This window comes from Bradyrhizobium sp. LeoA1Lang, assembly GCF_055413685.1.
Genome location: NZ_JBVAPG010000057.1, coordinates 1 through 50,349, shown reverse-complemented (window position 1 = coordinate 50,349; position 50,349 = coordinate 1). Strand labels below are relative to the sequence as shown.

General features: G+C 61.5%; 35 protein-coding genes and 4 pseudogenes. 11 read left to right on the top strand and 28 right to left on the bottom strand.

Annotated elements, in window-relative coordinates; all coding sequences use genetic code 11:
* A pseudogene (locus ACZYOF_RS20315) lies at positions 1-262 on the top strand (hypothetical protein); the annotation flags it as partial.
* A gap of 393 nt (positions 263-655) precedes the next feature.
* Complete coding sequence (locus tag ACZYOF_RS20310) at positions 656-1,696, top strand: alpha/beta fold hydrolase (protein WP_463716887.1); 1,041 nt, start codon at positions 656-658, stop codon at positions 1,694-1,696.
* Positions 1,697-1,851: 155 nt separating this feature from the next.
* Here ACZYOF_RS20310 and ACZYOF_RS20305 read toward each other — a convergent pair whose 3' ends face one another.
* From ACZYOF_RS20305 to ACZYOF_RS20285, 5 genes are all read right to left on the bottom strand, one after another.
* The gene (locus ACZYOF_RS20305) at positions 1,852-2,247 is read right to left on the bottom strand and encodes a DUF930 domain-containing protein (RefSeq protein ID WP_463716891.1); all 396 of its coding nucleotides are present in this window, start codon (positions 2,245-2,247) and stop codon (positions 1,852-1,854) included.
* A 268-nt stretch (positions 2,248-2,515) separates the two neighbouring features.
* Positions 2,516-3,424, bottom strand: coding sequence for an efflux RND transporter periplasmic adaptor subunit (locus ACZYOF_RS20300; RefSeq protein ID WP_130582148.1), 909 nt, complete (start codon positions 3,422-3,424; stop codon positions 2,516-2,518).
* Positions 3,421-3,630, bottom strand: coding sequence for a DUF1656 domain-containing protein (locus ACZYOF_RS20295; protein ID WP_130582149.1), 210 nt, complete (start codon positions 3,628-3,630; stop codon positions 3,421-3,423). The genes ACZYOF_RS20300 and ACZYOF_RS20295 overlap by 4 nt, the downstream gene beginning before the upstream one ends.
* Positions 3,627-5,681, bottom strand: coding sequence for an FUSC family protein (locus ACZYOF_RS20290; RefSeq protein ID WP_463716886.1), 2,055 nt, complete (start codon positions 5,679-5,681; stop codon positions 3,627-3,629). Before ACZYOF_RS20290 ends, ACZYOF_RS20295 begins: the two co-directional genes overlap by 4 nt.
* A 3-nt stretch (positions 5,682-5,684) precedes the next feature.
* Positions 5,685-6,146, bottom strand: coding sequence for a MarR family winged helix-turn-helix transcriptional regulator (locus ACZYOF_RS20285; protein WP_130582151.1), 462 nt, complete (start codon positions 6,144-6,146; stop codon positions 5,685-5,687).
* A gap of 552 nt (positions 6,147-6,698) precedes the next feature.
* Here ACZYOF_RS20285 and ACZYOF_RS20280 point away from each other — a divergent pair.
* Both ACZYOF_RS20280 and ACZYOF_RS20275 read left to right on the top strand, forming a co-directional pair.
* The gene (locus ACZYOF_RS20280) at positions 6,699-7,169 is read left to right on the top strand and encodes an aminoacyl-tRNA deacylase (protein WP_130582152.1); all 471 of its coding nucleotides are present in this window, start codon (positions 6,699-6,701) and stop codon (positions 7,167-7,169) included.
* Positions 7,170-7,246: 77 nt separating this feature from the next.
* Positions 7,247-7,669, top strand: coding sequence for a CBS domain-containing protein (locus ACZYOF_RS20275; protein WP_463716885.1), 423 nt, complete (start codon positions 7,247-7,249; stop codon positions 7,667-7,669).
* A gap of 49 nt (positions 7,670-7,718) precedes the next feature.
* Here ACZYOF_RS20275 and ACZYOF_RS20270 read toward each other — a convergent pair whose 3' ends face one another.
* The 8 genes from ACZYOF_RS20270 to ACZYOF_RS20235 all read right to left on the bottom strand — a co-directional run bounded on the left by ACZYOF_RS20270 (position 7,719) and on the right by ACZYOF_RS20235 (position 27,579).
* Positions 7,719-8,300, bottom strand: coding sequence for a RidA family protein (locus tag ACZYOF_RS20270; RefSeq protein WP_463716884.1), 582 nt, complete (start codon positions 8,298-8,300; stop codon positions 7,719-7,721).
* Positions 8,301-8,382: 82 nt separating this feature from the next.
* Positions 8,383-9,477 carry an NAD(P)/FAD-dependent oxidoreductase gene (locus tag ACZYOF_RS20265; RefSeq protein WP_463716883.1) on the bottom strand — a complete coding sequence of 365 codons (1,095 nt, stop codon included), beginning with the start codon at positions 9,475-9,477 and terminating at the stop codon, positions 8,383-8,385.
* Positions 9,477-11,441 carry a CTQ-dependent glycine oxidase GoxA gene (gene goxA / locus ACZYOF_RS20260; protein ID WP_463716882.1) on the bottom strand — a complete coding sequence of 655 codons (1,965 nt, stop codon included), beginning with the start codon at positions 11,439-11,441 and terminating at the stop codon, positions 9,477-9,479. Before goxA ends, ACZYOF_RS20265 begins: the two co-directional genes overlap by 1 nt.
* A gap of 340 nt (positions 11,442-11,781) precedes the next feature.
* Positions 11,782-24,516, bottom strand: coding sequence for a filamentous haemagglutinin family protein (locus tag ACZYOF_RS20255; protein ID WP_463716881.1), 12,735 nt, complete (start codon positions 24,514-24,516; stop codon positions 11,782-11,784).
* A 175-nt stretch (positions 24,517-24,691) separates the two neighbouring features.
* A complete protein-coding gene (locus tag ACZYOF_RS20250; RefSeq protein WP_463716880.1) occupies positions 24,692-25,675 on the bottom strand; it encodes a FecR family protein in 984 nt (327 codons plus the stop codon).
* Between the two features lie 68 nt (positions 25,676-25,743).
* Positions 25,744-26,304, bottom strand: coding sequence for an RNA polymerase sigma factor (locus ACZYOF_RS20245; RefSeq protein ID WP_463716879.1), 561 nt, complete (start codon positions 26,302-26,304; stop codon positions 25,744-25,746).
* Positions 26,305-26,489: 185 nt separating this feature from the next.
* A complete protein-coding gene (locus tag ACZYOF_RS20240; protein WP_463716878.1) occupies positions 26,490-27,218 on the bottom strand; it encodes an STN domain-containing protein in 729 nt (242 codons plus the stop codon).
* Between the two features lie 127 nt (positions 27,219-27,345).
* The gene (locus tag ACZYOF_RS20235) at positions 27,346-27,579 is read right to left on the bottom strand and encodes an energy transducer TonB family protein (protein WP_463716877.1); all 234 of its coding nucleotides are present in this window, start codon (positions 27,577-27,579) and stop codon (positions 27,346-27,348) included.
* Positions 27,580-27,701: 122 nt separating this feature from the next.
* Here ACZYOF_RS20235 and ACZYOF_RS20230 point away from each other — a divergent pair, with 122 nt between their 5' ends.
* From ACZYOF_RS20230 to ACZYOF_RS20220, 3 genes are all read left to right on the top strand, one after another.
* Complete coding sequence (locus ACZYOF_RS20230; protein ID WP_463716890.1) at positions 27,702-28,358, top strand: TonB-dependent receptor plug domain-containing protein; 657 nt, start codon at positions 27,702-27,704, stop codon at positions 28,356-28,358.
* A 145-nt stretch (positions 28,359-28,503) separates the two neighbouring features.
* Positions 28,504-29,286 carry a class I SAM-dependent methyltransferase gene (locus ACZYOF_RS20225; RefSeq protein WP_463716876.1) on the top strand — a complete coding sequence of 261 codons (783 nt, stop codon included), beginning with the start codon at positions 28,504-28,506 and terminating at the stop codon, positions 29,284-29,286.
* Between the two features lie 221 nt (positions 29,287-29,507).
* Positions 29,508-30,815 (top strand): PQQ-dependent sugar dehydrogenase, encoded by a 1,308-nt coding sequence (locus tag ACZYOF_RS20220; RefSeq protein ID WP_463716889.1) that lies wholly within the window; start codon positions 29,508-29,510, stop codon positions 30,813-30,815.
* A gap of 95 nt (positions 30,816-30,910) precedes the next feature.
* Here the strand turns inward: ACZYOF_RS20220 and ACZYOF_RS20215 are convergent, their stop codons facing one another.
* Positions 30,911-31,747, bottom strand: coding sequence for a M24 family metallopeptidase (locus ACZYOF_RS20215; RefSeq protein ID WP_463716875.1), 837 nt, complete (start codon positions 31,745-31,747; stop codon positions 30,911-30,913).
* Between the two features lie 475 nt (positions 31,748-32,222).
* Positions 32,223-32,903 carry a TetR/AcrR family transcriptional regulator gene (locus ACZYOF_RS20210; protein ID WP_130578851.1) on the bottom strand — a complete coding sequence of 227 codons (681 nt, stop codon included), beginning with the start codon at positions 32,901-32,903 and terminating at the stop codon, positions 32,223-32,225.
* 476 nt (positions 32,904-33,379) lie between these two features.
* Here ACZYOF_RS20210 and ACZYOF_RS20205 point away from each other — a divergent pair, with 476 nt between their 5' ends.
* On the top strand, positions 33,380-34,039 hold the full coding sequence (locus ACZYOF_RS20205; RefSeq protein WP_463716874.1) for a glutathione S-transferase family protein: 660 nt from the start codon (positions 33,380-33,382) through the stop codon (positions 34,037-34,039).
* 130 nt (positions 34,040-34,169) lie between these two features.
* On the top strand, positions 34,170-34,466 hold the full coding sequence (locus ACZYOF_RS20200; RefSeq protein ID WP_463716873.1) for a hypothetical protein: 297 nt from the start codon (positions 34,170-34,172) through the stop codon (positions 34,464-34,466).
* A 241-nt stretch (positions 34,467-34,707) separates the two neighbouring features.
* Here the strand turns inward: ACZYOF_RS20200 and ACZYOF_RS20195 are convergent.
* Positions 34,708-34,928, bottom strand: a pseudogene (locus ACZYOF_RS20195) (AtaL-like protein); the annotation flags it as partial.
* Between the two features lie 31 nt (positions 34,929-34,959).
* The gene (locus ACZYOF_RS20190; protein WP_463716872.1) at positions 34,960-35,835 is read right to left on the bottom strand and encodes an SDR family oxidoreductase; all 876 of its coding nucleotides are present in this window, start codon (positions 35,833-35,835) and stop codon (positions 34,960-34,962) included.
* A 110-nt stretch (positions 35,836-35,945) separates the two neighbouring features.
* Here ACZYOF_RS20190 and ACZYOF_RS20185 point away from each other — a divergent pair.
* Positions 35,946-36,841, top strand: a pseudogene (locus tag ACZYOF_RS20185) (LysR family transcriptional regulator).
* Positions 36,842-37,344: 503 nt separating this feature from the next.
* Here the strand turns inward: ACZYOF_RS20185 and ACZYOF_RS20180 are convergent.
* From ACZYOF_RS20180 to ACZYOF_RS20140, 9 genes and pseudogenes are all read right to left on the bottom strand, one after another.
* Positions 37,345-37,548 (bottom strand): hypothetical protein, encoded by a 204-nt coding sequence (locus ACZYOF_RS20180; RefSeq protein WP_130578855.1) that lies wholly within the window; start codon positions 37,546-37,548, stop codon positions 37,345-37,347.
* 569 nt (positions 37,549-38,117) lie between these two features.
* The gene (locus tag ACZYOF_RS20175) at positions 38,118-38,321 is read right to left on the bottom strand and encodes a transposase (protein WP_463716871.1); all 204 of its coding nucleotides are present in this window, start codon (positions 38,319-38,321) and stop codon (positions 38,118-38,120) included.
* A 7-nt stretch (positions 38,322-38,328) separates the two neighbouring features.
* Positions 38,329-38,784, bottom strand: a pseudogene (locus ACZYOF_RS20170) (SDR family NAD(P)-dependent oxidoreductase); the annotation flags it as partial.
* Positions 38,785-38,815: 31 nt separating this feature from the next.
* Positions 38,816-39,607: an acetoacetate decarboxylase gene (locus tag ACZYOF_RS20165; RefSeq protein ID WP_463716870.1), complete on the bottom strand. Its 792-nt coding sequence runs from the start codon at positions 39,605-39,607 to the stop codon at positions 38,816-38,818.
* Between the two features lie 30 nt (positions 39,608-39,637).
* Positions 39,638-40,789, bottom strand: coding sequence for a DUF3734 domain-containing protein (locus tag ACZYOF_RS20160; protein WP_463716869.1), 1,152 nt, complete (start codon positions 40,787-40,789; stop codon positions 39,638-39,640).
* Positions 40,790-41,701: 912 nt separating this feature from the next.
* Positions 41,702-44,854: an efflux RND transporter permease subunit gene (locus tag ACZYOF_RS20155; protein ID WP_463716868.1), complete on the bottom strand. Its 3,153-nt coding sequence runs from the start codon at positions 44,852-44,854 to the stop codon at positions 41,702-41,704.
* Positions 44,851-45,927, bottom strand: coding sequence for an efflux RND transporter periplasmic adaptor subunit (locus tag ACZYOF_RS20150; RefSeq protein ID WP_463716867.1), 1,077 nt, complete (start codon positions 45,925-45,927; stop codon positions 44,851-44,853). The genes ACZYOF_RS20155 and ACZYOF_RS20150 overlap by 4 nt, the downstream gene beginning before the upstream one ends.
* On the bottom strand, positions 45,924-47,057 hold the full coding sequence (locus tag ACZYOF_RS20145; protein ID WP_463716866.1) for an efflux RND transporter periplasmic adaptor subunit: 1,134 nt from the start codon (positions 47,055-47,057) through the stop codon (positions 45,924-45,926). Before ACZYOF_RS20145 ends, ACZYOF_RS20150 begins: the two co-directional genes overlap by 4 nt.
* A complete protein-coding gene (locus ACZYOF_RS20140) occupies positions 47,054-47,893 on the bottom strand; it encodes a sensor histidine kinase family protein (protein WP_463716865.1) in 840 nt (279 codons plus the stop codon). The genes ACZYOF_RS20145 and ACZYOF_RS20140 overlap by 4 nt, the downstream gene beginning before the upstream one ends.
* A gap of 242 nt (positions 47,894-48,135) precedes the next feature.
* On the opposite strand from ACZYOF_RS20140, the gene ACZYOF_RS20135 reads away from it, so the two are divergent.
* The gene (locus ACZYOF_RS20135) at positions 48,136-48,798 is read left to right on the top strand and encodes a TetR/AcrR family transcriptional regulator (protein WP_463716864.1); all 663 of its coding nucleotides are present in this window, start codon (positions 48,136-48,138) and stop codon (positions 48,796-48,798) included.
* A 21-nt stretch (positions 48,799-48,819) separates the two neighbouring features.
* Here the strand turns inward: ACZYOF_RS20135 and ACZYOF_RS20130 are convergent, their stop codons facing one another.
* Both ACZYOF_RS20130 and ACZYOF_RS20125 read right to left on the bottom strand, forming a co-directional pair.
* Positions 48,820-49,470: a TetR/AcrR family transcriptional regulator gene (locus ACZYOF_RS20130; protein ID WP_463716888.1), complete on the bottom strand. Its 651-nt coding sequence runs from the start codon at positions 49,468-49,470 to the stop codon at positions 48,820-48,822.
* Positions 49,471-49,481: 11 nt separating this feature from the next.
* Positions 49,482-49,919, bottom strand: a complete 438-nt coding sequence (locus tag ACZYOF_RS20125; RefSeq protein ID WP_165421116.1) for a hypothetical protein — start codon at positions 49,917-49,919, stop codon at positions 49,482-49,484.
* Positions 49,920-50,349 lie beyond the last annotated feature (430 nt).

Below are 50,349 nucleotides of genomic sequence, written 5' to 3'. Positions count from 1 at the left end.
GTGCAACAAAAAGCACGGGGGTAGGACCACAGGTTCAACCGAAGCATTCCGGCTTTCCCTGCGCGATGGTGTTACGGCTTACTTCGTGCTCTCCCCGGTGACCGGGCTTTCTTGCCACCGTCATCTCTCGCGCGAACTTGTTCGCGCGAAAAACTTAGCGCCAGCGTCGGGGCGCCAGGACCACTCGACTTCGCCGTCCGCTGATGTCACGCTCGTCAGTCGCGACACCCTCGTCCACCGCATCTCACCGCAACGTTCGTGACGATCGCGACCCGCCCCTCGTTCGGGTGAGACGCGCGGAGTTAAATCACTGATTTGCCCGACGGGTTAAGCGATTTATTTTTGCGCGAAGCACTGGACAGACTTTTGGTGATTTGCCCGTCGGGTTGATTTGTCGCAGCTCGCGCCTCAACACACGCTGTCATTCCGGGGCGTCCGAAGGACGAGCCCGGAATCCATTTCACCGCTTGCGACCGCGGATGAATGGATTCCGGGCTCGCGCTTCGCGCGCCCCGGAATGACGGTGCGTTGGCAGCAGGTGAGCTGGCCGATCTCCCGATCGATCACAAACAAATCATCGCAGGCCTTCTGGATAGCGTCACAGTGCTGCGTTAGTCCGAGGACGCCTAGCGCTTCAATTCTGCAGGATTGCCCGATGATCCGTTTTGCCACCCTGTTCGGTCTCGCATTGACCACCGCTCTGAGCCTGAGTTCACCGGCCTCCGCTGCCGACGACGGGCCGGCCTATGGACCGGAGCTGCAGGGCTTCGAATACCCCTTCCCGGTCGAGCGCTATCGGTTCTCCTCGCAGGGCCAGGAGCTGGAGATGGCCTATCTCGATGTGAAGCCGTCGAATCCGAACGGCCGCACCGTCGTGATGCTGCACGGGAAGAATTTCTGCGCTGCTACCTGGGAAGGCTCGATCAAGGCGCTGACGGCGGCCGGCTATCGGGTGATCGCGCCAGATCAGATCGGGTTCTGCAAATCCAGCAAGCCTGAGCGCTATCAATTCACATTCCAGCAGCTCGCCGGCAACACCCGCGCGCTATTGGCGTCACTCGGCATCGAGCGTTCGGTGATCATGGGCCATTCGACCGGCGGCATGCTGGCGATGCGCTATGCGCTGATGTATCCGGCGGCCGTCGATCAGCTCGTGCTGGTCGATCCGATCGGCCTGGAGGACTGGGCGGCCAAGGGCGTGCCGTGGCTCAGCCTCGACGGCTGGAACGAGCGCGAGAAGCGCGTGACCGCCGACACCATTCGCGCCTACGAGCGCGCGACCTACTATGCCAACACCTGGGACGCGTCATACGAACCCTGGGTGCAGATGCTGGCCGGAATGTATCGCGGCCCCGGACGCGAGACCGTGGCCTCGAGCTCGGCGCGGCTCTACGACATGATCGCGACCCAGCCGGTGTTCTACGAGTTCGAGCGCATTACCACGCCAGTGCTGCTCCTGATCGGCGACAAGGACACCACCGCCATCGGCAAGGACCTCGCGCCGCCGGACGTTCGCCCCAAGCTCGGCAACTACCCCGTGCTCGGCAAAGAGGCCGCCAAGCGTTTCCCGCACGCACAACTGATCGAATTCCCCGACCTCGGCCACGCCCCGCAAATCCAGGCGCCCGCACGATTCCATGACGCGGTGCTTGGGTGGCTGCAGCATCCGGAAACCGGAGCGATGCTGACGAAATAGCGCAGGCGAAACCACAAGGCGTAACCCACCATCCTTGGCGCGGCGCCAAATCATGATCCGATTGGACGGAATCGGATCATGATCTGATCTATCCCGCAACAAGCACCCACAAAGACTCCTGCCGCTTGTGATCTCCCTCGCCTTTGGTCGGTTAGCTACGGGACGAGATAGTGTTCGGCCCATATCGCACGAGGAACCTCTGCCCCCAATTTGTAGCTGAAAGTCTCGATGCCGAGCCCGTCCGACGTGACGCGACACGCGTAGGAAAGGTGGTACCAATGTCCCCGACTTCGGATGGCCGCTCCAGACGCTTGGAGCGCATTTCCTTTCAGCGCGGGCTCGGCAAATGCATAAGCAACGACCTCGTCCGGCTTGAAAGCACTGTGCTCCCGTCCAATCAAACCCGCTGCCCGTCCATTGCAGCGCTGTTCGATACGTGTTTGCGGGTCCAAAGACAGCAACTGTTGCTGAATCGTTTTGGCTGTCGCCGGAGCGCATTCAAGCGTGGCAAGCAGGGCGACACAAAGCGTAAGGCGAGCTGGGATGTTCATCTTTCTCAAGCAGTCGCGAGGTTAGTCGACGAGTACCGCTCACCTGACTCGGCTCGCAGCCGGTCGGGGCGGTCCAGCGCAGGCAAGCCCGCCATAAAGCGGCTCGTCCGGCATCGCGTCGCGTAGAACATGGCGCACGCTTACTAGCTTCTCGCTGTCGATGCCAGTGGGAAAGCCCCTGCTCTCAATAATCTCGGCGGCGGCGTTGCCGCGCGCCGCTTCGGGAGCGCAGCGAAGCAATCCATAGCGCCGCTTGTGAGGACATGCTCTAGCGAGCAGCGTCGGCACGCCTCGATAGCCCGTTGTTGGTCGACCCGACGATCTCGACCGTCGCCGTGCGGCCGGCGACGAGTTCGGCCTGGCCCGCTCCCTGGTCGAGAGCGATGCGCACGGGGACACGTTGCGCCAGACGAACCCAGTTGAAGGTCGGGTTGACGTTGGCAAGAAGGCTTGTCCCCTCGGCCCGGTCACGATCTTCTATGCCGGCAGCAATGCTTTCCACATGTCCGGTCAGGCGCCCCTTGTCGCCCATCAGGCGGATCCTGACAGCATCGCCGACATGGATGCGTGGCAGCTTCGTTTCCTCGAAATAACCCTCGACGCGGAGCGTGTCGGTATCCACCAGCGCCATCACCCCTTTGCCCGCCATCACATAGGTGCCGGGACGCAGGTTCATGTTCGAGATCGTGCCGTTGACCGATGCGTGCACTTCGCTGCGGTCGAGATTGAGTTGGGCAAGGTCGCGATCGGCCACCGCCTGGTCGTAGCCGGCCTGGGCTTGCTGCTGCGTCGCCAGCACCTGCTCCTGCTTCTGCTGGGAGACGGCATCAGTGGTCAGCGTGCGATAGCGCTTCAAATCGCTATTTGCCTGATCGAGGGCAGCGCGACGGCTTGCGACGACGGCATCGGCCTGCTGCAAGGCGAGCGCGAAGCGGGCGCGGTCGATGCGAAAGAGAACGTCGCCGCGATGGACTTTCTGGTTGTCCTGCACCAGGACGTCCGTGACCAAACCCGAAACGTCAGGCGTGACCTGGACGACATCGGCGCGCACCCGCCCGTCTCGCGTCCATGGTGCCTCCACGTAGTAGTCCCACAGATGGATCGCGACATTCACAGCCGCTGCGACAGCGATACCCGTCAGCGCAAGACGGCCAAGCACGAAGAAAAATCTCTTCACGACAGATACTCCGAAGACAAATAGACGACGCCTCCCAAAAGGCAGACGAACAGGGCCAGGTCGAACAACGCGGGATGCCAGACCAGCCGGTAAAGTCCGGTCTTGCGCAGGGTCTTGCGCAGCAGGGCGCTCAACGCATAGGCAATGATCAGCCACAGCAGAAGCGCGGGCGCGAGCACGCCATAGATATCGATCTCATATCTCATGCCGCTAGATTCTGATCAGGTGATTGAGGCTGGTAGGCCAAGGCGTCCGGAAACAGCCCGCGCCGGATGCCGATGAAGCCGATCAGCGCATCATCTCTGGCACCGCCTTCGGGCTCGTTGAGCGCCTTGGTAAGCGCAACATCGATCAGCCTGAGCAGTTCAGGCGGCAGCGGGCCCGAGACGTGTTCGCGACACGCTAGCGCAAGCTGGTCCAGCATGTCGTCGATTGCACTGAGCGTCGCCGGCGTCAGCTTGTGACGGGCCCGGCGCAGATCGATGATGTTGAGGCCGACCCGGAGCTGGGTCAGACCGTCGACGTCGCGGCGATCGACCTCGGGAATCACGGCGAAGCGCTGGACCAACAGGCCGAGGCGATCCAGCATCAGCCCGGCGAAGCGTGCCCGGTCGTTCTTGCCGCGCCGCTCTGCCGTGAGTGCTAGCGTCGCCCAGCTGGTTTTCATCAGGCGCCGCGCGACCCACTCGGCTCCGACCGACCGCGCCAGCCTGGTAATGACCGCAGCCGCCGCCATTCCCAGCAGCAATGCGATGGCGGCATTTGTAAAGCTCGCAAAGTCTGCGTCGTAAGTCGACTGCAGCGCCAGCAAGGTGGCCGAATTGGCTGCCAGCGCCATGCCAATGAAGTTGGTCCGGGGCCGCGCGATCAGAACGCCGAACAGGATGAAGGACGGCGCCAGGGCCGCGATCAGCACCTCGACCGTGGAGATTGCCGGAATGATGGCGAACAAATAAATGGCGACGACCGCGACCGAGGCCAGTGACCACCATGCGAAGCTGCGAATACTGGGCGCGGGATCATCTTGCGCGGCGAAGAAGGAACAGCCTATGGCCGCCATCATCGGGGCCGATGCGCCGTCCACCCAGCCTGTCCCGATCCAGAAGGCACAGCAGACCAGGACCGCGAAAGCCGCGCCAGCCCCCGACCATAGTGCCAAGCCGTGGTCGCGGTGTCGCGCCGGAGCAATGCTGGCCTCAGGAAGGAATGCCAGCCGAAGGCCGGAGACGTCCTTGCCAGCGGCAATGGCGCGGTTGAGCGCCCGGCAATCATCCGAGACATCGACGAGCTCGCGCAGGCGTATCAGTAGGTTCGCCGCCGTGACCTGATCCCAAGACGAATGGGCATCGAGCTTCGGCCGCAGTGACATGATCGCGGCGCGCAGCACATCGGCCGGTTGCCGTTCGCCGGCGTCAGCCGCGAGCCAGCGCCCGAGATCATCAAGCAGCCGCGGCAATTGCGGCGAGCATTCGCCCAACCGGCCGCCAAGTGCTGCGATCCGATCGGTGATCGAGGACAGGAGCGGCAGCAGCATCAGCATGTGCAGGCGAAGCGCCTGCAATCCGCTGACGGCATTTGCGTCCGCGAAGCGGTCATAGGCCAGGTGACCAGCGAGCGCGTCGATTTCGACGGCGTCGGTCGCCAGCCGCAAGCGTTGCGCCCGATGGACCCGCTCGGCGCCACGGGCGGAGAGAACATCCTGGCTGAGCCGGCTTGCGTCGCACAGCCAATTGTTGACGCGGGCAGCGACGGCGGGGGCGACGCTGCGCGGGAATACGATTGTCGACACCAGGGTCGCGCAGATGATGCCGAGCGTGATCTCCTCGACGCGCGCGAGCGCAGTGTCGAAGATGCTGCCGGGGTCCGAGACGGCGGGAAAGCCGATCAGCGCTACCGTGTATCCGGCAAGCATGAAGGCATAGCTGCGCGGGCTGCGCTCGAGCAGCGACAAATACAGACAAAGGCCGACCCAGAGTGCAACGACCAGGCAGAGCAATTCGGGGGCATTGACGAGATTGGGGACTAGGATGACGCTGACGATTGCGCCAACCACCGTTCCCAGCACACGGGAGAGCGCCTTGGAACTCGTTGCGCCCGCTAGCGGTTGGGAGGCGATATAGACGGTCGCCATCGCCCAATAGGGACGCGCCAAGTCGATCCAAAGCGCGACGACCAGTGCCAAAGCCGCCGCCAGGAAGGTCTTGAACGCAAAGACAAGGTTCGCATGGCGGACCAGGAAAGATTGGTCGGAACGCACGGCTCAGGCCGCCGCGGCTTCGCGCAACCGATTGGCTCGCCGTTCGATGCTCAGCAGCGCCTCGAAGGTCGCCACAAGCTCGTCGCTACCGATGTCCTTCAGGAGGTACGCGCGGACCTTGCGCAAGACCCGGTTGACCTCGTTGGCCTTGGCCTCGCCCATCGGGGTGAGATGCAAGGTCTTGGCGCGGCGGTCGGTGGAATCCTCATGGCGTTCCACCAGCCCTTCGGCCTGCAGCACATCGATCAGCCGGACCAGCGAAGGACCTTCGATGCCCATCTCCTCGGCGAGTTCACCTTGGCGGACGCTCTTGCCCCGGCGCGACAGCACCATCAGGGGAAGTGCGGTCGCCTCCGACAGACCGTGATCGGCAAGCGCCTGGTTGGCCTCGCGACGCCACAGCCGGGCAAGCCGTGCGATGAGCAAACCCATTTCGGCATGAATCGTTGTTTGGGAAAGAATCATGGACAATAGATAGGATACTAATGATTAGGTTGCAACCATATGGTCTGGAGACGTATTCGCGTTCACGAAAAAGCGAACCGGGAACAAGGCCCGGATCGTCGACGGGCTGACGGCAATATCGCGGCTCACCTTGTGGCGGCAGCAAGCGACGGCGGCGGAGCACATCAAATCTCCCTCGTTACAGGTCTGGCTCTAGGCCGGGAGGACGACGGGAAAGTTCGGATTCAAATTTCAAACAACAATTCCGCTGTCATCGTATGCCATCGGGGGTCGGCGCGCCGCGCTTCCTCAAGATGACGAATTGGGCCAAGAACGCTGCCTTATCGGTGATCCATACGCCGCGACGATCGCCTGTTGGAGGCAAAGACAGAAAGCATACCAACGCCAAGTCGAGGCGTTTGCATCGCAACCCAGCCACTGACGAAGAATTGCAGCTGGCGGACGGAAGGAATATGTTGGCCTTATAATGACGCAGCCGCCCATCGTAAGGCGAGGCTCGGCAGGAAGACCTTACGGCGGATGGTTTGCCTACCCGCACCGGAGGTCACGGTTATGTCCATCGCTCCCACACTGCAAAAATACCTGGCCGCTGAAAACATCCAATACGAGGAGATCCAGCACGAGCTGAGCATGTCGTCCACTCGCACGGCTGAAGTATCCCATATCTCGGGCGATCGTCTCGCCAAGGGCATCGTGTTGCGACGCGACGGCGAATATATTCTCGCCGTCGTGCCCGCATCGCACCACCTCCGCCTGTCCGAGCTGCGGACGACGCTCGGTGATAATGTCGATATGGCGGATGAAACCGAAATCAATCAACTGTTCCGCGACTGCGCGCACGGCGCCGTTCCCGCCGTTGGCAAGTGCTATGGGCTCGATATCATCGTCGACGACAGCATCGAGACACAGCCGGAAATCTATATGGAAGCCGGCGATCATGAGACCCTGCTTCATCTCACGCACGAGCAGTTTGCGCGCCTGACGGCGAACGCACCGCATGGGCGCTTTAGCGCGCACGACTGAGGATTGGTCGCGCGCATCTGCCGCCAGGCAAATGCCTTACATCAAGTGCACCTGAAATCCAGCAATGGAGGTCCGCCATGAAAGTCAAAGACGTGATGCACAAGGGCGTCGACTGGGTCAGCCCCGACACCCCCGTCACCGAACTCGCGAAATTGATGCGGGGGCACGACATCGGCTGCATTCCGATCGGAGAGGACGATCGGCTGGTCGGGATGGTGACCGACCGCGATATCGTCTGCAAAGGGCTTGCGAGCAACAACTTCGATGCTCGTCGCGCGACGGCGCGCGATGTCATGACCGAAGGCATCCATTGCTGCCGGGAGGACGATGACCTCGCAAAGGCGATGCATCACATGGAGAAGCTGCAGGTCCGCAGGCTGCCGGTGATCAACAAGAGCAAGCGGATGGTCGGCATCCTCAGTCTCGGCGATGTCAGCCATTCCACGTCTGGCGACAATCTCCTGTCGGAGTGCGTCAGGAGCGTTTCGGCCCATCACTGATGGCGCGACCGGCGTGACAACTCAAGCGTGATGACTTTTCTTCGAATCGTCATCCCGCTTTAGCTTTTTGTTTGAGCATGATCTTCCGACGCAAACGCTTCGCGTTTGTCGCGAGGGAAAAGGCTTGGTCATTTGGCCAAGCCGCTCCATGACAACCCGATGCTATTTTCTTTAGTGGCGCATAGAACGTTCCATCGACCTCGGCGATGTCATCCTGATCGAGCTTTCGAACCTCGAGAACAGTACGTGGCGGATAAGGGCCCTTACCCCAAAGATCTTCCTGCACCTTATTCACCACAGGACGTAAACGCACGACATCAGATACATAGATGGTCAAGCGTACCGCATCTTTTAGTGACGCTCCCTCGGCAGTGGCGACCTGCTGCATATTGACGAACATCTGGCGGATACGCGCCTCCTCGCCATCAACAAGCTTGTTGGTGGCAGGATCGATACCGCGCATGCCGCCGACAAACACAAAATCGCCGGCGCGTGCACCTGCGCTCCACGATCCGGTCGGCTTCACACCTCCGTTGACGGACGGGATGATCTTCACTCCGTCTGCATAAGCCGAGCTCCCTATGAGAACACAAGCCAGAACAGTGGCGAGCAAGCGTGAATCAACAGTCATGTGTAACCTCCAGGTAAACAAAGAACACTTGGCTTTCGCGCCTTGGCTTTCGCGCCTCGGCAACTGAGAACGATTGCATCGATCAATTTTCCAACCACGGACCTCGTCGTCGCTGCCAGAATGGCGCGTCGATAAAGCGGTGCTCGGAGGCATACATCGCCGTTTGCGCGGCAAGGTGCGATGCGATGCCTTGCAGGAACTGCTGCTGATACTGAACCGCTTTCGTCCCGTCGTTTTGCGTGAGAAGTCCAACAACGCTTTCGGCTGCCTGAATTCCGCTCCACAGGGCGGTAGCAAGTCCGTTCGCGCCGAGCGGATCCAATGCACTGGCAGCATCGCCCGCTCGAATGATGAATGGTTCAACAAGCTCCGATGCTGTTACGGTGCTGGCTGCGGCGAAATGCAGTTCGGGCGCCGCGGCCAGATCCATACCAAGACTCGACAAGCGCGGAGAGATCGCTGTCGTTTGCGACGCCAGGTCGGCCCACAGACCAGCATTTTTGCGGAATCCCGCCGGTAGCAGATCAGAGTCGGTAAAGAGTCCCACCAGCATACGGCTGCCGGGCAGCAACGACGTATACCACCACCCTATCGCCACAGCCTCAACAAGCGTAACAGGGATGGCCTCAACGTCCTCATCAAGGGTGAAGACACTGTAACAGGCCACGAGCTTGTCGAGGCGACGGAGCGTCGCCGCTGGACCTGCGGTCACAGCGGAGCGGCCTGAGCAATCAACCAACAACCGCGTATTTACCGGTGATCCGTCAGCAAGCTCAACGGCGATTCCGGTTTCAGATCTCGAGAACTGCCGGGCTTCGCAGAAGACGCGATCTACGCCATCGGCTTCAAGTGTCTCCGCCATCCGAGCCTCAAGCCGATAACGATCGATGTGCCAGCCCGACATTTCTTCCTGGTGGAACACGCCACGACGCAGCGCTCTATTGCCCCACACGGAATAGCTGCCCTGACTGACTAACGCCGTCTCCGCATCAAGCAGGCCATGCCATCCAAGTGTTTCCAGATAGGGGCCCGCCCGGAACGACAGCGTTTCGCCCCGACTGGCAACATCTGACGGTGGGGCGACAAGAAGGGCATCAATCCCGCGACGCGACAGGATGCGGGCACATGCCATTCCGGCCATGCCCGCCCCCACAATGACGGCCTGACGTTCTGTCACTACTTCAATTCTTTGTTCGCGGCCAAATCCGTCGAACCGCGCTGCACCTCGACGAAGACTTCTGCAGGAACGCCAGGAATATCCTTGGGGCCACTACGACGCACGACAACGCCCATCTGCGTCCAGAGCTCGATCATCCGGCGCAGGCCGTCCGTATAGCTTGCATCGACGTGCAGGCCGACGCCGGCCGCGCCGCGCGACCAGGCGACACGCGCGTGATAGAAGCGCAGGCGCTCCTCCATCGGAAGGTCAGTACGCATCATCTGCTTGTAGAACCCTTCCGGCAGGACATCGACGGGCAGAAGCGCGGGCCACCACACTGGCGTCGGGAACCCCTCGCCCGTCAGCACGGATTGGCAGCTGAATGCATCGCCCTGCCACGGAACACCCATCCAGCGCGTGAGGTCGCCAGGCGCCTGCGGTCCAACGGGAGCCCCATCCTGCGGTCGCTGCGGATCACCTGAGAACACATTCTGCGGATTGAGTTGCAGTCCGATATTTTGAACCAGACTCTTTCGGTTCGAAATCGCGATACGGAACGGTAGCGACGTCTCCTTCGTCGAACGGTAGAGCGCCGCATGACGGATAGGCCAAGTGATCTCCACGCCGGGATGGAAGGCTCCGCCAGAACATGCATCGAGCGCAGCGCGCGTCAATGCTTCCGGACGCAACGACAATGGCATGTCATCGAGCTGCTTGACGGCATCGGCTGCAGGATCATCGAGATCGTTGACAAAGTCGCCCTTCGCCCAGTCGCTCAGAATTCTGTATTGGATGGATGTAAGCGTGAGCCAACCGGTCGGGCTGCCCGGAAAATTGACGCCGTCACCGAGCATCGGAGGCAGGGCGTCCGAACGGGTATCGTCCCCACCGGGCTTACGGAACGCCGCGAGCACCTTCTCTCGGGCGGCGTGTGTCTTTGCTCCCGTATCCGCCAACGACTTGATCACCGCCGGATCCGAAAGATCGTCGAGGTCCATCCAGGCCTTGCCGAGATACGAGGCTTGCGCGACCCACTGCATCATCCCGGAGCGCCGCAGAATAGGCAGTATGTCGCGACGGAAGGAAACCTGACCGGCGACCGCCTTCATATGTCCCGTAGCGATCATCGCTTCGCGCGCGGCATCATAAAGGCTGACGATCGGTTCGATCTGGGGAGCAAACTTCGGTCCGCAGCACACGACCCACGCCGGTTCGCAATCGACATCTGCATCCCCGACGCGTACTGTGGCTTTCACCCAGCCATCGCACCAGTCGTCGTGCCAACCATCGTTGTTCGTAAAGTCGCGCACCGGATTCTGAGCCAAAGCACTGTTGGATATTCCGTCCGCCGGGAATACCAGCAGCCGGCCTGCATCGTCAGTGCTGAGATGACCGAGTTTCACTGGCAGCTTTTTCCAGAACTGACCTGCCATTTGATAGGCGGCATCCCGGCCATCCGTATTCTTCGATGCGCCATCGATGCGGACTGCCCCCGCGTCAATCGCCAGCATTTGTTCGCGACGGGCAGGTTCGATGAAGGCATTGCGTTGTGCGCCCGGAATACCGGGAGCCAGCGCGCCTCCGTCCAAGGCATTCGAATAGCCATACCAGGCAGCCTTGGTGTTCGCGACGTGCACCGTCCAGCGCACACCATCGGACGCTCCCAGTTCGCGCACCACGCGTCCCTGATCGTCATAACCGTACACGCGGAAGCGCTGGACCTGTTTCTTGATGCTGCTTGGTCCCTGCTTGAATCCTCCCGGAGGCTCGTTCATCAGACCGGGAACCTCGGGCGCCAGAAACCACTCATCACCGTTGCCGACACGTGAGAAGCCAATCGCGGGAAAGATTGCGGCGCGAACAATGCGCGCTCCCGCAGGTGCGGCCTGCTGCGCGTCCACTGGCGATACGGCGGCCCTAAAAAGCGCAGGCGCAGCCAAACCGAAAGCGGATGCACCAATCAGAAAATCGCGACGCTTCATATATGACAGTCCTTCCATTCCATGTAGCTCGTGCAACCTCGTGCGACGGCGCGACGACGAAATTCCGTCGCATCGCGACCGACAACGATGCCGCAACACTCCAATCAAATGCCGAAGCGATCGATCGCCTACATGAACGCCGAATTCTTTAACATGTGATTGCCGCGAGCAGCCGAGTGGCTTTCACGACTGCGCTGCGAGAACCAACACAAAGAACATCGCAAAGTAATTCCCAAGTAATGACCCTGCATTGATGCGCCGGAGTCACATCTTTCGTTACATCTCGTTACATTGTGTCACATTCGTTACATTTAGCTGCGCGCGTTTACTCTGGAGACCATCACAGCTTGCCCTCACTCGCGAGCCTCCGCCATTGCGCCTCGGTGGGCGAGCCGGCTCCCAGGACCTGAACCGCGCTGTTGTCGTTATAGCCCTGCCGATCATCCAGCTTTTTGCGCTGGTCCTCTTTCGGTTCTTGCGCAGGCGTCCCGTCGCCGCCACCAAAACCCATGAATTCAACGATAATGACTGACGGCTGATCGGAGCGGTTATTCTGCGGCAATCCGGTTTGCTGGGTGGCCGCCGCGATATTGTTGCTCGTCGTGACCAGGGACACTGGCGGCGCCTGCACCGTGGGAACGCCGGTGACGGTGCCCGCGGCCTGGATGTTGGTGGCGTTGATGACCTGCAACGCGGCCAGATTGACGTTGCCGGAGACACGGATGCCGGCCTCGCCGACATCGATGGAGCCGAGCGGAGCAATCAGGTCGATGTTGCCAGGCGGGACTTCCGCAATCGGATTGAGGGTGGCGATGCCGGCACCGGCCGACGGAGTGGCCGGCGACAGGCTCACATTGCCCCACAGGTCATACTCGCGCCGCGGCGGCGTGAAGAGTATGGTCGTCTTCGATCCGCGGCCGGCGTTGATGTCACCCTCCGCCGACCAGATCACGATGTCGCCGCCGAAGGTGGTCACGATGCGCGACAGGCCTAGCAGCACGCTGCCCTTCGAATAGACCTGGATGTCGCCGCCGCCCCGCGTGATCAATCCGGCATCGGCGCCCGGCGCGACACCCTCGACGCCGACCAGCGTCTGCCCGCCTGGCGTCAGGGTCTGGATGTCGCCGCCGAAGTCCGTGCGGACGCCGCCATCCCGCAGCACCAGCGGGCCATCCAGAGTATCGCGGGTCAGCGTGCTGAACATCGTGATATCGCCGGCGTAGCTGATCGGGCTGCCGTCGGCCGCCCGATCAGGGAACAGCGCGGCGATCGCCTCGCGGCCGCGCAGGTAGCTACCCGGCCGCGGACCGTTGGCATCGTTGTATTCGCGGCCGCTGACCTTCAGCTCGTTGTAATACACCTGGCGCACCAGAATCCCCTGCTGCGCCACCGGCAGCGACTTGAAGAAGGCGAGCGCATCGTCCTGGTTGCCGGTGAAGACATAGGTCTTGCCGTCCTGGACAAAGGGCTTCTGGTCGGGGCCGTAGCGATCCTGCAGCCACATGGTGAGCATGGCGTTGTAGGTGAATTGCTGTTGCTGCTCGGTCTTCAGGCCGAGGAAGAACGCAGCGGCATTGCCGAGGTCGCCGGCGTAGTTTTGTGTCGCCTTCAGCCATGCGAACAGCAGCGGGTCGGATGGATAGGTCGCGCGCTTGTCGGCCGGCAGGTTGTTGAAGAAGGCCAGCGCGCCGGCCGCTTCGCCAGTGTAGCCGGCCTTGGTCTTCAGCCAGGTGGCGAGATCCGCGAGCGAGGCAATCGAATCAGCGGTCTGGATCACCTTGCCGGATTGCTCGCCCAGCGGCCTTGACGGATCGGCGGCATTGGCCGGATCGAGGTAGAGCTCGGCGAACCCGCTATAGTTCGGCCCGGCCTGCGCGGCGCCCGCCGTCATCACAATGCTGGCGCCGCCGCTGCGGTTCTGCGGGTTGACGTCGACGATCGTGCCAACGCTGTGCAGCACGCCCTTGTCGCCCTGGTAGATATTGCGGCCCGCGGTGACCTCCAGCAGGCCGGGTCCCGCAACACTGAGGCTGCCGTAGATGATGTCGCGTCCGGCGGACATCACGGAGATATCGGTCATGGCATTGTTCATGATCAGGCCGCCGGTGCTGACGATGTCGCGTCCGGCAAGCATCCGCATCGATTTTGCGGCCTGATAGGTGGGTGTCGCACCTGGGTCAGATGCGAGAAACATAGTGCCCGTGTTGAGGCCGATAATGTCACCGTTCACCGCATAGAACCGGATCGGGTCCTGGTCATCAGCATGCAGATGAGTGATCGGAGTGTCGGCGACGAAGGTGAACAGACTTGGGTTGGACGTTGGCTTGAAGGGGTTGGGGATCGAGTTTGGATCGTTCGGCGCGCCAGACATGGTGTAGGAAGCGCCGTTGGCGAAGATCGACCCCTGCGCCAAAAGCTCGAGTTGCCCCGTGGGAGACGGCGCCAATTCGAAGAATGTCGTGTTGCCGCCGTAGATATTGCCGTTGGCAGCAGCAACGCGGAGGACCGGTTGCGAACCGGCCAGCGGAGCGATGTTGCCGCCGGCAGAGAACAGGTCGACCGACGCGGTGGAGGTCGATAACGAGAAAAAGCTCTGGACGTCAGGATTCCTGGTTGGCAGCAGACCGGGATCGCCGGCGCCCTGCATTACGAGGTCACGGAGCGTTGCCAGAGTCGCGTGGCCGTCGCCCAGCACGACGCTCGCTCCATTCCCCAGAGTGAGATTGTACGCAGAATAGGGCGTCAGCGGATCAGGCGCCCGCGGATCATCTTGTATCGGCGCTCCGTATCCAAGAGAGAGGTCGATGGCGCCAATCGATCCGGCGCGCAGATCGATATTGCCGCGCAAATTCGTCAGCGTCGCGGACGAGCCCCCATAATACCCCCCACCAACCTTGACGGTCAGGTCGCCGCCCCCGGTGAAATCGATGGTTCCGCCGGTGACGATGTTGCCGTCCATCGTGACCGACGTGACGCGGCCTGTGCTGCCGATTGCCATGTCGAGCACGGGGTTCATGCTTGCACCGAACCGGGACGAACCAACGTCGCCGCCGGCGAGAACGGTGACATTGCCGCCGCCGAGCGCGCCTAGACCGGTGAACCCGGTTACCGTTCGAACAACCGTTTCATCAAACGCCGGGACGTCGACATAGGTGCCGAAATTGATCCACCAGGCCGTCGACTGATTGCCGGTCTGGTCCCCCCGGCGCCAAAGCCAGTTGCCGACGCCATTGCCGGTCATCGCGAAGCCCCATGACGGGCCGAGATTGTCGTTCGATTCAGTCAGGCCCGTGATGCTTCCGCCAACCGACAGCAGCACGTTGCCACCATGGTCAGGATAATAGGGTATCGTTCCGTCCGGATTAGCGGCCGCCGGCGTCAGTGTCCCGGCGGTGTAAACGCCATAGAGCGAGTATTGGGTGTAGTTGCCGGCGGCCAGCAATTCGAGATCGCCGGTGCCGGTGCGCAGCACGCTGCGCAAATTCGAGGTCGCGAAGTACTGTCCTGCCGGATCGGCAATGCATGCATCCGGAGTATTGGTGCATACGTCAATCGGCGAATCCACACCGGGAATGTAACCGTAGAAATTATTGGGATCGATCGATAGCCTCACTCCGGTGTAATGTTGGTCCGACAGATTGACGCTTCCGCGAGCGCCCGGCCTCAAGATGCGGGTGTCGGCCGACGACAGGTCGGCCCCCGCCACCAGCCGCATCGACCACGACAGCGAACCTGCCGGCAACATCGGCGCGGTCGCCCAGTTCTTGCCCTGGGTTCCGTCCGGACCGGGCTTGCGCGTCGGCAGGCTCGACACTGCTTCACCATTCTCATTGATAAACTTAACCGCGCTTTGATACGGAATGACCGATCCGGCGGGGATGGGGGTGTCCTGCGCCAATGTTGGGCGCCCGGCGATGATGTTCAGAGCGGCACCAGCCGGCCAAGTCACTTGCTGAATAGTGATGCTACCAGGCAATCTCGTTCCGGCGGCAAGCACCGTGTCGCGTGGCAATTCCGTCCCGCCGGGAATCATCCGCCCTCGGGTAAACACCTGCCCGTTTGGTAGCTGGATCGTCGCCGTCGCCACAATGCCGCTCGCAGGAGCGGTGAACGACTGCGCCAGCGTCACCATGGTCGGGATCACGACATCCGACTTCAACGTCGTTCCCTCGCCGAGCAGGATGGCGAAATTCAGTGTGCCATCGCCGGGGAACGTCGATCCGGCAGCCAGCGTCACGCCGATGGGAACGATGGCGCTGTCAGGGAACGGATTGTTTGGGATGCCGGCGAGTGGCGGAAACAGCACCCAACCGTTGTCGCTATCGGGCTGCGCCACCGGCGTGCCGAAGCCGTCTGTGATGCTGCCGTAGATGTTGAGGTCGCCGCCGGCCCGGATCACCAGCGCGCCTGGTTCGCCCGAGCCGTAGATCGCTGTCTTTCCATTGTGCGGGTTCAGGCTGTCGTAGCGATAGCCTGAGAAATCGAGATCACCCGAAACCGTGAGATTGCCGTCGGCCCGGATCTCGACGCCGGGACGCAGGTGGAAGGCGTCGCTGTAATTCCTGAGGCCCGAGAGTCGCCCCAGCAGATCGCCGTTACCGAGCGCATTCGTCATGAAATCCTGGCTGCGCGCATCAATCTGGTCGAGGCCGATGTACTCGACGCCGTCGGTATCCTTGAAAACCGGAGCGACGCCGCCATTGTTCTGGACGATGGTGCCGTTGTCGCCAGTCGGCTTGTAGGTCCAGAACGCGTTGACCGCGATGCTCTGCGCCCCTCTGATGTCGAGCGGACCTGCGGCATCGATCTGGACATCGCCGAAGGTCTCGCCGGTGCGCCTGGCATTGAGATTGATCTGGCCGCGCGGCACGCCGTCCGCCGAACGCACGTCGATAACGGCGTTCGGATCGAGCTGCAGCCGTCCCTCCGCCGAGGTCAGCTCGATGGTGGCGCGGTTCGACGCCTCGATCGGCTGGCCATAGCTGTCGACCCGCAGCACGGTGCCGTGCGCGTCCAGCATCGATCCGGATGCAAGCCTGAGATTGTCGCGCGCCGACAGGCGGATGGTGCCGACCTGGTCGCCATGGGCATCGATCGTGCCGGCCACGGACAGGCTGCCGCCGTCGACCGAGATCGTCACCGCACGCGCCTTCACCTCATCGCCAATCGTGAGGTCGCCCTGCTTGAGCACGAAGGTGCGGGCGCCGGTGACGCTGCCCTCGGTCAGGCGCGCGTTCAACCCTGCGAAATCGGCCAGGGTCTGGGCGCGGACATCGATGCTGCCTTTGTCATACGCCACGATGGTGCCGCCACCGATATCGTAGCTTCCGGTGCTGTCGCCCTTGATCAGGCCGGTGAGCTCGACATGTCCTGCGCCCGCGCCGAGCGCCTCGACCGATAGCGTGCCGGCATCGTTGTTGGCCGCGGAAATGTCGATCACCGCGCCGGCCTGCTGAATGATGTTGCCGCTGGCGCTGGTGAGCACGACATCGCCGCCCCAGCTATATTTGGTGGCGTCAAAGAACGTCACTTCGCGGCCGGCGACGTCGATGCGCGACGGCGATGCCAGCACGATGTCGCCCGCAGCGTCCATGGTCAGCCGACCGCTCGGCAGCGCGATGGTGGTGTCGAGCTGCGTGATGCTGGCCGCCTTGAGATGCAGTTCGGCACCCAGATTGTCGCTGGTGACCGGTGCGGCGGTGGTCCCCGGCGCTGCGCGCAGTGTCAGCGCGCCGCCCGCCGTGATGGTGTTGACCGATCCGGCCTCACCAGTGAGCAATGGCGTGATCAGGTTCAGCGTGCCGCCGCTGTAGCCGTAGCCGCTGCCTTCGACATAATCGCCCTGGGCCTGGTAGACCGACAGCGATCCGTTGGCGTTCGCGGTGACGCGATCGCGCGCGCCGAAATTGACCGTCGAGAAGCCGAGCATGAGGCGATCGAGCGTGACGTCCTTGCGCTGCCGGTCGGTCTCGGCAAAACCGAACACAATGCGATCGGCATTGATGTTGAACGTGCCGCTGCCGGTACCCGGGCCGTTCTGAATCACGGGCCCTGGGAGAACGCTGTTCGGCTGGCCGAATTCGTCCAGGCCCATGACGCCATTCCAATACAGCGTGCCGGTCGTGATCGTCGTCACGTCACTGGCGCCGCCATAGCCGTAGACCGCCGGCGTGTTCAGCACGAGCTCGTTCAGGAGGTATTTGCCGGTTGCCGGATCGATCGTGTTCAGATCGACCGAGCCAAAGAAGTTGATCGATTGCCGCGCCGCCAGCGTCAGGCGTTCCAGCGTCGGCGCTCCGAGAATTGCATCGCCCTTGAGTAGCCCGTCGAGCACGCCCTGGTTCAGAAGGAAGCCGTTCGGCACCACGGCGCTGGCCATTGACGCCGCGTCGCCCACATTGATGGTCGATACCGCAATGGAAAGATACTTCGCACCGAACCTGAAGGCCTCGCCAAATTGTACGCGGCCGTCCGTGACCACTGCGAGCGTGCCGCCAGCGAGCAGCCGCGTGTCGCCCGAACACGCACCACTGGGACATGTTCCGATGTTGATACTGCCCGGCACCATACTTCCGGCGGTGGTGGGTGGCAGGAAGTTGAGCCAACCGTTCGACACCGCCACCATCGTGTTGCCGCTGGGGTCGTAAATGTATCCATTCGACGAATCGTAGGACACCGCCCCCTGGCCCAGCGTGTCGAGGCGTGCACCGGCTTCGATGGTGATCGAGCCACCGTCAAATGTGTCGTAAATCGACGCTGGCCTCGCAATCAGGAAGATTTCAGGTGCGCTCAGATGCGCGCCGTCGCGCACGATTACCGTCCTCGCCTCGCCCTTGAAACCGATCGTCGCGGGAGACACAACGTTGAATTGGGTCTCGCCGCCGATCAACAGCCGCGGCGCGTGGAGCGCGCTGAGTGCTGACGCGCGAACGGATACGCCGTCATATCCAGGCGTCGGAGCCGAGCCGAAGATTTCGAGCGGCGTGCCATAGCCGCCTTGTCTGAGATCGACACTCGCCGTCCCGCCGCGCCCCGCCTCCGCAGCCTGCAATAGCGCCGTACCGTCAAAGATGAACGCTTCACTCGCGCCCGGATCGAATTGCAGGTTCAAGGTCTTGCCGTCGAGCGGAATCGCGGGCCGCGCTTGGCTCAACGTCGCGGCTTTCGCGAGGGCGAACTGGGTGTAATCCATCTCGTCATATTGCGAGTATGTGCGCACCGTTGCGCCGGATGTGACGATCATCTGCGTCGGCAGCGCATTGCGGATCGACGTATTGGCGATGCTCGTAATGCCGCTGATGGCGTAGGAGCCGTTTTCAAGCTTGACGGCCTCCGGGATCGGCGTGCGCATGGTATCACCAAGTTCAACGCGGAATGCGCCAGGCAACAGCGCATAGCGAGCCGGCAACAGCGTGTAGGTGCCCGCCGGCAATCCGGGAACGCCGGCCGGAATGGTGATCTGTCGGCCGACGCCGGGCGCTGCGCCCGGCCCCGGATCGACCGGAGCATAGTTGCTGGCATAGCCGGGGACGACTGCATAGACCGCGTTGCCCGCCTTGCTGAACGAATTCGCCGGATTGGCGTTGGCGAGCGCCGTGGTCAGCACGTCAACCGAGCCGCCGCGCCCCGAAATGAAGCCCGCGCCCGCCAGCTCGCCGCCGCCGGACAGGTCGAGCGTCGCGCCATGCTGCACAGTCACCAGCGGCCCTGCCATCGTGATGGTGCCGCCGAACCGCACCGGATCGGTGGGACCGAACGTGACATCTGCGCCATTGTATCTGTAGGTCAAGCCGTCCGTCGTCCCACCGAACGGCAGCACGAGGCCGGCTGCGCTCACCGAGGTGATGCTGCCGGGAAGCAAATTCACCTGGCGGCTGCCGTCGAGCGTGATGTCACCGAGCGGCGCGCGGATGATGCCACCCTGATCGATGACCGGCGCCTGGAGCGACAATTTGCCGAACACCGAGAACGGCGCCTGGGGCAAGGAATCATCGATGCGACTGATCGTGATCCGGGCGTTGGACAAGGTGGGGTCGAGCCCGGCATGGATTTCGCCCTGAGCACCGATGGTCGGATAGAGCTGGGCCGCGGTCAGTGTGATATCGCCGACCGTCGACAGCGATGTGGGCTGTCCGCTAGCACTGATGCCCGTCGCCCCGGTGTTGCGCACGAAACGGATGTCGCCGCGGCTGACCAGATCGATCGCGCGGAAGCCCGCCTGATCATAAAGACCGAGCTCCACGCCGTTCGAATCGAGGACACGGCTGCTCCTGCCGAATTCGACCTGGTTCTGAACGTCGATGAGATCGGCGGCGATCCTCATGGTCGCGGCGGTCGGTTTCACAGAGACACGCGTAACTTCTGTTACCCGCTTAGTCGTCGCATATCCCTGAAGCAGGACATAGGGGGCGCTGATTGTCACGGGACTGGCCGCATCGGTGCTCACCAGCGCCCCCTCGTTGAACGAGATGCTCTGCGGCAGGTTGAGCGACACCGCACCTTCGAAGGCGAACATGCCGGCGGATGTCAAAGACACATTGCTGAAGCCGCCGGCAGCAATCTCCTCCGCGCTGATCCGGGCCTGACCATAAACCAAGGAAGAATCGAGCGCGCCGGGCGCCACGTCATCGTGCAATCCGCCGGCGACATAATTCTGGCTGATCGTGAGAGAGCGTGGCCCCGCATCGATTCCCACAGGGGTGTAGTCGAGGCCGGACTGCATTCTGATCTCGAGCGCCATCGACAGCGATCCACCGGACGCGCCCGCTCCACCCGAGACGGCCCGCAGGCTGCCATCCAGATAGATCCCTGAGCGCGATTGGAGCGTGATGCCGCCGCCATTGCTGGCGACATCGACTGCGGACGTCGATCGTGTCGCGGCTCCGTCCGGAATGTCGAGCGTCGCACCTGTGCCCGACGCATCGAGCACGGCGCCGGGCCGGATCACTACGAGACTGTTGCCACCGGTGACCGCAATCGAACCGCCATCGCGCACGACGCCATAGCGGCGGCCGGCACCGTCCTGCGCTGTCGCCGCCACCGCCGACACGTCAAGCCTGGCGTGCTTGCCGAGCCAGATCGATTGGCCAGGAGCCGCGGGTTCAACAATCTGTGCGGGATTGTTGAGCACGATCGATCCGCTATGCGCCTCGATCGTGCCGTCGATCGTCAATTGCCGGTTGGTGTCGAGGCGCACCGAGTGACCGGGATCGACACGCAAGACGGCCCCAGTCTCGATCGCGATTCCGGATGACGATGACGACGACGTGTACGGAAGTACCGAGCTCAGCGTCAGGTTTGCACCAGCGCGCTGGGTCAGTTGCCCCTTGAGGGGATCTTCGGTGTAGAGCGGCGGTGTCCAGAGCTCGAGCGCGGCCGCGGGGTCGCTGCCGGTCGGTACACCGTAGTTCGTACCAGTGAACCGATAAACCGGCATGGTGACGTCGACCGTGGTGTCCTTGCCGACAACGACGCCAAGCGAGCTCTTGATGGAGTAGTCCGAGAAGCCGCTCCTGAACAGGCTGGGATCGAGGGTGAGCGGCGGCGTAACGGCTGCGGCATGATCGAGCACCGCACCCTTGGGGAGTATTGTTCCGGACGGGACATCGATGCTCCTCGGCGCGATCGATCCGGTCGCGTAGGTATAAGTCACCGTGGACTGAAGCAGGATTCCATTTGGAAAGGCATCTCGTGGAACCACATAGCCCGCCTGCAGGTAGTCGATGCTTTGCAACTGCGCGCCGGCCGGCATGGTGCTGCCGCCAGCGTAAAAGTTAAAATTGCTGTCGTACGCGTAGTGGCCGTCCGGCACGATCCAATCGGCGGCGAGCACGACCGGAGCCGACAGATCCGGCGTGACGTTAATCGGTATCGCCTCGCCCGGAAGAGCCGTCTTCACCTTCTCGCTGAAAGTCAGCGGCATCCGCGTGCCCGCCGTGATCACCACGTTCTCGTTCAGAATTACGCCTGTCGGTGCCGCCTCTCCTGCAGCCAGCACGCCGTCGGCCAGCAGCGGCGTGTTCGAAATGTTGATTGCGGTGCCGCTCTGCAGCGTCAGGGTGCCGCCCTTGGTCACGCCATAGGAGCGGACCGTACCCTGGAGGATCAAGGGGTCCCCGACAGGGTCGTTTACCCTGTCCGTCAGGTCCGCCACCAAGGTGACGTTACCGCCCTTGCCGCCCCTGAACTTGCCGTCGGGCAGGAGGCCGGCGCCGGAGGATGCGTCGATCACACTGCCGGCTTGCAGCGCCACCGATTGGGGCGACACCAGCGAGACATCGCCGCCGTCGACGAAGGCCAGCGTCGAAAGATGGGCGCGATCGGCAAGTCCGTTGGTCCACAGCCCACGGGTATCGATGCTGGCGCCGGAATGCAGGATCACGCCGAGCTTACCATCGATGGTCGGCAGCGTGCCGGTTCCGATGTCAACCACGTTGCTGAAGGAGACGTTGCCGCCGCGCGAGGTAATGACGGCGTTGAGATCGATGACCGGTGCAGCCATGGCGACCTGACCGCCCGGCGTCAGGGTCAGCGGCGCGTCGATTGCAGCGTGGCCGCCGGTCCTGATGGTCAAGCCACCCAGCCCGGAGGCATTGAGCCGATCACTGTCGAACCAGGCGGTGCTAACGCGGTCTTCAGGCAGCACGGCGGTCGGCGACAGTAGATCGGCGATGGCCGCAAGATTGCGGTCGAACTTAACATCCGTCACGAAGCCCACCGTCGTGTCGATGCCCCTCGTGTAGTCCGCGAGGATCAGCGAGCCCGACTGCGCCACGGTGGTCTGACTCAGCTTGTAACCGTCGGTGACGCCGGACGGCCGCTTGTTCAACTGCCGTTCGCCATCGACGATGTCGGCGACGATGGTGCCTTCGAAGATCGAGGTCGGCGTCGACAGAATGAGCTGGCCGGCATCGCGGCCGACGATGTAGCCGTCCTCCCAGCGCGCCGAGCCTTTGAACGGGTTGGAATAGATCTCGGTCAGGCTCGCGTCGACCTTGCCGCCGACCTTGTGCTGGACCACAAAGCCGTTCACCACCGCCGTGTAAGTCATATCGGCCGGCGCGTTGTTGATGTTGTAGACGCGGCCGTCGCTACCGAGCACGTAGGTCTGCCGCACGTAGCCGCCCTGGTACTGCATCCAGCCGCCGGAGATGTTGAAGATCGAGCCCTTCTGCGTCACGACCTCCGGTGCCGACAACACGATAGTGCCACCAACCGCGGTCCATTCGCCGATCTTGTGGCCGGTATTGCCGACATAGCCGCCGACCTCCAGCAGACCGCCCGGCGTGTAATAGCGGTCGGACGAATAGCCGCCGGTGCCGGCCGGCACCAGCGTCAGATCGCGCACATCGATCCAGACGTCGCTGTTGAACAGCGATTTGCTGTCGCGGTTCTGCGGGCTGTCGCGCAGCTCATTGCCCTGGATATTGACCTTGATGCTGTTGCTGTTCATCGCCAGCACGGTGCCGGTGGTGCCGGAGACGTCGATGGTCGCGCCGGTTTCCGTGAACACCCGCTTGCCGGCCTGGACCACAACCTGGCCACCCTGGGCCATGGTCAACGAGCGGTTCTGGAAATCGACGACGCCGCCGGTGACGATCTCGACCCGCGACAGCGCCTGCCGGTCGGTGAGCGCAGTCCGGTTGTCGAACTGCCCGCCCGCATTGGTGTCGCTCGTCGGCGTCATCAGCGCATCGCGCTGGCTGTTCAGCGCCGTCAGGCCAGGATCGAGTCCCGGCACTATCTGGGCTGCGGAATCGGTCTCGGGTAGGATCAGGGCCACGCTGTTGCCGGTGAGCGTGACGCTGCCGGTCGCATCTGACCGCGAATTGAGCAGGTGGATGGTGCCGCGCTGGTTGACCGACGTGGTCGAGATCAGAATGCCGTCCTGGATCACAGTGTGACCACCCAGGGTGATATCGCCCTGCTGCGCCAGGATCAGTCCAGTATTGGCGACCTCGCCGCCATCGGGAGACCAGCTGTTATCGCTATTCAGCGTCGTGGCGGCGATTTCGCTGCCGCGGGTGGTTGAGACCGTGCTGGACGCCGTTCCGTATCCCCGCCGTAGAACGAAATTGTTTCCCGCCACCAGCGCGGTCTGCCCCATGGGCGTGATGATGCTGCCGTTGTTGGTCACCTCCGTGCCGAGCAGCAGCACCGAACCGCCGCCGGCCTGCGCCGTCGCGGGAGCGCGCGTGGCGATCTGCGCACCGGCTTCGACAATAACCTCACCCCCGGCGTTGGTGAAAGCCGGCGTGTAGATGAGGACGCCGGTTGACTGATCAGTTTGCGAATAGATGCCCCGGGTGAGGAACTGAGTATCGGTGATCGCAGCGCTTGACGCAATCAGCGAGCCGACATTGACCTGGCTGCCGCCGCCGAAGATAATGCCGTTCTGGTTGATCACCAGCACCTGGCCGTCGGCCTTGATGTTGCCGAGGATCTGGCTCGGGCCCACATTGGCTCCAATTACCCGGTTCAGCGCGGTCCAGTTGGCATTACCCCGCTGGTCGAAGGTCAGCGTCGTGCGCGCACCGACGTTGAAAGTCTGCCAGTTCAGGATCGCTTGTGGCGCGTTCTGCTTGATGTTGACGTCGGTTTGGCCGTTGCTGCCGGCCGCCTGCGTCGGGAGATTGGCGCCTCTCCAGAGATCCGAGCCCGGCACGGCACCCGGTGCCACCTGCAGGCCGCCCGCACCAAGTCCATTGGGCACCGCCACCTGGGGCAGCGTCGTCGAGCGCTGCGAGGCCGCGGCGGCATTGCGCGCGGCAGATTGCGCGGCCTGCATGGCCTGGATCGCCTGGCTCGCCCGTGTCAGCGCGCCCTGGCTCTGCTTCGCAACCTCAGTGGCCTGCCGCGCCGCTGCAGCCGCAGCATCGCCCGCGATCGTCGGCGCCGACATCGCGCTGTAGCTGCCGAACGGCCGCGCAGCCGCGCCGTGCGTTCCGACCAGCGTCAGGGCCAGCGCGCTTGTTCCGGCGAGCCACGCCGCAGCAACTCTTCTGCCGAGCAGGAATCGCGGCTGGGTGGACGATGGCCGAGAATGCCGTTTGAATGTGACGCCTGGAATAGGCATGCGGAATCCTCTCAACGAAACGAATGCGGGCCGTCGCTGTGGCCTGTCGGAGAATTGCTCCGACATTTCCTAGACGTCTGGGTCGAGAGGGGTTTGCAACGCGTTCGTGGAGTTTTTTTCTTGGCCAGGATTCCGAAGGTTTTGCGGTGACTTAACCACCACAAAGACGATGAGCTTAGCTCACCAGCATGATGCCGCCGGGCAGAGCCGTGACCTGCGCGCCAAAGCTCTCGCGCAGCTGGGTGATGACGATATCCAGCTGATCGAGCTTAAACTGAGCGGTCACCCGGCGTCGGCCGAGAGTTTCGTTCATTAGGACGATCTTTCCGGGCCTGTAGCGATTGACCTCTTCGATGACACGCTCCAGGGGCTGATCCCGAAAGAGGAGGCTGCCTTCCCGCCATCCGGTAACGACAGCGGGGTCGATGGCGGTCGTTTGGCCCAGACCGTGGGCGCCGTAAGTTGTCTGCTCGCCTTGTGCAATCATGGCCGACAGGCCCTGCCGATCGATGTGCACGCGACCACCCAGGCACGTCACGCAAACCTCGGTTCCGTCGTGACGGACGTTGAACTGGGCATTGTCCGCCGACATGCCACCGTTCGCCGCAACGACCTCGACCCATCGCGATCGCGTGGTGATGGCGGCTTCGCCCACGATCAACTCGATGCGGTCGACCTGGCGGTCAGCCGCCTTGCGAATGTTGAGGCTGGTTTGGGTGTTCATGTCGATCGAGACGTCGTCCGTAAGCGCGATCTGCTGCCGCTGGCCGGTTTCGGTGCGATAGTCGGCGGCAAATTCGCTCAATGACGGCCACAGGCCAAGCGGCGGCCGTTGCACCAGCACCGCGATGCTTGCCGCGGAGACAGCGAGCGCGCCGCCGAGCAATGCACGGCGTCCAATGAGGGCTGGCCGACCAAGGCCTTGGGCGGGCGGCGGTTGATCGCATTGCCGGATCACGTTTGCGCCCGCAAATCCGATCGCCCGCCAACGCTTGCTCGCCTCGGCGAAGGCCTCAGCGTGCAGCGAGCTCTGCGCCCGCCAGCGTTCCACGTCGGCCAGATCGGTCTTCGTCGCGTCGCCCGAGGTCACGAGGAGAAACCAATCCCAAGCCTCCTGTCGCAATCGCTCGAGCTCGTCCTGGGAATCCTTGATGGTCATGCTCTCTTATAGCTGATTTCTTGGGCCACGACTGCCCGATGCAACCCCAGGTGAAATCCCAGGCTCTTCTACTGCTCTACTTCCTGAGACGATCCCGGCGGCGCTTCAACGCAATCTGGCGGCGAGTTTTTTTCAAGGCGCGCCTCCAATATCGTGATCGCGCGCTTCAGTTCATAAGCAACCGTCCGATTGGAAATTGCCAGCCGCTGTGCAATCGCCCGATGTGTCAACCCTTCCAGCCGTGACGCCAGAAGGATCGCACGCGTTCGCTTTGGCAATTCCCTGATCGCCTGCTCGAGCATCTCGAACTCGAGGCGTCCATGTGTCGTCCGCGCTGGATCGGGGGCGGTATCGGGGACCTCGATCAACGCTTCGATTTCGGACCAGTCCGCGCGCCGCTTCTCGCCACGCAAGCGATCCACCGCGACGTTAACGGCGATGCGCAGCAGGAAGGCCGGCGCATTGTGCACCGTGCCGATGTGGTCGTCGCGGTGCAACCGTAGCCATGTTTCATGCAGGCTCTCGCTTGCGAGTTCCTCCGAGCCGAGTCGATGGGTCAGGCGGCCCCGGAAATGCTCATATCTTTCAACTAGCAGCCCACGCAGGGCTGCCCATGTCGTATCTGCCATCGATTCAACCGAAGTCCCATCGCCTTGAGCTCCCCATGCGCCCATCGCTCTGATCCGAGCCCGCCGATCGGATCGGTATCGCGCATCGCGGCTGCCTGCTGGAAGCGGCCGTTGATAAAAATGGCCACCGGTCTATCCGGATTGCATGACAGATTGACTACCGGACGTTTGTCCTTTGGTCCCGATCAGCCGGAGCAATCTCCCGTTTCACGAGGCGGCCGTGGCGCGATAGTCAGAATGATGGGTTGCGACATACCCGCGGGAGGGCCAACACCGACGGTCACGTTTTGCAGCTCGGCAATAAGGGCGGCATCGCGCGCCTGATCGCCCGTCGAACCGATGAGCGCGCTGGACTGAACATTGCCTGTCGGCCCGATCCAAAGTGCGAGTGCAATCCTGTAGCTGCCAGGGCGGGTTTGCGGGGTGCGGCAAACGGCCCTCAGAACGCTCGCTTGCAGCACCATGCCAAAATGGCTGCTTCGCGCCAATGGCGCCGCTGGTGCATCGGCATCCTGTGCAGCCGCGACAACAATGCTGAACGCATCATTCCCAACACGCCGCGCCGCAAGCCCAGTGCCCAACAGCAGGACACGCAACGCTGGCTCTGGCGCCAGATACCCTTTCACCGGCATTGATCGCCGGCCGGTCGTGAGAGGGGCCTCATAGAGTACCGGCGCACCACTGATTTTCATATAGACGTTGAGTGCGGCATCGAGGTCTTGAGCGGGAATGTCGTATGCGGCTGAACGCAAGGCCTTGGTCGGATTGGCTCCTTGCGCTGCAACGCCTGGTGGCTGAATTGAGATTCCCGCGGCGAGCAGCCCAACTACGACGACAAACCACCCCTTGCGCAACAATTCATTGAAGCTAGGAGGGGACTGCAACGTCGTTCTGTCGTTCTGTCGGCGCCCCACAATGGCTCTCCCATCGTGAGGCTGTTGAAGCACGATCCCGGGCGTAATTCCATGGGAATATCATAACGGATCGTGAGCTGCTTCCTTCAGATGCAGTGCATCCCACACTTCCGACCTCAGTTGAGGCTCAACTTCTTCGACCAAAATCGACGACGATCGTGATACTCATCTCCTTCGGCGGGGGATCGAACGGCGCGCTCGCGCGGATGGTTTGCAGCGCGCTCGCATCGATCTTGGATTGCCCGCTACTTGCAACGATCTTCAGACTGTCGGGGCGGATCCGCCCGTCGGACAGAATGAAGAACGTGACGGTAGCGGAACTGGCGTGCCCGCCGCCAGGGTTGACCAGATGGGCTCGCACTTTTTTCGGCCCTTGCAACGCAAGGCTTGCTGCGGCCTCTGCCCTGCGAACAAGCCGTTCAGCCGGCCAGTGCGCCGAAGACCAACGCGCAGAAGATCAGCGCGAAGAGGAACAGGGAAACAGTGCATCGATTGGTGCCACCAGTGAGGTCAGCCGCGCAAGCTGACGTCAATACGGCATCGGGCGTCCGCAATGCCGCGACGAATCATCAATATAGTAGCGACACTGCCAACCTCGGACCTCTCGGCAACCGAAAGCTGCTCGATACGCCCACTTCAGTGACGGTGATACCGCAGGACTTGATCCAAAACCTGCAAACGAAAACCGTCAGCGATACGCTTCGGTTTCTTCCCTCGGTGGAGATCAGGAACCAGCAAGGATATGTCGTGTCGCGCCCAGTCGCGAGGCTTTCAAGGCACCATCGTACAGCCCCCCGACTTGACGGCCTCAATAGTGCCGACATGACGGCGATCGCTGCCGAGGATCTTTCCGGCATCCAGGTCTTGAACCGGGTTGCCGGCTCTCTCTACAGACCCACAACTCCGGCCGGCGTGTTCAATTACACCTTGAAGCGATCGACCGACGTACCGTTTGCGACTTACACGCAGGACTTCGATTCGAATCCGGCGTCACCGAGTAGGTCATGCAGCCGATGCAGAGCCGCGACACGCCAAGGCTGGTTTTGCCGAATTTTATATTCCATTTTCTGCCTCCCTTCGTCCCAAGGCGAAGGAGATATGTCATTCGGGGATCCCCTTCCCAGAAGGTCGCCAGATTGACTCTGGCCCCTTCAGTACCTTCATATTCATACTGATATAGCGATGTCATTTCCCTCGACTTGCCAGAGGAAACGTCATAATGGCCGAAATAGCGGGTTTAGGCGACGCAGTCGCTGCTGCAGAGCAAGGATTTTCTTGAGTGCAGATGCAACGCGATACTCGACGGCATCACGATGAAAGCGCCGGCGATGCAAATTACGGCGTCATCGGCAAACGCTATGCCGATTTTCGCCGCCCGGACCCTCGGATTGCTGAACTGATCGAGAAGACACTCGGGGACGCACGCACCGTGCTGAACGTCGGTGCCGGCGCCGGATCCTACGAGCCGACCGGCCGCATGGTGACGGCAGTTGAACCGTCAAGTTCGATGCGCAGCCAGAGGCCACCGGGGCTTGCTCCTGCGATCGACGCGGTGGCCGAACACCTGCCGTTTCCTGACGACAGCTTCGATGCCAGCATGTCCACCTTTTCGGTGCACCAATGGAAGGATCTCGATGCCGGCCTTCGTGAACTTCGGCGAGTGACGCGCGGTCCGGTCGTCATCATGACCTGCGAGCCGGCCGAACTCGATCGCTTCTGGCTTCAGCATTACTGTCCTGAGGTCATCGCCGTGGAAGCCAGCAGATACCCTTCCACGCAAGGAATTGCCGCCACACTTGGCGACCAGTCCGAGGTCCTGCCGGTTCCAATTCCGCTGGACTGCACCAACGGCTTCAACGAGGCGTATTTCGGTCGCCCCGAAATGCTCTTGAACCCTGAGGCGCGCCGTGCCTGCTCGGCGTGGGCTTTTGTCGACGACGCCGCCATACAGCGCTTCGAAAACGATCTGTCACGGGATATCAAATTCGGCCGATGGGACGAGCGGTTTGGCCATTTTCGAACAGAACCGCTTTTCCTCGGTTCGCTAAAGCTTATTGTGGGACGTTGACGGCTAACGGATTTTGGCGGGTCCAGCCGACGGGCCTCCGGCGATTGCCTTGCAATCGGGGTTGAGACCAGTTGGGAGATCATCGACTGCAATCGCGACATCAGCCAAAATTGTCACGTTGGCATGAACCCAACCGGCAGATCGTCAACCTGATATTCGCGATCTGCGCCTTCAAGATCCACCCGGCATCCGAAAGCCAGGGCAACCAACAAGGAATCTCGATGAATTTTTCCAGCTTCTTTGCGCGCTTCGTCGCGCTGGTCGGCGGTGCCGCGCTATTGTGGCGTCGGTGGCAGGGGGCAGCACCAAAGCCGGCATGGGGCGATGATCCGCAGATTCCGTTAGCGAAGTCGCAAGGCGCGATCCCGACGCTCAAGATGCCGACGGCCAGGGGCTGGAGCGCCGGCCAAAAACCCGTGGCGGGACCGGGGCTGAAGGTCAACGCATTTGCGGCCGGCCTGGACCATCCGCGCTGGATCGAAGTGTTGCCAAATGGCGACGTGCTCATTGCCGAGGCGACGCAGGTCGCAGGCCCTCCCAGGAGCATGTTCCACTATGCGATGCAGGCGACGATGAGACGGGCCGATGCACTTGGCGTCAGCGCGAACCGTATTACGCTGTTGCGCGACCGCGACCGCGACGGCGATGGCGTCGCAGAAATACGAGAGACATTCATGGAGGGGCTGAACCAGCCGTTCGGCATGGCGCTGGTAGGCGAGACGTTCTATGTCGGCAACACCGACGGCGTCGTAGCGTTTTCGTATGCGGGGGGCACGAGCCGCATCACCGCCGAGGGGCGCAAACTTGTCGAGTTCAAGCCTGCCGGGCATTGGACGCGAAGTCTGCTGGCGAGCCCCGATGGCAAGAAGCTCTATGTCGGGGTCGGCTCGCTCAGCAACATCGCCGAGAGCGGCATGGAGGTCGAGGAAGGGCGGGCCTGCGTCTATGAGCTCGATCTTGCGAGCGGCAACAGCCGCATCTTTGCGAGCGGCCTGCGCAACCCCGTGGGTCTCGCATGGGAGCCGCAGACCGGCGCGCTCTGGACGGTCGTCAACGAGCGCGATGGGATCGGCGACGAGACACCTCCGGATTATCTGACCTCGGTCCGCGACGGCGGCTTCTACGGCTGGCCCTATTGCTATTGGGGGCAGACGGTTGACGATCGCGTCCCGCAGGATCCGGCCTTGGTCGCAACGGCCATCACGCCGGACTACGCCCTTGGCGGGCACACGGCATCGCTGGGTCTATGCTGGTTGCCGGCCGGCACGCTTCCGGGCTTTCCCGATGGCATGGCAATCGGACAGCACGGCTCCTGGAATCGCAGCACGCTGAGCGGCTACAAGGTCGTGTTCGTGCCCTTCGAGAACGGGCGCCCATCCGGCCCGCCGCGGGACATCCTGAGCGGATTCCTCGCACCGGATGAGCGGGAATCCTACGGGCGACCGGTCGGGGTAGCGCTCGGCCCCGACGGTTCTGTTCTGGTGGCGGACGATGTTGGCGATGTGATCTGGCGTGTAACGGGCGCCTGAGCGCACTTGCCAGTACGTTCCTATGACTTTGAAAAGCGCGACATCAAAGTTGCCGGAGGTGGCAATGGTTGTAGACAGGCGATTCGAAAGAGCCGTCATAGCAGGCGTTCATAAAATCCACCGTATGAGCCGCGCGGTTCAACGAGATGGATTTCCAGGATCCAGTGCCGCTCCCGGCCGAGTTCGTCAGGATCGTCCATGCGCTTCGTGTTCCCCGGCTGTATCCGATTCAAGGCCCTATTTCCAGGGATCTGGACGTGAGCGAATTCACTCACAAGATGGCCTGCGATCGCACCGCCAAAAAGCCATCCAGCCTCCGCCGCCGCCTTTTGTGCAAACGCGTATAGTTCGGAACCTGTTATGTCGGGTGATGCATGGTAATGGGCCTGCACCTTTTCGAAGACGATTGGTAAGGCTTCGACTAACGGTCCTCCAGGATGATTACCCAGAATATAGGTACGACCGAGATCCGCTTCCCAGTCCTCGAAGACAGGTCCTAAATCCACATAGACGATGTCGTCTGCCTCGATGCTGCGGACCGGCGGGTTGTCGGCGGCAAGCGTCAAAGTATTCGTGCCCGCCCGCACAATGCGCTTATGCCAGTGCTTCTCAACGCCAAACTGTTGCAATGCGATCGCGTAAATCTCTTGCTCGACCTCTCGCTCCGTCCGCCCCGCTCTGACAAGGTTTCGCCTTTCGATCTCGTCAAACAGCGTAGCTGCCCTTCGCTCTGCCTCAATGAGCGCGACACGCCTTTCTGAAGGTATCTTCTGTCCTTGCTTCACGCCCAAGACTCCACAATCCCAAGGCAACTCGCGTCGGTGGATGTTCTTTGCCTTTTGGCTGACTAGAGCGTGATGATTTTTCTTCGAATCATCATCCCGCTCTATCTTTTTGTTTGAGCATGATCTTTTCGGAAAACCGGTATCCACTTTTCCGGATCATGCTCTAGCCTGCGATGCATCAGGTCCGAATTTCACGAACGCATTCGATACGATCGGCGCTACTTCGTAAATGGCTCATTGTATCGTTATCGATATAACGAGACAAATACTATTCGGTCGGGATATCAATCATCCGATTTTGGAGACTTACCACCTTCGCCTACAGCCGAGCGCTTCACCGGATTTGTAGGCCAGGCGCCAATGGACGGATATAACCCGATCCGGCAGCTTGCTCGGTGCCCCTCTTGTTCAGACATTTGGCGGAGCCAATGCATAAATGCTCCGCTGTGGTCACCAATTGGATGATAGGCCTCGGGAATCGCAACTGAAGAATTCTGCGTCGTTCTGGCCGGCCAAACTTAAAACCATCTATATGGGAGGTCGCGAAAGACCTTGCCCTAAGAAAAGCCAGTTGAGAGTTCGCAGACTGTTTTGGCACATTGCAGCAACTCGCCGCTGCAAGTTAGTGGCCGGTCTTTAGCCCTCCTTTTTTACGAAGCGCTGCCTCGGACTGATTTCCAACGACCTTCGGTAAAGCGCTTGCTTCGACTCCCAACGCTCTGGATGAAAGCTCAGAAAGCGAGCGCTCGAAACGAATGTCGAGAGGAAGATGCTTTGCGATGAGGCGAAAATTCACAGCACCGTAAAGCATGTCAATCACCGCGTCGATGTCGAGAGTTGCTGCAAACTCGCCATCGCGCACGCCGGCTTCAATTACCTCGCGGACCGCCGCCCGACGATCAGCGAAGAATCGGCGATGAAATTCTGCGAGAATTTCGGGTTCGAATTGTCCCTCAGCCAGGATCTCGGCGACTATCCGACCCAATTTGCCCCGATACTGTTTGATCAGTAGTACAAGGTGTTTTCTGATTGCGTCGGCGGCGCTGTCAGCGCGAGGAATGGGCGTATTCGAAATCATCGAGTCCAGGAAGACCTCGATGACGATAGCCGTTTTGCTGGACCACCAGCGGTAGATAGTCGCTTTTCCGACGCCGGCTTTCTGCGCAATCGCCTCAATCGTGAGATCTCGGACCGTCGTCGAGTCCAGCAATGAATGCGTTGCCTCGAGGATGGCTCTTCTCGATGCTGCACTGCGCGGCCGTCCTGTTGCCTTTGTTTCGTTGGCCAAATCCGCTTTCTTCATAACCTGGTCTGTTCCTTCCGGCGCATTTCGGGCAGCCGTGAATCCTGCGGGGGGTGATGCAGATCAACCGAAGAGCCTGAGGGCTCTAACTGTATATTCGGAGCACGTCACCGATCAATCGGCACAGATATCGCCGATAGTTCAGCATGAGGTGCAGATGCGATCTGCGAGGCTGCGAAGTCAGATCGTTTGCCGGGCCAGCAATATCACCTGGGGACCCGGACCGGCGGGGCGATAGGCCACAGCGCCGAATGCTTGAGGAGATCGAGCGAGCGCGTTGAACGGGGCGCCATCAAGTCTTGCCGCTTTGAATGGCCTGTTGCGCTCGCTCTTGCGGCAAAGAAATCTCGCAAACGTGCAAGGGCATCTTGCAATTTCAATAACGAAACGATACGTATCGACTATATCGGGCCGAGCGGTGTCGCTGTCGTGGCAACGCGCGGAACCAGCGGAATTGGCTTGGGCCGAGGCGAAAAATGGAATTTGAGCTTTATTGCCGCGCGGAATCGGGGAACTGTTACAAGGTCGCGCTGATGTTGAGCCTCTGCAACCTCAGTTGGCGGCCGCGCTTCGTCGACTTTTTCAATGACGCGAGCCGCGCTGAATTCCGCGCTAAGGTAAGCGGGATGGGCGAACTGCCCGTGTTGAAGGCGAACAATCTGACATTGTCGCAATCAGGCGTGATTCTCACTTATCTATCGGAGGCGACAGGTCTGTTCGGTGGCAAAACAGACGAAGAGCGCCGCGAGATATTGCGATGGATGCTCTTCGACAATCATCGCTTCACACCCAGCTACGCAACGCTTCGTTTCGTGAGGGGGCTCAGAGGACTGCCCGAAAGCGCGGTGACGGAGTGGCTGCGGGGCCAAGCGATCATTGCTCTCGAGATCGTGGAAGAGCGGTTGAAAGATCGCCCGTTCGTGGTCGGAGATGACTTGACGATCGCGGATATATCGATGTGCGCCTATCAATTCTATCACGAAGAAACCGGGATCGACCGAAGCCAATATCCGCACATTGGAGCGTGGCTTGACCGAATTGCCTCCTATCCGGGCTGGGCGCATCCCTATGAACTGATGCCGCGGGCGCTGGCGTCCGCCGCGCGAGGAGCTGCAGGCCGCGATGACGGGCCTTAGCTCGATCATCCCCGGTGCGAGGAGAGGGCTGTCCTGGGCGTCAACGCGAAGGGGCGGGTCGATCTCGTGCGAGAGGATGCTGACACGGCAACTTGCCATTTGCACCGCTTGATTAGGTTGGGCTGATTTCATGGTTCTCAAGAAAACAAAACCGCAATCTTCATCCGATGAAACGCCTGCAAGTCCGACCGAGCGAAGTGTTCGGTTGTCGAAAGCGCGTCTGACGGTGGTGATGGTCTTTGCCGTATATCCCCTGGTGACGGCTTTGCTCTACGTGCTGGGGCCGATTACGAGCGATTGGCAGATTTGGCACCGCACTCTCATTCTGACGCCAGTTACGGTAGCGTCCATCATATTTGTCATTACGCCCATGGTGAATAAATACTTGGGCACCCACCTCCGACCTTGGCGGAAACAGAGTGATTAATAAGATCTCATGTTCGCTGCGCTTGCTTGGCGCGAGATGGTGTAACGAGTAGATGCGCGCCGCTCCTTGGCTGCAGAGATGCTTCTGTCGCCTGACCTGAAGACTGAAGTCAACCTTCCCCGGCGGTCACAAATGGGGCGAAGTGGCGCCTGGTTTCCACTTGCGAAACGACCGCCCGAGGCGGCGGTCGTTCCAGTTGCGGTCGAGATGAATCAGAGCCTGCCCTCGGCAAGAAGTGCGGCTCGAGTGTAATGATCTCACGGAGGTTCGAGCCGGCGATGGTTGCTTCGCGCACGAAGTGCGTCGAATTCTCTTCGACGACCTCGCAATGCGTGCAGAGACCTTGCGGTAGGAAAAGGCGAGCATCGCGCGCCTTTAGCTCGAGACCCTTCCAGATCTGCTCGCGGGTCAGTCTGGTTTCACCGTCCGGATTCACCGGGCTGTCGCGGTTGAGTAAATCATGATCGATCTCCCTCAATGTCTGACTGTCCACTCACTCGGAGGCCGTAGCGGCCATGCCGTTTGCGAAGTCGCGGTAGGAGTGCAGCGGGCGGCCCAGGATCGTGGTCAGGCGCTCGACGTCGCCATGGTCTGGAATCATGCCGTCACTGACGTAGCGCTCGGCCATCAGGCGCATCTCATAGGCCATCCACTTCGGCATGAAGGTCGCCATGCTCTGCTCGAAGCCACTGGGGTCGTCGCCGCCATAGGCGACTGAGCGGCCCAGCACCTCGGACCAGATCGCGGCCACCTCCGAACCGGTCAGCGTATCCGGACCAACCAGGTTGATGGTCTCGATCGGCAGCTTGCCGGGCGCTTGGTCCCTGCGGATCAGTTCGATCGCTGCAACCTCGGCAATATCGCGGGCGTCGACCATGGCGACACCTTTGTTGCCGATCGGCATCGGATAGAGGCCGTAGTTGAAGATGACCTCCTTGATCATGAGTTCGTTGTCGATGAAGTAGGACGGGCGCGGAATGGTTGCGCTGAAGTCCATCGCTTCTAGCATCCGCTCGGCGCCGGACTTCACTGCAAAATGCGGCACGTTCACGAAGCGATCGGCGTGGATCACCGACAAATAAACCACCCGATTGACGCCAGCCTCGCGGGCAACATTCAAGGTGATGATCGCTTGCGTGAATTCGTCGCCCGTAACCGCGTTGAGCAGGAACAGCGTACTGACGCCGTCGAACGCGGCCCGCAGCGAGCCGATGTCGAGCAGGTCACCCTGCGCGACTTCGACATTGGCCGGAAAGTCGGCTTTTGAGGGATCGCGGGTGAGCACGCGCACGCGAACGCCGCGATTGACGAGTTGCTGGACGACATGGCGACCGACACGGCCAGTAGCGCCGGTAACGAGGATGGTCATGGATTTCACTCCTAATTTGGGTATGCCGAAGTGGCATGGCTCAAATTAGTGATCCATATTCGCGCCAATAGTCGTTATATATGGACACTCTGTCTCACAGGTGGAACGCTATGGACCTGCTGGCTCTGGCCGATTTCAGTCTGGTGGCTCGTCACGGCGGCTTTGGAAAAGCGGCCCGCGCTACGCTCCGCCCGAAGGCGACCTTGTCGCGCCGCGTCTCGGAATTGGAGGCCAGCCTGAATTTGCGGTTGTTCGAGCGGAGCGCGCGCGCACTGAAACTCACGCAGGAGGGACGGGCGCTCTACGAGCGCACGAGCGCCTTGCTCGTCGAACTTGATGAGACAGCGGCAACCATCGCTTCCGGGGGAACCAAGCCGCGGGGGCGGTTGCGGATCAGTGCCCCGCTGCTCTTTTCACAGACAGCGATGGGCAAACTTGCAGGCGGGTTCGCGTTGAAATTTCCTGACGTCAGCCTTGAGGTCACGGCCGAGGATCGAGGCGTCGATATGATCGAAGAAGGTTATGATCTTGCTATCCGCGTCAATCCGGCACCTGATGAAAGTCTGATCGGTCGCGTCTTTCTGCACGACCGTTTGGTCGTTGTCGCGAGCCCATCGCTTGCCCGCGGCGTCGAAGACGCAATGGTTCCGGCGGTCGTTCGCGGCGGCGGCAATCAAACCGAGACCTGGGACGTGGTGACGTCCTCCGGGAAATCGCGGTTAACCGCCAATCCGATCCTTAGGCTTTCGTCGCTTCCGATGATCCGCGATGCCGTGCGCGCGGGCGTCGGGGCGGCGCGACTTCCGATATCCCTTGTGAAGCATGATATCTCTGCCAGACGGCTGGTGCATTGGGCCGACGTCGATGGGCCGGATATCGCCCTGTGGGCGCTCTATCCCTCCCGCCGTTTACTCAGCGCACGCGTTTCAGCCTTCCTCGAGTTTCTGAAGGCCGCCTTTCCAGAGGGACTCCAGACGAACTTGCTAGTTACATCAGCGACGGATGACGGCTATGGCGCGAAGCGGGCATCCATTGCGCTAGACTGAGTTCGCAACTCTGCACTGAATGGCGCCAAAATGGTGCCCAGGGGCGGAGTCGAACCATCCGTCTTCGCCCTTCGGGCTACGCCGGACACGGCCCGTCGCTCGTCGGGCTCGCCACGCGTAGCCGATTGGCGAAGCGTGGTGCCCAGGGAGGGAATCATACGCAATCACCGACGCGGCGAACCGCTATTTGTCCTTAGCATGGTGGCCTGAGCGCTTGGCATGGTGGCGGAGGTCCGCCATATCGCTATCGCAGGAGCCCTGTTTTCCTATCGGAAGGCAGCCTGACTCGCGAGGCCGAGTCGTGAAAGTCCGCCAAGAGCCGCCGTTTGTGAGCGATCCATCCCCGCGTAAGAGGGGTAGGCTCAAATCCCGGGGGCGCAACCACCGATATCTATATTCGGTTCAAGTTGCGATCTGACCTGACCGAGAGCGACCATTGCGTTCCGAACGCAGTGAATATCTTTTAAGCTGTTGATTTTTCTTGCTGCGTCGAGCGTTTCCGTCCCGTTTTGTTCATGGTCGTTTCACAAAATTCGTTGCGGCGTTCTTGACCAAGACAGTGCTCGCTGAAAGCTTGGCCGGTCGGCGGGCGTGCCATCTCTCTGCCGAAACCGAGGAACTTCGGGATGATGATGGGACGCTGCTCGGCGGCACGCAGCTGCCGCACGGTGGACCGCTGGCCAGACTCAGCTGCTGTGTCGCGGCTTGGGTCAGACCGCCAAGACTGGCCCTTGGACCCACTCTCGGACATCGTCGGAGTGTCTCGATCGGTCACGAATTGATAGCCGAGGATACTGCTCGCATGCCCGTCTAAACGTGTGGCAGCGATCTGGATATGGTGTCGAACATCACTTCAACTTGGCCCGGCGATGACATCACCGAGAGCGAGTCCTGCACAAGATTGGACGCCGGATCGTAGCAAATGCATCGCATCCTCTCACGATGGGCAGCCGACGACGGCGGAAAGTTCGATGCTTCCGCCATCGCCTAGCAGTGAAGCCGACTACAGCGCCGGGGTGATGACACACTGACGCAGCGCAACCGATCATTTTAGGCGAGTTGGGGAATAGCTGTGCGTTCATCCCGATCATCATACCAACACCTGACGAACGTTTTGCTCGAATGTTGCGTGGTCCAGTATCCGCCATCGCCGTCAACGAACTCGCGATAGCTGGCAAGCTCCATCCACCACCGCGGCCCCGGCCTGCCATGAATGACGTCGTTGTCGGCGCTGATCTAAATATGATCGTCCACTGCCTCTCTCAACTGACGTTGCCAGCCAAACAACTGCTGCGGCGACAATCCGTGCCGTTGTGCTGCCGAACAGACCGGGTCGCCACTCACCATGATCTCCGCAACAACCCGCGCCTTGTCCTCGTCGCTCCACTTCCGCCGATGGCCGGCTCCAGTGAAGGCCTCAAGCCGCCGCACCGGCTCCATGATAGCACGGAGACGCGGCCAGCGAATGCGCCGAGGCCGGTGTGATGATTCGGCCCCAGCCTCGTTGCTTCATGCCGGGAGTAACGGCACGGATCGCATGGAATGCGGCGGAGAGGTTGATTGCGATCACTGCGTCCCACTTTTCGACCGGAAAATCCTCGATCGGCGAGACATGCTGGATGCCGGCATTGTTGACGAGCACGTCCACGCTCCCAAACGTCCTCTCGGCGAACGAGATCATGTTGGCGATTTCCATCGGCTCGCCCATATCGGCGGGCGAATAGATAGCCTTCACTCCGAAATCTTTCTCGATTGCAGTCCGCGTTTTTTCGACATCGCCCGGTGCCCCAATCCCGTTGAGCACGATGTTGGCGCCCCCGCTTGCGAATGCCCGCGCGCACCCAAGGCCTATTCCGCTTGTCGAGCCGGTCACAACGGCCGTCTTGCCCTTCAGAACACTCAATTCACTCTCTTTCTATTGCATGCCTTCACGTTCAGCCGACCAAATCGGTCTCGCGGACTTCGAGGAGACGTCGGCTTGGCTGTTGGAGGTAGTCATGCACGACCTTGCCCAGCCCGAGCGTAAGGTCGGCCAGTATGTGAACCGCGGACACCACCTCGAGAACTGGCAGATCAGCTACGGGTGCCAACGCATGAGGCGTGAGATGGAGCGCCGCCGGCCCGGTCCACGCGCCCTTTATCGTGACATCCTCGAGATGATATTCGACCAGTTCACAGATGCGTGGCGTGCCGTCGACGTCTGGAATGATCTTGAGAAGGAAGTTCGGCTCCTTGAGAGCGGCTTTGACTTGCACTAGGTCGGCCGCGCGGTGCTTGTATCCCGTCGTGCCGGTTGCTACCCGCAACGGACCGTAATCCAGAGTGCCGATGAGCGTATCGACTTCAGTCCGCAGCGTCGGCTGAGCCAGCTTTTTCGGAAAGCCCCAGAGCTCGCGGCCGCCGGCGATCGGCCCCTCATCGTTCAGGAACATGCAGTGGGTATAGCCGCCCCTGCGACCGCGGAACGACACCGGGATGACTTGGCCACTCTCGGTGTAGTCGCCAAAACCACTGGAATCCGGCATGCGGATGAATTCATATTTGACCAGCGCCTCGCCTTCGTCAAATTCGAGCGGAGCCGGAACAACCGATCGCAGCTTCGCCGGATCGGTGCGATAGGTGATGACAAGGTATTCGCGGTTGACGAAGCGGTACGGTCCCGGCGGATAGGCCGGATTGGTGAGCGGCATCGCAAATGCTCGCTTCAGAACTTCATTTTCGCGCACTTCAATTCTCCTGTGACTGACCGGCTTGGCCTATTCACGACCATCCTGCTCAAGATCGAACGTGGAGACGCCGTCCGCACTGGTCGGGCGGGCCAGCACCTCGGGATGACGAAGGGTGCGTAACGCATCGTGATAACCGGCGCGCCAATGATCCTGCATCGAGAGGCGAGAAAACTCGTAGTCCTTGGAGTGGCCTTCGTAGTCCCGCGCGCGATAGATCAGATGGACGAGGTTGTGCACGTTGCGAGAGGCAGCCGTCCTGAGCAGCCTGACGTCCTCATGCTCGAGCAGATCTTCAGGCAGCCTGCTCAATAGAATCCCCAGCTCTCGCTGCAGTCGGTGCAAGCTTTTGAACTGGTCCGTGCTTGCTCGCGTGCGGCTCGAGTATTGAATCTCTTTCTGACGCGTAACGACATCGGCCATATTGCGCGGAATCTGGCCACGCGCGCTCCAGAGATCGACCTGAAACACAAGCGTGTCTTGACGGGCGCCACACTCGATCACCCATTGCAATGGTGTGTTGGATACGAGGCCGCCATCCCAATAATGTTCGCCATCGATTTCGACCGCCGGAAATCCCGGCGGTAGCGCCCCGCTCGCCAGAACGTGCTCCGGCCGGATCGTATGCGTGGCAGTGTCGAAATAGACCAGATTGCCGGTCCTCACATTGACGGCACCTGCGCTGAACCGCATCATACCGGCGTTGATACGATCGAAATCGACGAGCCGCTCCAGTGTCGTCTTCAACGCGCTGGTGTCGTAGATGCTCGTGGCGGCAAGCGTTCCACCCGCTTGTAGCCACGGCGCCAGTGGCCGCGCGGAAAAGAATCCGTTCGCGCCAAACACGGCCGCAAAGCTCGCATTTACCTGATTGAGAAAATTGCGGGTGTGATCGCTGTTCATCAAATCGGTGAACGGTGCGTCCAACGTCACCTGCGTCCAAAACTCGCGAAGCCGGTCAACTCGGGAATTGGGCGGATTGCCCGCGATAATTGCAGCGTTGATCGCTCCAATCGAGATGCCGGCAATCCAATCGGGATGGATGTTGGCTTCAGCCAAGGCCTCGTAGACGCCTCCCTGATAAGCCCCCAGAGCGCCGCCGCCCTGTAAGAGCAACGCTATGCAATCGAACGGCAGACGCCGGTCGGCGGTCGTGAGGTGTGGCCGGGGCTGAAAGTTCATGGTTCTGTGCTCTTGGTTTGCGATTGCTCAGGCCTGAGTTCTGTCCGGGACAGGTCACCGCGGCTTCACGATCAAAACTTTAATATACTATACCGTATAGTTTATTATTTGCCCTGTCAAGCGAGCCCATTCACAAACTCGTGCTGCAACCGATTGAGGGCCCACCCTGGTCGTTGGATTTTGGCCGGCCTCGCACTCGGAATTGAATGCGGAGGCTCAAAGCTGTTGCGTGTTGTTCCCAACCGGCACGCTGACGCAGCGCCAAAGTGTGCCGACGTTACGCAACCGCGGTGAACAAACCGGTCTCAGTCAGCAGCACCAGCGAAGCCAACGCACTTACAATGTTCACCGCAGAGTTCGTAGGGTGAGATACTTCCCGCCCGCTAGTTGCATACCCGAACGCGTCTGTGGCTCCTGTAGGCGTAGTAGCAGTCGCTATCGGAATAGTTGCCATCGTTCGAGCTGCCATAAGCATAGCCGGCATAGGCGCCAGCGGCGTAAGCTGCACGATAACCGTATCGTCGCCCGCCGTAGCTATGGCTGAAGCTTCCGGAGCGGCCGTAGCTGACTGATGCAGAGCGAGCTTGGACCGCGCGTGCAACCGCGGGTCCGTCACGACCGCCGGCGCGAACGCCGCCAGGCGCTCTTAGATCGCCGCCAGGACCAGCGCCGGCGCCAAGGCGAGGAGCCGGACCGCCGAGGCCGGCACGGGGCACACCGCCAGGCCCCATCGGAGGATGGCCTCCGAACGCCGGAGGACCGCCGGCCGCGATCGGAGGAGGACCGCCCGGCCCCATGGGAGGAGGACCGGGGAATTGCGCAAACACCGCAGTCGGTGCCAACGAAATCGTTGCGAGCGTTACGCTGACGGACAGCGTCAAGAGTGTCTTCCTGGACATCGTAGTCTCCGTTTCAGATTTGCGTTTCAAGGACCGGCACCGGCGCGGCCGGCGCAAGAGTCGAGTTCGACGAGTGGCTGTCGTGCGCCGGGTCAACGGTCTCACGCACTGGCCCGCCGTCGTCGTGAACAGGGTGGATCCGGAACCACGCCACATAAAGCGCGGGCAGGAACAACAGCGTCAGCAGCGTGCCGACGATGATGCCGCCCATCATCGCGTAGGCCATCGGCCCCCAGAAAATCTCGCGCGCGATTGGAATCAGCGCGAGACTCGCGGCGGCCGCGGTCAGCAAGATCGGGCGCATGCGATGCTCGGTCGCTTCGACAACGGCATCCCAGGCTGGACGCCCCTCCTTCCTTAGATCCTCAATCTGCACGATCAGGATCACCGAGTTTCGGACCAGGATGCCGATCAGCGCCAGCACACCCAGGATGGCAACGAAGCCGAGAGGTGCGCCGCTCGGCAGCAGGGCCATGACGACGCCGATCACGGCAAGCGGTGCGACCGCAAACACCAGGAACAGGCGGTGGAAGCTCTGCAACTGAATCATCAGGACGGTAGCCATGACGAACAGCATGAGCGGAACGACGGCCACGATCGGCGACTGGCTCTTGGCGCTTTCCTCCACGGAGCCGCCGATCGCCACCGAATAACCCGCCGGCAGTGCTTTGCTGAAATCCGCCACCCTCGGTGCCAACTGATCCATGATTGTCTTCGGCTGGACGTTGGTGACGATGCCAGCCTTCAGCGTGATCGTGGGAATCCGCGCGCGGCGCCAGATGGTCGGCTGCTCGATCTCATAGCGCAGGTTGGCCACGGTCCCGAGCGGCACCGACTGCCCACCCTGCCCGGTCAACTGCAGATCTCGGAGCGTATCGATCGAGCTGCGATCGACCGCGGTCGCACGTCCAGTGACATTGACAAGATAGATGCTGTCGCGAACCTGTGTGATCGGCGTGCCCTCAAGCACCGAGTTCAGGGTGGTGGCGATGTCTTCCGACGTCACGCCGAGCTGGCGCGCCTTGTCCTGGAGAACGTCGACCTTGACGACGCGCGCAGGCTCCATCCAGTCGAACACGACGCTGCCGAGGTCGGGGTTGCTCCGGACGATGCCGGCGAGTTCCTGCGAGAAATCCCTGACCTTCGCGATGTTGGGCCCGCTCAGGCGGTATTGCACGGGACGTCCCACCGGCGGACCGACCTCGAGCAACTTGACGTAGGTGTCGGTGCCTGGAAACGTCTTCCTCAGATATTCCTCAAATTGTGCCTTGACGAGGTCGCGCGCCTTTATGCCGCCCTTGGTCACAACGACTTGCTGGCCGAACCATGTATTGGCCGTCTGCACGTCGAACGACAGCACGAACCGCGGCGCGCCCGTCCCGACATAAGTCGACCAATGATCCACGGCGCCATTGCCCTGCAGCTGTTCGCGCTCGAAGCGCGCCATCTGCGCATTGGTGTCTGCAATGGAGGCATTTTGCGGCAAATTCCAGTCGATCACCAGCTCGTCACGGTCCGATGAGGGAAAGAACTGCTGCTGCACGAACGTCATGCCGAACAACGCGACGAAGAAGGCGGCAACCGTCACGCCGACGGTGATCCAACGGCGATGCATGCAGATGAGCAGCAGGCGGGCGAACATCTGCGCCAGCCGGCCCTTCTCCTCATGGTGGCCCTTCATCTTTGCGGGCAAAATGGTGACGCCGAGCAGTGGGGTGAACACTACCGCGACGATCCACGACACGATCAGGGAGACCGCAATCACCACGAACAGCGTGAAGGTAAATTCGCCGGCATTGCTGCTGTTCAGCCCAATCGGGATGAAGCCCGCGACAGTGACCAGCGTGCCGGTCAGCATGGGAAAAGCGGTCGACGTATAGACGTGGGTCGCCGCCTTTTCCAGGGGATCGCCGACTTCCAGTCGAGCCACCATCATCTCGACGGCAATCATGGCGTCATCGACCAGAAGGCCGAGCGCGATGATCAATGCACCAAGCGAAATTCTCTGCAATGAAATGCCGGCATAAGCCATCACCACGAAGGTAATGGCGAGAACCAGCGGGATTGCGATTGCGACGACAAGCCCGGCGCGCATGCCTAAGCTGAGAAAGCTGATGGCGAGAACAATGGCCACCGCCTCAAACAGCGCTTCGGTGAAGCCCGACACGGCATGCTCGACGACGACGGGCTGATCGGCGACCAGGTAAACGCCGACGCCGATCGGCAGGTCGGCAATGACCTTTGACATTTCCTCCTTCAGCGCCTCGCCGAAGTGAAGCAGGTTTGCGCCGGACTTCATGCCGATGGCAAGCCCGATTGCAGGCTGGCCGTTGTACCGGAACAAGCTCTTGGCCGGATCGGCATAACCGCGCGTGACGGTCGCGACGTCAGTCAGCGGAAAGAAGCGGTCGTTGATCCGGAGATTGATCGCGTTCAGGCTTGCCTCCGACGTGAACCGGCCGTTCACGCGCACGCTGATCCGCTCGGCCCCCTCCTGGAACACCCCAGACGGCGCGACCGCGTTTTGTCCCTGGAGGGAGGCCATGATCGAGTGGACGTCGAGGCCAAGGGCCGCGATCTTCCGGGTGGAGAATTCCAGATAGATCACTTCGTCCTGCGCGCCGAGAATGTCGACCTTACCCACATCAGGCACGGTCAAGACCTTGGCGCGGATACCTTCGACCTCGTCGCGCAGCTGACGCTGAGTCAAGCCGTCGCTGGTGAAGGCATAGATGTTACCGAACACGTCGCCGAAGCGATCGTTGAAGCCGGGCCCGACCACCCCTTGCGGGAATTCGCCCTTGATATCCGCGATCATATTGCGGACGCGGACCCAGGTCGGCTTCACGTCGGCCGCCTTTGTCGTGTCTCGCAGATAAACGAATACGGTGGTCTGGCCCGCGACCGTCACGCTCTTGGTGTAGTCAAGCGATTCCAGCTCCTCGAGCTTCTTTTCGATCCTGTCGGTGACCTGGCGCGTCATCTCTTCGGGCGATGCGCCCGGCCACTGCGCCTGGATCACCATGGTCTTGATGGTGAAGTCGGGATCTTCCTGACGGCCGAGCTGAAGGTAGGCGAAGAGGCCCGCCGCCATGAAGGCGAACATGAAGTACCAGACGAGCGAACGATGGCGGAGCGCCCAGTCGGAAAGGTTGAACGACTTCATGGCTTCTGATCCCGTTCGATACGGACTTGTTGTCCTTGCTTGAGGCTGTGGATTCCAGCGATCACGATGCGCGTACCGGGGGCAACACCCCCTGCGACGCGTGCACCTGCGGGGTCCCCGGCGAGATCGACCTTGTGCAGCGACACGGTGCTCGCAGGCTGATCGATGACCCAGACGAAATTCGCGCCATCCTTGGCGACCACCGCAGAGGCGGGAATGCGCAATGTCGGACTTTGTGCTTCGCCGAGCGTGGCCGTAATGGTCGTGCCCAAGCGAAAGCTTTCAGGGGGATTGTCCAGGGTGATGCGGACTCGCCGTAGGCGCGTCACGGGGTCCGCCTGCGGGGCGATCTCGCGAACCTTGCCTTGGACCTGAACGGCGGGGAGCAGCTGTAAGCCGACTGTGAATGGCAAGTCGATTTCAAGCGGCGCCGGGAAATCCTCCCCGATATCGACCACCGCCTCCCTGATGTCGGGCCTCGCAACTGTCACGACATTCTGGCCTGGAGAGACCACCTGCCCGACTTCTGCGCCCACCGCAGTGACGACGCCGGCGAAATCGGTCTTGAGCTGCGCATAGCCCCGTTGCTCGACGGCCTTGATCAAGCTCGCCTGTGCGTGTGCAACCGACGCTGCGGCGCCGGCCCTCACCTGCTCGGCATTGTCCAGTGTCTGCTTTGTGGTTGCGTCAGTTGTGATGAGGGTTCGCTGCCGCTCCTCCGTCGCCGTTGCAGTTGCCAGCTGCGCCTCGGCCTTCGTAAGCTCAGCCCTGGCCGAACGTACCGCAAGCTCCAGAGCGGTGGAATCGATGACCCCGACAGTTTGTCCTTCGCTGACGCGATCACCAACGTAGACGGGACGCCCGGTCAGACGTCCCAAGACGCGGAACGCGAGATTCGTCTTGTACCGCGGCTCAACAATGCCTACGGCGACGATGCCGTCCGTGCGGCTCGGCTCAAGGACCATCGACAGCACGGGTCGTACAGGCTCGGGCGCTTTCGCCTCCTGCTGGCATCCAGCGAGCAGCAGCGCCGACACAAACGTGCCGGCGGCAATCGTGGCGCACCTCTTCATGATCGGTCTCCCTCATACTTCACGGCCTGGCCAACGCTCAGCAGCTTTCCGCCATCGATCACGACGCGGTCGCCCGGCTTGAGGCCCGCCTTGATCAGCACTTCACGGGCTTCATAACCGCCGATCGTCACCGGCTTGAGCGCAGCCATTTTGGTCGCGGGATCGACGGTCCAGACGGCGGGCTTCGATCCCATCGCCGCCAATGCACTCCAGGGCAAAGCGATCTGCTGCTGGGACTTCGTTTTGACGGCTCCCGCAACTGCGCTACCAAGTGTCATCGCTGCCGGCGGATTCTGGATGGCAACCTTGACGCGGATGGTCGCGCTCTTCGCATCAATCGCGGGCGAGACTTCCCTGACATGCCCGTTCGCCGTCACCCCTGCGTCGGAGACAAGCGCCAACGATACACGGCTGTCGTCCAGATCGCCAAAGAAGAGGGATTCGTAGACGTCGAAGACGGCATCACGTTCACCATCCTGCGCCAGCGAGAAAACGGGCTGCGCGGCCTGTACGACCTGGCCGACTTCCAAATTGCGCGCGGTGACCACGCCTGCCGCGTCGGCGCGCAGGGCGGTATAGCCAAGGGCGTCTTTCGACGTTCCGAGCTCCGCTTTTGCTGCTTCAAGCGCACCTTCTGCGGTTCGCAATCCTTCCTGCGCCTGATCGTAGACCGTCCGCGTGGTGAAACCGCTTGCGATCAGTGCTTTTTGCCGTTCAAAGGTCGCGCTGGCCACGCGCAACTGGGATTGTGCAGCTATGACCGCTGTGGTCGCGGCATCGACATCGGCCTGCTGCTCGGCCGGATCGAGCACAGCCAGGACCTCGCCAGCCTCGACGTGAGCACCGACATCGACATGGCGCGCGAGCACACGTCCGCTGACGCGGAACGACAGATCCGTGCGAAACCGGGCCTGGATTTCGCCGGTCAGGGTGACGGAGGCTTGTCGGTCGCGCGGCTGCACGATCTCCGTGCGCACGATCGCGGCACGCGTGATGGGAGCAGCGACATGATCGTTGCAGCCACTCAGCGCGATTGCGACAAGTGCGACCGCAAGGCCACCGGGACCTCTCAGCTTGCGTTTGCGGGTAGCTTGATCGATTACGGTGTGGTTCGCAGCATGATGGTTCATAGCAGGTCCATGCGGTGGCGGGGTGACAACAACTCGCCCTGCACATCCGCCGCTGGAACGGCGGAGACCGGTTGGGCTCCGCGAGCCGGATTCGGATCCGGTCGAGTTCCAACGGGGCGGCTGCCCCGAACGGGGCAGTTCGCTCCGGTGCAAAGCTCCGAGGCATTGGATGGGCTGACTTTTGGCCGGCGAGGCCACGGTATGATGCGACGCTTCGCCATCGCCCTGTTCGCCTGTCGCTCACGCTCTATCAGCGGAAACGATAGGACGACGGATGTGAAATCCGTGCCGAAGCCGTGCTCGACCCGGCCGCCGAGACCCTTGGCAAGATCATTACTGATCCGCAGTCCGCGCCCCGCAGCGCCCCGTGCCGGCCGCGAACCATTGTCCAGGACGACGCAATTCACCACCGCGCCGATTCGTGTCAGTTTGATCCTGATTTCTCCGGTCCGCGCCTCAAAACACGCATGCTTCGCGGCGTCGGTTACAAGCCCGTGGACGATCAGTCCGAGCCGCCGGCATCGCTCTGGTTGGAGCGGAAGAGATTCGGTGGCGAGTGCCAACCGGATATTCATTCGGTCCAGCAACGAACGGCGCATAGCGCAGCCCATCATGCGGATGTATGTCGCGGCGTCGATCAGCGCCTTGCCCCTCGGCATTGCGAGCGCCTTCTGCACATCGGCATAACCGTGCAACAGTTCGACCATGTCGCTTAAGGCGCGCTTGGCCTCAGGCCCCTCAGCTCGAACGGCCGCGACCGAGACCAGGTTGATCGCCGAAGCGAGCCCACTATTGATCCGGTGATTCAATTCGCGCAGTAGAATGCCCTGCTCCACAATTGGCGAGTCCGGGCTGCACACAGTCACGGCGATCTCCTTAGGTTGCGCCGGATGAGTGGGGCCAAACGCGCATGTGGCGGCCGGCCGGTCATCCGGATGAGCTGTCGCAGGCCTGGCAATCAAAGCCAGCCATCGACAGGTAACTAAACTATACCGTATATTTTCTTTTTGTTGCATTTCCTTCCCGGGCATGTCAAGTGGGATCTAGACGTGCACAAACTCGTGATTAGGAAACAGTGATGGTGAAGAACAAAAGCCCGAAACGCGGCAGACCGCCCAAGGACCTTGCCGGCGGCGTCCAGGCGCGGATTCTCGATGCAGCCCAGCAGCTCTTTCTCGAGAAGGGGTTTCGGAGTGCCAGCATCGACGATATTTCCGAGTTGGCCCCTGCGAGCAAACCGACCATCTATGCCCATTTCCCCGGCAAGGAGGCGCTGTTCGAGGCTGTGGTGGCCCGGACCATCAACGGATTGACAGCTTTCGAGGGGTTCACCCCGGCGGGCCGCACCATCCAGGAAAAGCTCGCCAATCTCGGCATCGAGATCGTGGAGAGATTCGTCGAGGACACGTTGGACCTCACGCGCGCGACGATCGCCGAGGCGCGGCGATTTCCCGAGTTGAGCCGAAATGTTCACGACGCGGCGCGCGACCGCGCGGCTGGGGCAGTTTCGCAGCTCTTGAACGAGGCAACGCAGAGGGTTGCGCGCTCAGCCAAAGGACCCTTCAGCGCAAAGCGGAGCGTTGCGACAGCGCAGATGTTCATGGACCTCATTCTGCTTCCGATGCTTATGAGATCTCTGATGGGTGAGGAACTGAAGGACCTCAGAAAAGAGCTGCCGACGTTCCTGCACGAACGGGTCAATTTCTTTCTCGCGGCTTGCGAGGCGGACTGGAGGCCGTGAATCAGCCATAGACCCCGCTCGTTATCGTTGCGCCACGGCTTTCGGACGCAAGTCAGCGGCCAGGTCGATCGACTGGCCCCACGGAGCGTGACGCAGCGCGCCTGCGCAGAAATCCATTGTCTCGTCAAAAGTGGGCCGAACGGTAGCTGCGTTGATCCGCGACGGACTGAGATATCCGTCCATTGCTTCGAGCACGCAACAGGTCATCGCCGTCGGACTTCCCTGTCGTAGCTCGCCGCTCGTCTGTCCGGCAGCAATGATCGCGCGCACAAGTCTCCGGATCCGGGCTGCGTAAGACAAAGCGACCGCCCAGTTCTCGCGTACCGCCGCAGCGACCAATTCGTGTTGCTTGCTGTCGTTCTCCAGCCGATGGTCGTGCAGCTGTGAGATCGCCCTCAACGCTGCCGTTAGACGCTCCAGGGCGGAGCCGCCGCGAACCGCAAGCGTTGCAGCCGCAGAGGCTTGTTCGAACAGGCCCGCCACGGCTGCCTCCTCGATTGCCTGCTTTGAAGGGAAGAAGCGGTAGACGTTAGCGGGCGACATCGACGCTCCGCGAGCGATATCGGCGACGGTGGTCTTCTTGAAACCGATCTCGCGGTGCAATCGGATCGCTGCTTGTACGATCCGCCGACGGATGCACGGCGATCCGGCTTGGCCTATCCGCTGCTGCATCGCGTGGGACCTCAGCGAGATGGGATCGAATGCAATTCGCACCGGCAGGCTTCCCCGAAAGCACGCAGGGGATCCATTTCCTCCATGAATTCCGGCAGATCGACAAATTCGCGGTTTGGCGACAGGTAGGTTTCGATGATCAGGCGACCTGCCCGCTCCGCGGCTTGAACCACTTGATCGCTGGCCAGAATCCTCATCCGCCCTATGAGCGCATACAGATTGACCAATTGCGGAATCTCGGATTTGTCGCTGACGAGCGCGTCGGCGTAGACTCGGGAGGCTTCCTCGATGAAGCTTCGATAGAGCCGCTCGCGCTTGGAAATCGACCGGGCATAGTGACGCTCGCGAAGCCTGCGGCGCCGAGTCATCCATCCAGTTACGATCGTAGAGATCGCTCCGAAGGCCGAGCCCCCGAACGCGGCGAACGCGGGAGCATACATCGTGTTCATGCGATCATTCCTCATCTTTTGCGTCCCGGCCGGCCCGGGGCGATCCTATGGTCCTGACCGAAGCAGTTCCCGCAGCGTGCTCGAAGACGACTCTGCAGGCATCGCTCAGGTCTGACATTCTTTGCCTGAGACAGGCCTCCACATTCCTGGCGTCAGGGATGTAGCTCGCGCACAGCCGGAAGGCGTCAGGCGCGCATGCGGCCCTCTGCTCGGGAGTGCCGCGGTTCTCCTGCGCAAAGGCAGCCCCATTGCCGATCAATGCCAGCAGCATGACGATTAATGTGGACTTGAACATACAGAACCGAGCTATGGCCGAAATTGGGTGATGGGGCTGATCAGGCGGCGCGGTTAGCTGGCGTCGTCGATTCTGCGACGCCGTCGGTAAATTTGACGCCGGCAATGACCCTTGGCAACTGATTTTCGCCCTTCA

Excerpts from the sequence above, each read along its gene's own strand:
- ACZYOF_RS20310 (WP_463716887.1), top strand. The coding sequence starts at position 656 with ATGATCCGTTTTGCCACCCTGTTCGGTCTCGCATTGACCACCGCTCTG.
- ACZYOF_RS20305 (WP_463716891.1), bottom strand. The coding sequence starts at position 2,247 with ATGAACATCCCAGCTCGCCTTACGCTTTGTGTCGCCCTGCTTGCCACG.
- ACZYOF_RS20295 (WP_130582149.1), bottom strand. The coding sequence starts at position 3,630 with ATGAGATATGAGATCGATATCTATGGCGTGCTCGCGCCCGCGCTTCTG.
- ACZYOF_RS20285 (WP_130582151.1), bottom strand. The coding sequence starts at position 6,146 with ATGATTCTTTCCCAAACAACGATTCATGCCGAAATGGGTTTGCTCATC.
- ACZYOF_RS20280 (WP_130582152.1), top strand. The coding sequence starts at position 6,699 with ATGTCCATCGCTCCCACACTGCAAAAATACCTGGCCGCTGAAAACATC.
- ACZYOF_RS20275 (WP_463716885.1), top strand. The coding sequence starts at position 7,247 with ATGAAAGTCAAAGACGTGATGCACAAGGGCGTCGACTGGGTCAGCCCC.
- ACZYOF_RS20270 (WP_463716884.1), bottom strand. The coding sequence starts at position 8,300 with ATGACTGTTGATTCACGCTTGCTCGCCACTGTTCTGGCTTGTGTTCTC.
- goxA (WP_463716882.1), bottom strand. The coding sequence starts at position 11,441 with ATGAAGCGTCGCGATTTTCTGATTGGTGCATCCGCTTTCGGTTTGGCT.
- ACZYOF_RS20255 (WP_463716881.1), bottom strand. The coding sequence starts at position 24,516 with ATGCCTATTCCAGGCGTCACATTCAAACGGCATTCTCGGCCATCGTCC.
- ACZYOF_RS20250 (WP_463716880.1), bottom strand. The coding sequence starts at position 25,675 with ATGACCATCAAGGATTCCCAGGACGAGCTCGAGCGATTGCGACAGGAG.
- ACZYOF_RS20245 (WP_463716879.1), bottom strand. The coding sequence starts at position 26,304 with ATGGCAGATACGACATGGGCAGCCCTGCGTGGGCTGCTAGTTGAAAGA.
- ACZYOF_RS20225 (WP_463716876.1), top strand. The coding sequence starts at position 28,504 with ATGCAACGCGATACTCGACGGCATCACGATGAAAGCGCCGGCGATGCA.
- ACZYOF_RS20220 (WP_463716889.1), top strand. The coding sequence starts at position 29,508 with ATGAATTTTTCCAGCTTCTTTGCGCGCTTCGTCGCGCTGGTCGGCGGT.
- ACZYOF_RS20210 (WP_130578851.1), bottom strand. The coding sequence starts at position 32,903 with ATGAAGAAAGCGGATTTGGCCAACGAAACAAAGGCAACAGGACGGCCG.
- ACZYOF_RS20205 (WP_463716874.1), top strand. The coding sequence starts at position 33,380 with ATGGAATTTGAGCTTTATTGCCGCGCGGAATCGGGGAACTGTTACAAG.
- ACZYOF_RS20200 (WP_463716873.1), top strand. The coding sequence starts at position 34,170 with ATGGTTCTCAAGAAAACAAAACCGCAATCTTCATCCGATGAAACGCCT.
- ACZYOF_RS20190 (WP_463716872.1), bottom strand. The coding sequence starts at position 35,835 with ATGACCATCCTCGTTACCGGCGCTACTGGCCGTGTCGGTCGCCATGTC.
- ACZYOF_RS20175 (WP_463716871.1), bottom strand. The coding sequence starts at position 38,321 with ATGGAGCCGGTGCGGCGGCTTGAGGCCTTCACTGGAGCCGGCCATCGG.
- ACZYOF_RS20160 (WP_463716869.1), bottom strand. The coding sequence starts at position 40,789 with ATGAACTTTCAGCCCCGGCCACACCTCACGACCGCCGACCGGCGTCTG.
- ACZYOF_RS20155 (WP_463716868.1), bottom strand. The coding sequence starts at position 44,854 with ATGAAGTCGTTCAACCTTTCCGACTGGGCGCTCCGCCATCGTTCGCTC.
- ACZYOF_RS20150 (WP_463716867.1), bottom strand. The coding sequence starts at position 45,927 with ATGAAGAGGTGCGCCACGATTGCCGCCGGCACGTTTGTGTCGGCGCTG.
- ACZYOF_RS20145 (WP_463716866.1), bottom strand. The coding sequence starts at position 47,057 with ATGAACCATCATGCTGCGAACCACACCGTAATCGATCAAGCTACCCGC.
- ACZYOF_RS20135 (WP_463716864.1), top strand. The coding sequence starts at position 48,136 with ATGGTGAAGAACAAAAGCCCGAAACGCGGCAGACCGCCCAAGGACCTT.
- ACZYOF_RS20130 (WP_463716888.1), bottom strand. The coding sequence starts at position 49,470 with ATGCAGCAGCGGATAGGCCAAGCCGGATCGCCGTGCATCCGTCGGCGG.
- ACZYOF_RS20125 (WP_165421116.1), bottom strand. The coding sequence starts at position 49,919 with ATGAACACGATGTATGCTCCCGCGTTCGCCGCGTTCGGGGGCTCGGCC.